General features: G+C 49.3%; 52 protein-coding genes and 1 tRNA gene. 35 read left to right on the top strand and 18 right to left on the bottom strand.

The annotated features are described in order from the left end of the window. Nucleotides 1-86: 86 nt before the first annotated feature. Nucleotides 87-1,238, top strand: coding sequence for an HNH endonuclease signature motif containing protein (locus NXS99_RS01250; protein WP_259286852.1), 1,152 nt, complete (start codon nucleotides 87-89; stop codon nucleotides 1,236-1,238). A 45-nt stretch (nucleotides 1,239-1,283) separates the two neighbouring features. On the opposite strand, the gene NXS99_RS01245 is transcribed toward NXS99_RS01250, so the two are convergent. After that, complete coding sequence (locus tag NXS99_RS01245) at nucleotides 1,284-2,264, bottom strand: ribose-phosphate diphosphokinase (protein WP_259286851.1); 981 nt, start codon at nucleotides 2,262-2,264, stop codon at nucleotides 1,284-1,286. Nucleotides 2,265-2,388: 124 nt separating this feature from the next. Next, the gene (glmU, locus tag NXS99_RS01240) at nucleotides 2,389-3,822 is read right to left on the bottom strand and encodes a bifunctional UDP-N-acetylglucosamine diphosphorylase/glucosamine-1-phosphate N-acetyltransferase GlmU (RefSeq protein ID WP_259286850.1); all 1,434 of its coding nucleotides are present in this window, start codon (nucleotides 3,820-3,822) and stop codon (nucleotides 2,389-2,391) included. 120 nt (nucleotides 3,823-3,942) lie between these two features. Here glmU and NXS99_RS01235 point away from each other — a divergent pair, with 120 nt between their 5' ends. The 3 genes from NXS99_RS01235 to mfd all read left to right on the top strand — a co-directional run bounded on the left by NXS99_RS01235 (nucleotide 3,943) and on the right by mfd (nucleotide 9,977). Next, the gene (locus tag NXS99_RS01235; RefSeq protein ID WP_259286849.1) at nucleotides 3,943-5,445 is read left to right on the top strand and encodes a multicopper oxidase family protein; all 1,503 of its coding nucleotides are present in this window, start codon (nucleotides 3,943-3,945) and stop codon (nucleotides 5,443-5,445) included. A 195-nt stretch (nucleotides 5,446-5,640) separates the two neighbouring features. After that, nucleotides 5,641-6,285 (top strand): TetR/AcrR family transcriptional regulator, encoded by a 645-nt coding sequence (locus NXS99_RS01230; protein ID WP_259286848.1) that lies wholly within the window; start codon nucleotides 5,641-5,643, stop codon nucleotides 6,283-6,285. Beyond that, nucleotides 6,285-9,977: a transcription-repair coupling factor gene (mfd, locus tag NXS99_RS01225; protein ID WP_259286883.1), complete on the top strand. Its 3,693-nt coding sequence runs from the start codon at nucleotides 6,285-6,287 to the stop codon at nucleotides 9,975-9,977. Before NXS99_RS01230 ends, mfd begins: the two co-directional genes overlap by 1 nt. A 59-nt stretch (nucleotides 9,978-10,036) precedes the next feature. On the opposite strand, the gene NXS99_RS01220 is transcribed toward mfd, so the two are convergent. Continuing rightward, on the bottom strand, nucleotides 10,037-11,524 hold the full coding sequence (locus NXS99_RS01220; RefSeq protein WP_396124787.1) for an amino acid permease: 1,488 nt from the start codon (nucleotides 11,522-11,524) through the stop codon (nucleotides 10,037-10,039). A 348-nt stretch (nucleotides 11,525-11,872) separates the two neighbouring features. Between NXS99_RS01220 and NXS99_RS01215 the strand changes: the two genes are divergently transcribed. From NXS99_RS01215 to NXS99_RS01145, 15 genes are all read left to right on the top strand, one after another. Continuing rightward, complete coding sequence (locus NXS99_RS01215; RefSeq protein WP_259286847.1) at nucleotides 11,873-15,283, top strand: pyruvate carboxylase; 3,411 nt, start codon at nucleotides 11,873-11,875, stop codon at nucleotides 15,281-15,283. Between the two features lie 137 nt (nucleotides 15,284-15,420). Then, nucleotides 15,421-15,858, top strand: a complete 438-nt coding sequence (locus NXS99_RS01210; protein ID WP_259286846.1) for a YbjN domain-containing protein — start codon at nucleotides 15,421-15,423, stop codon at nucleotides 15,856-15,858. Nucleotides 15,859-15,860: 2 nt separating this feature from the next. Further along, nucleotides 15,861-16,301 (top strand): YbjN domain-containing protein, encoded by a 441-nt coding sequence (locus NXS99_RS01205; protein ID WP_259286845.1) that lies wholly within the window; start codon nucleotides 15,861-15,863, stop codon nucleotides 16,299-16,301. A 28-nt stretch (nucleotides 16,302-16,329) separates the two neighbouring features. Next, a complete protein-coding gene (locus tag NXS99_RS01200; RefSeq protein WP_259286844.1) occupies nucleotides 16,330-16,767 on the top strand; it encodes a YbjN domain-containing protein in 438 nt (145 codons plus the stop codon). A gap of 5 nt (nucleotides 16,768-16,772) precedes the next feature. Next, complete coding sequence (locus NXS99_RS01195; RefSeq protein WP_259286843.1) at nucleotides 16,773-17,195, top strand: YbjN domain-containing protein; 423 nt, start codon at nucleotides 16,773-16,775, stop codon at nucleotides 17,193-17,195. 130 nt (nucleotides 17,196-17,325) lie between these two features. Next, on the top strand, nucleotides 17,326-17,940 hold the full coding sequence (locus NXS99_RS01190; protein WP_259286842.1) for a MazG nucleotide pyrophosphohydrolase domain-containing protein: 615 nt from the start codon (nucleotides 17,326-17,328) through the stop codon (nucleotides 17,938-17,940). Nucleotides 17,941-17,987: 47 nt separating this feature from the next. Continuing rightward, nucleotides 17,988-18,782 carry a lytic transglycosylase domain-containing protein gene (locus tag NXS99_RS01185; protein ID WP_259286841.1) on the top strand — a complete coding sequence of 265 codons (795 nt, stop codon included), beginning with the start codon at nucleotides 17,988-17,990 and terminating at the stop codon, nucleotides 18,780-18,782. 289 nt (nucleotides 18,783-19,071) lie between these two features. After that, nucleotides 19,072-20,349 carry a phosphopyruvate hydratase gene (gene eno / locus NXS99_RS01180; protein ID WP_259286840.1) on the top strand — a complete coding sequence of 426 codons (1,278 nt, stop codon included), beginning with the start codon at nucleotides 19,072-19,074 and terminating at the stop codon, nucleotides 20,347-20,349. Between the two features lie 149 nt (nucleotides 20,350-20,498). Next, nucleotides 20,499-21,005 carry a septum formation initiator family protein gene (locus tag NXS99_RS01175; protein WP_259286839.1) on the top strand — a complete coding sequence of 169 codons (507 nt, stop codon included), beginning with the start codon at nucleotides 20,499-20,501 and terminating at the stop codon, nucleotides 21,003-21,005. Between the two features lie 43 nt (nucleotides 21,006-21,048). Then, nucleotides 21,049-21,621 (top strand): DUF501 domain-containing protein, encoded by a 573-nt coding sequence (locus NXS99_RS01170; protein ID WP_259286838.1) that lies wholly within the window; start codon nucleotides 21,049-21,051, stop codon nucleotides 21,619-21,621. Nucleotides 21,622-21,658: 37 nt separating this feature from the next. Then, nucleotides 21,659-22,612 (top strand): Ppx/GppA phosphatase family protein, encoded by a 954-nt coding sequence (locus tag NXS99_RS01165; protein WP_259286837.1) that lies wholly within the window; start codon nucleotides 21,659-21,661, stop codon nucleotides 22,610-22,612. Between the two features lie 57 nt (nucleotides 22,613-22,669). Further along, a tRNA-Leu gene (locus NXS99_RS01160) sits at nucleotides 22,670-22,746 on the top strand. 328 nt (nucleotides 22,747-23,074) lie between these two features. Then, nucleotides 23,075-23,254, top strand: a complete 180-nt coding sequence (locus tag NXS99_RS01155) for a hypothetical protein (protein ID WP_259286836.1) — start codon at nucleotides 23,075-23,077, stop codon at nucleotides 23,252-23,254. 78 nt (nucleotides 23,255-23,332) lie between these two features. Further along, a complete protein-coding gene (locus NXS99_RS01150; protein WP_259286835.1) occupies nucleotides 23,333-24,337 on the top strand; it encodes an AraC family transcriptional regulator in 1,005 nt (334 codons plus the stop codon). Nucleotides 24,338-24,538: 201 nt separating this feature from the next. Then, nucleotides 24,539-25,345: a Bax inhibitor-1/YccA family protein gene (locus NXS99_RS01145; RefSeq protein ID WP_259286834.1), complete on the top strand. Its 807-nt coding sequence runs from the start codon at nucleotides 24,539-24,541 to the stop codon at nucleotides 25,343-25,345. A gap of 91 nt (nucleotides 25,346-25,436) precedes the next feature. On the opposite strand, the gene NXS99_RS01140 is transcribed toward NXS99_RS01145, so the two are convergent. The 3 genes from NXS99_RS01140 to NXS99_RS01130 all read right to left on the bottom strand — a co-directional run bounded on the left by NXS99_RS01140 (nucleotide 25,437) and on the right by NXS99_RS01130 (nucleotide 26,992). Continuing rightward, the gene (locus tag NXS99_RS01140; RefSeq protein WP_259286833.1) at nucleotides 25,437-25,919 is read right to left on the bottom strand and encodes a hypothetical protein; all 483 of its coding nucleotides are present in this window, start codon (nucleotides 25,917-25,919) and stop codon (nucleotides 25,437-25,439) included. Nucleotides 25,920-25,928: 9 nt separating this feature from the next. After that, nucleotides 25,929-26,450, bottom strand: a complete 522-nt coding sequence (gene greA, locus NXS99_RS01135; protein WP_259286832.1) for a transcription elongation factor GreA — start codon at nucleotides 26,448-26,450, stop codon at nucleotides 25,929-25,931. A gap of 122 nt (nucleotides 26,451-26,572) precedes the next feature. Next, nucleotides 26,573-26,992: a DUF4307 domain-containing protein gene (locus NXS99_RS01130; protein WP_259286831.1), complete on the bottom strand. Its 420-nt coding sequence runs from the start codon at nucleotides 26,990-26,992 to the stop codon at nucleotides 26,573-26,575. A gap of 194 nt (nucleotides 26,993-27,186) precedes the next feature. On the opposite strand from NXS99_RS01130, the gene mca reads away from it, so the two are divergent. Genes mca through NXS99_RS01110 form a run of 4 tightly spaced genes read left to right on the top strand, consistent with a single transcriptional unit; the run spans nucleotide 27,187 to nucleotide 29,671 of the window. Next, nucleotides 27,187-28,041, top strand: a complete 855-nt coding sequence (gene mca / locus NXS99_RS01125) for a mycothiol conjugate amidase Mca (protein ID WP_259286830.1) — start codon at nucleotides 27,187-27,189, stop codon at nucleotides 28,039-28,041. A 59-nt stretch (nucleotides 28,042-28,100) separates the two neighbouring features. Then, a complete protein-coding gene (locus tag NXS99_RS01120) occupies nucleotides 28,101-28,376 on the top strand; it encodes a hypothetical protein (protein WP_259286829.1) in 276 nt (91 codons plus the stop codon). 7 nt (nucleotides 28,377-28,383) lie between these two features. Beyond that, nucleotides 28,384-29,157, top strand: coding sequence for an isoprenyl transferase (locus NXS99_RS01115; protein WP_259286828.1), 774 nt, complete (start codon nucleotides 28,384-28,386; stop codon nucleotides 29,155-29,157). Nucleotides 29,158-29,167: 10 nt separating this feature from the next. Further along, entirely contained in the window at nucleotides 29,168-29,671 is a 504-nt protein-coding gene (locus tag NXS99_RS01110) for a flavodoxin domain-containing protein (RefSeq protein WP_259286827.1), read from the top strand. Here the strand turns inward: NXS99_RS01110 and coaA are convergent. Continuing rightward, nucleotides 29,668-30,594: a type I pantothenate kinase gene (gene coaA / locus NXS99_RS01105; protein ID WP_259286826.1), complete on the bottom strand. Its 927-nt coding sequence runs from the start codon at nucleotides 30,592-30,594 to the stop codon at nucleotides 29,668-29,670. The genes NXS99_RS01110 and coaA overlap by 4 nt on opposite strands. A gap of 202 nt (nucleotides 30,595-30,796) precedes the next feature. Here coaA and glyA point away from each other — a divergent pair, with 202 nt between their 5' ends. From glyA to NXS99_RS01090, 3 genes are all read left to right on the top strand, one after another. Beyond that, the gene (glyA, locus tag NXS99_RS01100; protein ID WP_259286825.1) at nucleotides 30,797-32,080 is read left to right on the top strand and encodes a serine hydroxymethyltransferase; all 1,284 of its coding nucleotides are present in this window, start codon (nucleotides 30,797-30,799) and stop codon (nucleotides 32,078-32,080) included. A gap of 170 nt (nucleotides 32,081-32,250) precedes the next feature. Beyond that, nucleotides 32,251-34,191: an aminodeoxychorismate synthase component I gene (pabB, locus tag NXS99_RS01095; RefSeq protein WP_259286824.1), complete on the top strand. Its 1,941-nt coding sequence runs from the start codon at nucleotides 32,251-32,253 to the stop codon at nucleotides 34,189-34,191. Beyond that, entirely contained in the window at nucleotides 34,191-34,859 is a 669-nt protein-coding gene (locus NXS99_RS01090) for an aminotransferase class IV (RefSeq protein ID WP_259286823.1), read from the top strand. The genes pabB and NXS99_RS01090 overlap by 1 nt, the downstream gene beginning before the upstream one ends. 40 nt (nucleotides 34,860-34,899) lie before the next feature. Here the strand turns inward: NXS99_RS01090 and NXS99_RS01085 are convergent, their stop codons facing one another. Beyond that, nucleotides 34,900-35,244, bottom strand: a complete 345-nt coding sequence (locus NXS99_RS01085) for a DUF5997 family protein (protein ID WP_259286881.1) — start codon at nucleotides 35,242-35,244, stop codon at nucleotides 34,900-34,902. A gap of 62 nt (nucleotides 35,245-35,306) precedes the next feature. Here NXS99_RS01085 and NXS99_RS01080 point away from each other — a divergent pair, with 62 nt between their 5' ends. Then, nucleotides 35,307-35,987 carry a LysR substrate-binding domain-containing protein gene (locus NXS99_RS01080; RefSeq protein ID WP_259286822.1) on the top strand — a complete coding sequence of 227 codons (681 nt, stop codon included), beginning with the start codon at nucleotides 35,307-35,309 and terminating at the stop codon, nucleotides 35,985-35,987. Here the strand turns inward: NXS99_RS01080 and NXS99_RS01075 are convergent. Further along, entirely contained in the window at nucleotides 35,984-37,525 is a 1,542-nt protein-coding gene (locus NXS99_RS01075) for an MDR family MFS transporter (RefSeq protein ID WP_259286821.1), read from the bottom strand. The two genes, NXS99_RS01080 and NXS99_RS01075, sit on opposite strands and share 4 nt — an antisense overlap. A 4-nt stretch (nucleotides 37,526-37,529) precedes the next feature. Continuing rightward, on the bottom strand, nucleotides 37,530-38,177 hold the full coding sequence (locus NXS99_RS01070; RefSeq protein ID WP_259286820.1) for a TetR/AcrR family transcriptional regulator: 648 nt from the start codon (nucleotides 38,175-38,177) through the stop codon (nucleotides 37,530-37,532). A gap of 104 nt (nucleotides 38,178-38,281) precedes the next feature. Between NXS99_RS01070 and NXS99_RS01065 the strand changes: the two genes are divergently transcribed. Next, nucleotides 38,282-38,962, top strand: coding sequence for a GntR family transcriptional regulator (locus NXS99_RS01065; RefSeq protein WP_259286819.1), 681 nt, complete (start codon nucleotides 38,282-38,284; stop codon nucleotides 38,960-38,962). Between the two features lie 58 nt (nucleotides 38,963-39,020). On the opposite strand, the gene NXS99_RS01060 is transcribed toward NXS99_RS01065, so the two are convergent. Continuing rightward, nucleotides 39,021-40,415, bottom strand: coding sequence for a class II fumarate hydratase (locus NXS99_RS01060; RefSeq protein WP_259286818.1), 1,395 nt, complete (start codon nucleotides 40,413-40,415; stop codon nucleotides 39,021-39,023). A gap of 297 nt (nucleotides 40,416-40,712) precedes the next feature. Then, nucleotides 40,713-41,729 carry a class II fructose-bisphosphatase gene (gene glpX / locus NXS99_RS01055; RefSeq protein ID WP_259286817.1) on the bottom strand — a complete coding sequence of 339 codons (1,017 nt, stop codon included), beginning with the start codon at nucleotides 41,727-41,729 and terminating at the stop codon, nucleotides 40,713-40,715. Nucleotides 41,730-41,938: 209 nt separating this feature from the next. Between glpX and NXS99_RS01050 the strand changes: the two genes are divergently transcribed. After that, complete coding sequence (locus NXS99_RS01050) at nucleotides 41,939-42,511, top strand: DUF4245 domain-containing protein (RefSeq protein ID WP_259286816.1); 573 nt, start codon at nucleotides 41,939-41,941, stop codon at nucleotides 42,509-42,511. 40 nt (nucleotides 42,512-42,551) lie between these two features. Here NXS99_RS01050 and NXS99_RS01045 read toward each other — a convergent pair whose 3' ends face one another. Both NXS99_RS01045 and xseA read right to left on the bottom strand, forming a co-directional pair. Continuing rightward, nucleotides 42,552-42,797, bottom strand: a complete 246-nt coding sequence (locus NXS99_RS01045) for an exodeoxyribonuclease VII small subunit (RefSeq protein ID WP_259286815.1) — start codon at nucleotides 42,795-42,797, stop codon at nucleotides 42,552-42,554. A 30-nt stretch (nucleotides 42,798-42,827) separates the two neighbouring features. Further along, entirely contained in the window at nucleotides 42,828-44,051 is a 1,224-nt protein-coding gene (xseA, locus tag NXS99_RS01040; protein ID WP_259286814.1) for an exodeoxyribonuclease VII large subunit, read from the bottom strand. Nucleotides 44,052-44,090: 39 nt separating this feature from the next. On the opposite strand from xseA, the gene NXS99_RS01035 reads away from it, so the two are divergent. Then, nucleotides 44,091-45,044, top strand: coding sequence for a 4-hydroxy-3-methylbut-2-enyl diphosphate reductase (locus NXS99_RS01035; protein WP_259286813.1), 954 nt, complete (start codon nucleotides 44,091-44,093; stop codon nucleotides 45,042-45,044). Between the two features lie 57 nt (nucleotides 45,045-45,101). Here NXS99_RS01035 and NXS99_RS01030 read toward each other — a convergent pair whose 3' ends face one another. The 4 genes from NXS99_RS01030 to NXS99_RS01015 form a co-directional block, all read right to left on the bottom strand. After that, nucleotides 45,102-45,908, bottom strand: coding sequence for a DUF6542 domain-containing protein (locus tag NXS99_RS01030; protein ID WP_259286812.1), 807 nt, complete (start codon nucleotides 45,906-45,908; stop codon nucleotides 45,102-45,104). Nucleotides 45,909-45,922: 14 nt separating this feature from the next. Then, nucleotides 45,923-47,278 carry an AI-2E family transporter gene (locus tag NXS99_RS01025; RefSeq protein WP_259286811.1) on the bottom strand — a complete coding sequence of 452 codons (1,356 nt, stop codon included), beginning with the start codon at nucleotides 47,276-47,278 and terminating at the stop codon, nucleotides 45,923-45,925. A 75-nt stretch (nucleotides 47,279-47,353) separates the two neighbouring features. Next, nucleotides 47,354-47,521 carry a methionine/alanine import NSS transporter subunit MetS gene (gene metS / locus NXS99_RS01020; protein ID WP_259286810.1) on the bottom strand — a complete coding sequence of 56 codons (168 nt, stop codon included), beginning with the start codon at nucleotides 47,519-47,521 and terminating at the stop codon, nucleotides 47,354-47,356. Nucleotides 47,522-47,524: 3 nt separating this feature from the next. Continuing rightward, nucleotides 47,525-49,195 (bottom strand): sodium-dependent transporter, encoded by a 1,671-nt coding sequence (locus tag NXS99_RS01015; protein WP_259286809.1) that lies wholly within the window; start codon nucleotides 49,193-49,195, stop codon nucleotides 47,525-47,527. 261 nt (nucleotides 49,196-49,456) lie between these two features. Between NXS99_RS01015 and ychF the strand changes: the two genes are divergently transcribed. The 5 genes from ychF (at nucleotide 49,457) to NXS99_RS00990 (ending at nucleotide 57,302) form a co-directional block, all read left to right on the top strand. Further along, nucleotides 49,457-50,542, top strand: coding sequence for a redox-regulated ATPase YchF (gene ychF, locus NXS99_RS01010; protein ID WP_259286808.1), 1,086 nt, complete (start codon nucleotides 49,457-49,459; stop codon nucleotides 50,540-50,542). A gap of 618 nt (nucleotides 50,543-51,160) precedes the next feature. After that, nucleotides 51,161-51,421 (top strand): hypothetical protein, encoded by a 261-nt coding sequence (locus NXS99_RS01005; RefSeq protein WP_259286807.1) that lies wholly within the window; start codon nucleotides 51,161-51,163, stop codon nucleotides 51,419-51,421. 42 nt (nucleotides 51,422-51,463) lie between these two features. Next, nucleotides 51,464-51,724 (top strand): hypothetical protein, encoded by a 261-nt coding sequence (locus NXS99_RS01000; protein WP_259286806.1) that lies wholly within the window; start codon nucleotides 51,464-51,466, stop codon nucleotides 51,722-51,724. A 1,109-nt stretch (nucleotides 51,725-52,833) separates the two neighbouring features. Then, on the top strand, nucleotides 52,834-56,541 hold the full coding sequence (locus NXS99_RS00995) for an FtsK/SpoIIIE domain-containing protein (protein WP_259286805.1): 3,708 nt from the start codon (nucleotides 52,834-52,836) through the stop codon (nucleotides 56,539-56,541). Beyond that, entirely contained in the window at nucleotides 56,541-57,302 is a 762-nt protein-coding gene (locus NXS99_RS00990; RefSeq protein ID WP_259286804.1) for a hypothetical protein, read from the top strand. The genes NXS99_RS00995 and NXS99_RS00990 overlap by 1 nt, the downstream gene beginning before the upstream one ends. Nucleotides 57,303-57,671 lie beyond the last annotated feature (369 nt).

Below are 57,671 nucleotides of genomic sequence, written 5' to 3'. Positions count from 1 at the left end.
AGCAAATTCTAGCAGCCGAGCAGGGCGAAGTAAAATCTTTTCTAGTTTCCCTCGACTAACTATTGTGTTTTGTTTATCCTAACGCCATGACTGTTTGGGACAACGCACAGACCTGGCTCGATGGCCAGCATGGCGCGCTGCAAGTTTTGCGACTCATTCGCACACACCACCTGACTGTCACAGACATCGAATCTCAGGCGATGGTATCGCGCAAGCATGCAAAAACCATGATCAATCTTGCCGCTCAATTTACCACCGCATTGCTCAGTTACGCCATTGAACTGCGACTTACACTCGACCAGGTTGATACCGTCAATAAAGCAGTCAATTGCGTGCTTGACCCTGGCGTCGATAAGCAAGCTTTACGACGCGAGTTTTTGTCTCTCGCACCAAAAATCATACCCGATGAACTGCGCAAACTCCTGGCAAAACGGGTTGCTGCGTTAAACGAAGGCAGTGGAAAAATCCCACCTAAGCGGCGGTTCAATCTTGCGGAATCGCCTGACTATTATGGCCGCTGTTTCTTTACTGGGTGGTTGCCTGCTGCAGAGGCTGCTGAAATTCGTACGTTGTTGCATCACGATGCACAAGGTCTCATGCGTGCGAATGTCACCTTGAAATATCATGATGCCATCGGACAGGCATTCGTGCGCCGCATGCGGCATAATGCTGCGGATACGCCGCAATTAGCACCGACCTTTTTATGGGCGTTACAAAAAACGGATAAATATCTGAAGGATGGCACAGTTCGGACGTTGTCGGGGGCAACGTATTCATTAGCTGAGCTTTTGAACCAGGCGTTGGCCGATTATGGGTACGTTATTGCGTGGGGTATTGACGATCAAGGCAACAGAATCCCTGTCCAAGGATTTCATCTTGCGCGTCAACAGACTGACCAACGTAATTTCAGCCCGTGGCAAAAGTTCATGTCAGCGGTTGAAAATTTGACCTGTGTACATCCAGACTGCCAACGCACTGCAATTACTTGCCAGGGACATCATGTGGTGGCCTGGAAACACGGTGGGAAAACTGCTCAATCGAATTGTGCGCCGCTGTGTGGTCCGCATAATGCTGCTAATAATGATGATCCCAATTCTTTAACCTACCGGGGCCGGATTGAAAGGGATCCAACTACAGGGTACTTTGGGCTGCGCAAAACCCGAGAAGGACCGATCTGCGTGGATGTTGATCCAAAATCTGGCGCAGCATGGTCTCGATACATTCAAGAGCACGCATAAAAAGTACCTCTCTGAAAAATCAGAGAGGTACTCAGGCTGCCTGTTTTAAGCTTGGCCTTCAAAAAGATCTGTCACAGAACCATTTTCGAAAATCTCGTGAATGGTCTTTGCCAGCAGTGGAGCCATAGACAGCACCGTGAGATTGTCCCAGCCTTCTGTGGACTGTGGCAAGGTGTCGGTAGTGATGACTTCCTTTGCGCCGCAAGCGTTCAAACGCTCGCGAGCTGGGCCAGAGAAGACACCGTGGGTGCAGGCAATGATCACATCAGTTGCGCCTGCATCACGAAGCACACCAACAGCGCCCGCGATTGTTCCACCGGTGTCGATCATGTCGTCGAGAAGCACTGCGGTTTTACCTTCAACATCGCCCACGACGCGATTTGCTACAACCTCATTAGCAACATCAACAGAGCGAGTCTTATGCACGAATGCAAGTGGGGCGCCGCCGAGAGTATTTGCCCACTTTTCTGCCACTTTTACGCGGCCTGCATCAGGGGAGACTACGACAATATTGTCCAAGGAATAGTGTTTTTGGATATAGTCAGTCAAAATTGGCATTGCGTGCATGTGATCAACTGGGCCATCGAAGAAGCCTTGAATCTGATCAGTGTGGAGGTCCACGGAAACGATGCGGTCTGCACCTGCAGCTTTGAGGAGATCTGCAACCAAACGAGCGGAAATTGGCTCACGGCCGCGGTGCTTCTTATCCTGACGCGCGTAAGGATAGAACGGCAAAATAGCGGTAATGCGTTTTGCAGATCCACGCTTAAGAGCATCGATCATGATGAGTTGTTCCATGAGCCATTTGTTCAAAGGCTGCACGTGTGATTGGATCACAAACGCGTCGGAACCGCGAACAGACTCTTCGAAACGCACGAAAATTTCACCATTAGCGAAATCACGGGCGGTCATAGGGGTTAATTCAATACCGAGCTCTTGGGCAACAGCCTCGCCTAATTCGGTATGTGCACGACCCGAAAAAAGCATTAAATTCTTTTTTGGCTGGCTCCACATGGTAGCGGTCATCGCAGGAAAAACCTTCCTTAAGGTGGGTAGAGGTTTATAGGAAAGTAGATATACGGCCTTTTAACAAAAGCCGCACACTGCCTCTTCTAACAGTACTTGTTTTCTCCTATCTATGCGAGAAACTCTAAGAATCAATTGCCCGTTGAGCAGCTTCCGCAGCCGGAGTGCCAGGACGTTTCGCAATGACCCACCCTTCAATGTTGCGCTGCTTACCACCGGAAATGACCAGGGATCCTGGGGGAACATCCTCACGGATGACTGTGCCAGCGCCCGAATACACACCATCGCCAACTGTGACAGGTGCAATAAACATTGTGTCTGACCCTGTCCGACAATAAGAACCAATGGTGGTGTGATGCTTATTCACCCCGTCGTAGTTCACGAACACACTCGACGCGCCGATATTTGATTCTTCACCAACGGTGGCATCGCCAATATACGTCAGATGCGGCACTTTCGATCCCTTGCCAATTGTGGCGTTCTTGGCTTCCACGAATCCACCAAGTTTGCCCTTTTCACCAAGGTGCGTACCAGGACGGATGTACGTGTACGGGCCGACCGTGGCTTGTGGGCCAATAAACGAATCGAAACCGTGCGTGCGAATGACCGAGGCGCCTTCTGCCACGGTCATGTTGGTCAATGTGGTGTCAGGACCGATTGTGCAGTTATCGGCAATCGTGGTGGTGCCAAGCAGCTGCGTGCCGGGATGGATCGTGACATCTTGTCCCACGGTGACGTCAACATCAATCCATGTACTTGCTGGATCAATCACAGTCGCCCCGTCGCGCATGATGGCTTCGACGATGCGTCGGTTGAGCTCCTGTCCCGCGTGCGCGAGTTGGACGCGGTCGTTGACACCTGCAAGTTCGCGAGGATCTTCTGCGTGGTGTGCTCGGACAGGATGGCCATTGTTTCGGGCGATGGAGAGCACATCAGTGAGATAGAGTTCGCCTTGCGCGTTGTTGGTTGTCAGTTGTCCGAGCGCGTTGCGGAGAATGTTGGCGTCAAAGGCGAACACACCGCTGTTTACTTCTTTGATGCGCAAGGTTTCCGCGTCACCGTCTTTTTGCTCCACAATAGCTATGACTTCGCCTTCGCTATTGCGTTTAATTCGACCATATCCAGTTGGGTCTGCCACCGTCATGGTAAGCACAGTGACCGCTGTTGGCACTTGAGTGTGCGTGTCGACGAGGGCCTGTAACGTTTCTGGCCGCAAAAGTGGAACGTCGCCGTTGGTAACAACGATGGTGCCGTTGAATTCCCCGAGGGCATCGATGGCACATTGCACGGCATGCCCGGTGCCTTTTTGCTCTTCTTGGATAGCTGTGAGCACTGGGACAGAGAGGTCTTTGGCAACCGCTTCAATCGCTGGTTGTACTTGATCTCTCCTGTGCCCGATAACCGCAACAATCTTTGCTGGCTGGATACCTGCAGCTGCGTGGAGGGAGTGGGACAGGAGGCTGCGTCCACCGATTGTGTGCAGAGTTTTCTGCAAGTTTGATTTCATCCGTGTCCCGGCGCCTGCTGCTAGTACGACAACTGCGGTATTTGCGCTCACAGTGTTTCTCCTTGTGTGCATTATTTGGTCTTGATTCTTTTTACCTTAGACGTATAGCAGTAGCTTTGTGGGATTTGTATGCTGGCTAGTGTCATACTTTTTATAGATTGTAGGAATACCATGATTCGTCGTCGTACGTTTTTAGCTGGTTTGTCTCTTGGGTGTGCAAGTTTGATGGCCGGTTGTGCCACCAAAACAACGCATGTGGGTGCTTTGAGACAGGAGGAGTTGAGACCGCTGCCAATCCCTCCACTTGCCGATTCTTCTCTGGTACAGGGGAGGCGAGTGTTCCCACTCCACATCCAACGCGGCACCTTCGAAATCCTCCCCGGCAAGCACACCCCGACGTGGGGTTTCAACGGCCCGTTTCTTGGCCCAACGGTGCGCATTTCGCGCGGTGAGAAGGTTGATTTGGCGGTGTCGAATGACACTGACGAAGATACCGCGGTGCATTTCCATGGCATGTTGTTGCCTGCGGATATGGATGGCGGCCCGCATTCGGCGATTGCCGCGGGCGAGTCGTGGACCAGTTCGTTTACGGTGGAGCAGCCGGCTGCGACGCTGTGGTATCACCCGCATGCGCATGGCAAGACGGGCCTGCAGGCGTATCGCGGCATGGCCGGCATGATCATTGTGGACGATGAGATCTCTGCTGCGCTGGAGTTGCCGAATACCTATGGCGTCGACGACATCCCGCTGGTTCTCATGGACGCCAATTTCCATGAAGATGGTTCGTTCGACGAGACCCTCGACCCCGTTCTTGGCTTGCAGGGCAAAGTAATTTTGGTCAATGGCATTTCCGGCGCCAAATTCGACGCCACCACCAATCGAGTGCGTTTCCGCATCTTAAACGGCTCCAATATGCGCTTTCACAATATAGCGCTTGACGACGATCGTGAGTTCGCCATTATCGCTACCGATTCTGGTTTTTTGGCTAAGCCACGCATGGTCCGCAACGCCCAACTAGGCCCTGGCGGGCGCGTCGAGATTGTGGTTGATCTCAAACCTGGCGAAACGATTGCCCTGATGTCCAAGGGGTTTGCCGATAATTTAGGTGTGCCAGAGGCGACGAACGCTCCAGATTTCAAATTGCAGGAGCAAAACCAGTTGCTTGCGATTCACGCCCCGGGACAGGGAGTGGAATTGCCAGCACTGCCAACAATCCTCGACGATTCTGCCGACGCTCCTTTGGAGCTAGAAGGCGCGATTCAGCGTAGCTTCGAGCTGGACACATTCTCGATCAACGGTCAGCAGATGGATATGAACCGAGTGGATTTCTTAATCGACCACTCGCTACCTGAGGTGTGGACCGTGACAAATGGCAATTCGGATTGGATCCATAATTTCCATATTCACAATTCCAGTTTCCAGGTGTTAGAAGTCTCTGGGACAGGGGTGGAGTTCGATGTCTTCGGTTGGAAAGACACCGTCACTGTGCCACCTGGCGCCACGGTGAAGCTGGCGGTGTTATTTGGCCAGTATCGTAATAATCACTATCCATATATGTATCACTGCCATATGCTGTATCACGAAGATTCGGGCATGATGGGCCAGTTTATGATGGTCAATAAAGGCGAGATTGCCCAGTTAGATACGGCTTTTACGCGCCATCATCATCATTAGTTTGTGTCTGTGACCTACAGATTGTATACTGTCATAGTTCACAACTTCAGTTGTAAACGTTTCCCTGTGGTGTAATCGGCAACACTACGGTTTTTGGTACCGTCATTCTAGGTTCGAGTCCTGGCAGGGAAGCATTGTAAACCGCTACGTCTATCATGGATGTAGCGGTTTTTTGTTGCGAGGAGACAGGTTGCGATGGTTCGACAGCGTATGACAGGTAAGCAGCGACGCGAGCAGTTGATTCGAGTTGGTCGCCAAGCCTTCGCTGAGTTGGGCTTTGAGGGAGCCAGCGTCGAGGAAATCGCCGCACGCGCTGGAGTGTCGAAACCGGTGGTGTATGAGCATTTTGGCGGGAAAGAAGGCTTATACGCTGTGGTGATTGACCGCGAGATGGTCTACTTGGAACAGATTGTGCGTGAGTCATTACAAGCTGGGCGCTCGCGGATGCGAATTGAGCAAGCGGTGATGGCCTTATTAACCTATGTTGAGCAAGAGACTGACGGTTTCCAGATTTTGGTGCGTGATGTGTTGCCACAAAGCGACCGTTCGTATTCAACATTGCTTAATGATGCTGTGGGACAGGTGTCGCATATTCTGGCACAGGCCTTTGATCGTTCGGGATTACGCTCTGAAACTGCAGTATTATATGCCCAGGCGCTCGTGGGCATGGTGAGCATGACTGCCCAGTGGTGGTTAGATAGTCGCATTGCAACAAAAGAGGAAGTTGCAGCACATATCGTGAATTTGTGTTGGAATGGCTTAGCTGGCATGGAGCGCGATCCACAGTTGAGCACAGATGGCACACAACCGGTGCGGTTAGGGATACGAGGCGAACAGTGATTCTTTCTGGTGTATTAAAAGTTGCTGCTACTGATCCGAAGCTCAAGGGTCTGGTCACTCATATTGGTGATCCGCAGTTGCACATCACAGGTATCGATCAGGTGCGCCCCTGGATGATTGGCACCCTGGCGCAGCACGTGCCGGTGTTGGTGGTGGTGGCATCGACTCATGAGGCGGAAGACCTCACGGCGGAGTTGCGCGCAATGCTGGGACAGAAGGTGGGGTTTTTCCCGGCTTGGGAAACCTTGCCCCATGAGCGCTTAAGTCCAGCGGCTGACGTCGTCGGCAAGCGTGCGCAGGTGTTGCATCATCGCGATGACTACAAGGTGATTGTGACAACGGCCCGTGGCTTGGCGCAGCCGATTTTGCAGGCGGAGCATCAGTGGCAGCCGTTGACCATTGCGTTGGAAGCGGAATACGATATTGCGGCGCTGACACAGCAGTTGGTCCATTTTGCGTATCGCCCTGTCGATTTGGTGGCCAAGCAGGGTGAATTTGCGGTGCGCGGCGGCATTATCGACATTTTCCCAACCACAGCCGATCATCCGGTGCGCGTGGAGTTTTGGGGCGATGAGGTTTCCGACCTGCGTGGTTTCTCGGTGGCCGACCAGCGCGCATTCCAAGACGCGTCCCTGGGACAGGTGGAGATTTTCCCAGCCCGCGAGCTGCTTATCGACGCCACCGTGGCCGCCAAAGCTGCCGCTCTTGCGACGTCGCATCAAGGCAACGCCGCGTTACAAGAAGTGTTGGTGAAGGTTTCGGAATCAATCTATGTCGATGGCATGGAAGCCCTGATCCCGGTTTTAACAGACGCCGATCTTGTGGCATTACCACAGCTCCTCACGCCAACAACCCATGTTGTGGTGGTGGCACCGGAGCGCATTAAGCGTCGCATTAGTGATTTGCAGGCAACCGATGCGGAGTTCTTAGCCGCAGGTTGGGAAGCTGCTGCGATGGGAGCAGATGCGCCGTTGGTGGTGGAGTCTTCTTCGTATCGCAGTTACGCTTCATTGGAGCGTTGCGGATTGCCGTGGTGGACCTTTTCCCCACCTGGGATGGGCATTGCAGAGACAGAAGAATTGCCGTTGGATTTTGCCTCTGGTCCTGTCCCACGCGGCGATTTGGCAAAAATTGAAGAAATGATGAGCTTGCTGCTGGCACACACCATCGCTGGTGGCCGTGCAGCATTTATCGCCCCAGCTAAAGGCGCGATTCAGCGCATGGTTAAGCGTTTTGCGGAAAAAGGCATCAAAACGAAAGTGGCGACGCCTTCATGGGAGCCAACTCCTGGCGAAGTCACGTTGTATGAGGCTTTTTCGCATGCTGGTTTGGTGTTCCCGAAGGTGCGCAAGCACCGCGATGCCGATGCGTTGCCACTGGTTGTGATCACGGAAACCGATTTAACCGGCAATCGTGTTGGCGATATTGCAGGCACAAAGCGTCGTCCAGCAAAAAAGCGGCATCGGGTGGATCCGTTGGCGCTGCAGGCCGGCGATTTCGTGGTGCATGAAACCCACGGTATCGGCCGATTCGTGGGCATGACTGAGCGCGAGATCGTCAGTGGTGATGATGTGTCGCGCCGGGAATATATTGTGCTGGAATATGCTTCCAGCAAGCGTGGGCAGCCGGCTGACCAGCTGTATGTGCCAATGGATTCGCTGGATTTGTTGTCGAAATATGTGGGCGGCGAAAAGCCAACCTTGTCCAAAATGGGCGGTTCGGATTGGAAAAACACCAAGAAGAAGGCTCGTGCCGCGGTGCGCGAAATCGCAGGCGAGCTGGTTGAACTATACGCCAAACGACAATCGGCCCCGGGCCATGCCTTTGCCCCAGATACGCCGTGGCAGCGCGAGATGGAGGACAATTTCCGCTACGTGGAAACTGAGGACCAAATGCTTGCCATCGAGGCTGTCAAGCAGGACATGGAAGCTCCTGTCCCAATGGACCGCGTGGTGGTTGGCGATGTTGGCTATGGCAAAACTGAGGTTGCCGTCCGCGCAGCATTTAAAGCCGTCCAAGATGGCAAGCAGGTCGCAGTGCTCGTGCCAACAACGCTGCTTGCCGATCAGCACCGCGTCACCTTCGAAGAACGCATGGCAGGTTTCCCTGTCACTATCCGCGGGTTATCGCGCTTTAGCTCCACAATGGATGCGAAAGAAACGCTCCGCGGGCTTGCCGACGGTTCGGTGGATATCGTGATTGGTACCCACCGCCTGCTGCAAACCGGCGTGGCATGGAAGAACCTTGGCTTGGTCATCGTTGATGAGGAACAACGATTCGGCGTGGAACACAAAGAGCATATTAAGGCTATGCGCACCCACGTGGACGTGTTGACAATGTCGGCAACCCCAATTCCGCGCACCTTGGAAATGTCGATGGCTGGCATTCGAGAAATGTCCACCATTTTGACCCCACCACAGGATCGTCACCCAATTTTGACCTATGTCGGTGAGCAAGAAGATAAACAAATTGCTGCAGCTATTCGCCGCGAATTGCTTCGCGACGGTCAAGTCTTCTTCGTGCACAATAAAGTTGCCGATATCGAGAAAAAGGCTAGTGATCTTCGCGAGCTGGTACCAGAAGCCCGCATTGTGGTGGCACATGGTCAAATGTCTGAGGAACTGCTGGAAAAAACCGTTCAAGGTTTCTGGGACAGGGAGTTTGATGTGTTGGTGTGTACCACCATTGTCGAAACTGGCCTAGATATTGCCAATGCGAATACCTTGATCGTGGAAAATGCACACCATATGGGCTTATCGCAGTTGCACCAGCTACGCGGTAGAGTGGGGCGTTCACGCGAGCGTGGCTATGCCTATTTCTTGTATCCAAGGGGTGCAATCTTATCTGAGAACTCCTATGATCGCTTGGCAACGATCGCCCAGAATAATGATCTGGGTGCAGGTATGGCCGTGGCGATGAAAGATCTCGAGATGCGTGGTGCCGGCAATATTTTAGGTGCTGAGCAATCTGGACATATCGCTGGTGTTGGTTTTGATTTGTATGTGCGCTTAGTAGGCGAGGCAGTGGAAGCCTATCGCGCACTTGCCGATGGTAAAGCCTTGGATGCAACTGATACGGCTCCGAAGGAAATTCGGATTGATTTGCCAGTCGATGCGCATATCCCAGAGCACTATATTCATGCCGAGCGGCTGCGCCTGGAAATCTATCGCAAACTTGCCACGAGTAAGACAGAGCATGATCTGCAATTGGCTGTTGAGGAAATGCAAGACCGCTTTGGCCCATTGCCGGTCGAGGTGGAGCGGTTGCTGGCAGTTGCTCGGTTGCGTCAATTGGCACGCCAGGCACGCATGAGTGATATTTCCGTCCAAGGGACGCGGGTGAAGTTCCATCCGGTGGAATTGCCGGATTCGAAACAAGTGCGGTTAAAGCGTTTCTATCCAGGTTCGACGGTACGTGCTGCTGCCCAAGCAGTGCAGGTTCCGATGCCGAAACAGGGCGCGAAGGTCACTGATGCAACATTGCGAGATGTTGATCTGGTGCAATGGGTGGCTGATTTTATTGCAACCATGTGGGATCTCGGCCAAGTGGATGTGCGAACAGGCAAGCAGCAAGCCGCACAGGTTGTTTCTGTCCCAGAAACCGTGACGCCGGCGTCGGCACCAGCACGTACCAGGCGGCGCCGGGCTGATATGGATGACGATGAGCGTCGGAAGCGTTATCGTTTGCGCTAACAGGAGAGAGCAAAAATGCCCTATGGAAAATAATATCCATAGGGCATTTTTTCAAGGCCTTAGAGCGAGAGTGCTCCGGTGCTGAGTCCGTAGACCGCAGCGATGGAGGACAGTGCAATTAACACAACCACGATAATTTCGAAGGTGTTAAAGACTTGTTCTTTTCGATACAACCTGGTCCACACATATGGGATTAATCCTGGAATCACCGCGAGGGCACCGAATAAGATATACACCGGATCGGCTGCGTAAATCAGCCACATCGAGTACACAAAGGCAATAGATGCAATAGCCAAGTGCTTGCGATTTTCCTTCGGTTCGATGACAGGACCGGAATCGTCGAATTTTTCGCCGGCATGTGGATGAGTAATACCACTGCCACGAGTGGCAAGCAGAATGAGATAGAACGCAGAGAACATATATGGCAACAGATACAACACAGTTGCCAGCTGCACCATAGACACGTAGGTGGTTTCGTTGAGGTAGAACACCACGACGCAAACTTGGATGATAATGGTGGAAATCAGTTGGGCTAACCATGGTGCACCTGCGCTGGTGACTTCACCGATTTTCTTTGGCAAAAGACCATCAGAAGCCATCAGTGCAATTGGTTCAGCACAAAGCATCTGCCACGACACATACGCGCCGAGCACCGATAAACACAGACCAATAGAAATCAGTGCGCCACCCCACGGGCCTACAACGGCTTCGAGCACACTTGCCATGGAGTTATCTGGCAAGGCGGCAAGTTCTGCTTGGGACAGCACACCATAGGAAAGCGTTGCCACGGTGACAAGTAAGACTAAGACCGTCGTAAAGCCAATGACAGTAGCGCGACCAACATCGCGACGAGTTTCGGCTTGTTTGGAATATACGGAAGCACCTTCAACGCCGATAAAAACCCAAACAGTAAACAGCATAATGCCTTGGACCTGCTCGAAGACGGTTGCGCCGGAGGAATGACCCCAGAAGTTAAAGGTGAAGGTATCCCAGCTAAAGCCTAAGAAGGCCACTAATACAATGAAGGCGAAAATTGGCACGAGTTTCGCAATGGTGGTGACTGCATTCATGACTTTTGCTTGTTCAATGCCTTTTGCCAAAACTGCGAAGATCACCCAGGTCAGAATGGATACCGCAATTGCTTGGGTGAGTGGGTGCTCGGTGCCAAGAAATGGGATGTAGTGGCCAAGGGTAGAGAATAATAAGGTGGCGTAGCCGACTTGGGCAATGACTGATCCTAACCAGTAGCCCCAGCCAGAGGTAAAGCCAATATAATCGCCAAGTCCTGCGCGAACATATGAATACACGCCAGAGTCGAGGTGTGGTTTTCGATGTGCCAAAATATGGAACACAAATGCGACAGAGAGCATGCCGACGCCGGCGATAATCCAGCCGAGCAACATTGCGCCGGGTCCGGCAACGGAGGCAATATTTTGTGGCAGGGCAAAAATACCGGATCCAATGGTGGAACCAATAATGATGCCAACGAGCGTCCACACGCGAACGGTGTGGGTATTTTTTGTTGGTTGGGTATCAGTCAATTTCACCACGATAAGCCTAGTATATGAATCCGGCGATGTCTAAATAATATTGATACATGACATAAATTTCCGCCACGACCTGTGGGTGGTTTGGATTTTATATGGGATTTTGTGCCAATTTTAAAAACTTGAGCATTAATAAAATTACTTTTCTTGAAGGTTATGTTGCGCTTAAGGGGTAACTGATGGGTGTGATATTTATCGGTGATACATGTTAAAAATGTGCGGTACATTACAAAAATCTGAAAAAAAATTTCAAAAAGGCTAGATTTTTGTATGTTACATAGGTTACATTTGACCAACGTAAAGGTGATTAGCATCACTGCTAGTGTGTGATTCAAAGGTGAACCTATATTGAATACTCAAAATGTACTGTCAGTAGCATCATTTGAAAAAGTTCTTGTCGCCAATCGTGGTGAAATTGCAGTGCGCGCCTTTCGTGCCGCCTATGAGATCGGGGCAAGCACGGTCGCGGTGTATCCGAAAGAAGATCGCCATTCTTTCCACCGGTCAATGGCACAAGAAGCCTATCGGATTGGGATGGAAGGTTCTCCAGTCAAGGCCTATCTCGATATTGACGAAATTATTCGAGTTGCCAAACTCGCCCAAGCAGATGCCGTATATCCTGGCTATGGATTCTTATCGGAAAATGCCCAATTAGCTCGCGAATGTGCAGAACATGGCATTACCTTTATTGGGCCAAGCCCGGCAGTCCTGGAATTAACTGGCGATAAAGCCGCAGCAGTTGCCGCCGCACGTCGCGCGGGCTTGCCGACACTCGAGGAATCTTCACCGACTGCCGATCTTGATACCTTGATCACCCAAGCCGAACATCAGCAGTATCCATTATTCGTCAAAGCAGTTGCAGGCGGTGGTGGCCGTGGTATGCGCTTTGTCGCAACCGCTGCCGAATTGCCAAACCTTGCGGCCGAAGCCTCGCGGGAGGCACTTTCTGCCTTTGGCGATGCTCGTGTTTATCTTGAACGAGCAGTTACCGAACCCCAACATATCGAAGTGCAAATTTTGGCCGATGCCACTGGCGAAGTCATTCACCTGTTTGAACGTGACTGCTCCTTGCAGCGTCGTCATCAAAAAGTGGTGGAAATTGCTCCGGCTCAGCATCTCGACCCGACCTTGCGAGAGCAAATCTGTGCCGATGCCGTGAAATTTTGTCGTTCCATTGGATATGTTGGTGCAGGTACCGTTGAATTTTTAGTTGATGCCGCAGGTAATTATGTTTTCATCGAGATGAACCCGCGCATCCAAGTAGAACATACTGTGACTGAAGAGGTCACCGGTGTTGATCTGGTGAAAGCCCAAATGCAAATTGCAGCTGGGGCAACCTTGGCAGAACTTGGGCTGCTGCAAGAAACCATCACCACCGTAGGCGCTGCATTACAATGCCGCATTACCACGGAGGATCCTGCTAATGGATTCCGCCCTGATATCGGCATTGTTACCGCATATCGCAGTCCAGGCGGTGCGGGTGTGCGTTTAGATGGAGCTGCACAGCTTGGCGGTGAAATTACTGCCCACTTTGATTCGATGCTGGTAAAAATGACCTGTCGCGGTGCCGATTTTAGCCAAGCTGTCACTCGTGCACAGCGCGCGTTGAATGAATTTCATGTCGCTGGTGTGGCAACCAATATTGGATTCTTGCGCGCATTACTTCGCGAGCCAGATTTCACCAATCAGCGAGTGGCCACCTCTTTTATCAATGATCACCCATGGCTCTTATCGGCACCTCCTGCCGACGATGAAGCAGGTCGCATCCTAGAATACCTAGCCGATGTCACCGTGAATCGTCCGCATGGCAACGCTCCATGCGTGACAGATCCTGCCACAAAACTACCCGCCCTTGGCCAGGTGCGCCCAGGTTCCAGAGACCGCTTGCTGAAATTAGGACCAGCCGAATTTGCCCGTCACTTACGCGAACAATCCGCCCTGGCTGTCACCGACACAACATTTCGCGATGCACATCAATCCTTGCTCGCCACCCGTGTGCGCTCTACAGCGCTTGTCGACGCCGCCCGGCATATTGCGCATCTGACTCCCGAATTACTTTCGGTGGAAGCCTGGGGTGGTGCCACCTATGATGTGGCCTTGCGCTTTTTGCACGAAGATCCGTGGGAACGTCTTGCACAACTGCGAGAAGCCCTGCCGAATGTCAATATTCAGATGCTGTTACGCGGTCGCAATGCGGTGGGGTATACGCCATATCCGAATGCAGTATCACGTGCATTTGTCACCGAAGCTGCGAAAAGCGGCATTGATATTTTCCGTATTTTCGATGCACTCAATGATGTTTCACAAATGCGACCTGCCATTGATGCTGTATTAGAAACCTCTACCACCGTGGCAGAAGTCGCGATGGCCTATTCTGGAGACCTGTCGAATCCAGCAGAGCGCCTCTACACGCTTGATTATTATCTGAAATTGGCAGAAGAAATCGTTGCAGCCGGTGCTCATATTTTAGCTATTAAGGATATGGCCGGATTATTGCGTCCTGCAGCAGCCACGAAGTTGGTAACTGCATTACGCAAAGAATTTGATTTACCAGTGCATGTGCACACCCACGATACTGCTGGTGGCCAATTAGCAACCTATATTGCCAGTGCCTATGCTGGTGCCGATGCTGTAGATGGTGCAGCTGCACCATTATCAGGAACTACTTCTCAGCCATCGTTATCGGCAATCGTGGCAGCATTTGCCCATACCTCGCGCGATACCGGCCTTGATTTAGCCGCAGTATGTGAGATGGAACCATATTGGGAAGCCGTGCGTGAAATGTATGCTCCATTTGAATCTGGTACTCCGGGGCCAACCGGTAGGGTCTATCACCACGAAATTCCAGGTGGACAACTTTCGAATTTACGGGCACAAGCAAAAGCATTGGGCTTAGCTGATCGTTTCGAGCTGATTGAAGATAATTATGCTGCTGTCAACGATATGCTCGGGAGACCAACAAAAGTGACACCTTCGTCAAAGGTTGTCGGTGATTTGGCACTGTATTTGGTAGGCGCTGGGGTGAGTGCAGAAGCATTTGTGCAGAATCCGCAAAAATACGATATTCCAGATTCAGTCATTGCCTTCTTGAATGGAGAATTAGGCACCCCACCAGGTGGTTGGCCTGAGCCATTGCGCAGTAAAGCCTTAGAAGGTCGAGCTGCACCGCGGAGCGTTGCCACCGTTGCGAATGAAGATTTGGAAGCATTGGCAAGCAATGATCAGCGCACTCGTCAAGCAGTGCTCAATCGCTTGATGTTCCCACAACCTACCGTGGAATTTATCGAACATCGTCGACGTTTTGGCGATACCTCTGTCTTGACCGATCGTGAATTTTTCTATGGTTTGGTAGAAGGCCAAGAAACGCATATTGATTTAGGTAATTCCAAGCATATGTTGGTGCGCTTGGATGCCATTTCTGAACCTGATGCCAAGGGTATTCGCACGGTGATTTTAAATGTCAACGGCCAGATTCGCCCGATGCATATTCGTGATCGCAAGGTGGAATCGGTGGTTGCGACTGTAGAAAAAGCCGATCCAACAAACCATGGCCACGTGGCTGCTCCATTTGCCGGCGTTGTGACTCCAATCGTTGCCGTTGGTGAAGAAGTTGCAGAGAATCAACCAGTTGCCATTATTGAAGCCATGAAGATGGAAGCGACCATTACCGCACCACAAGCAGGTGTAGTCAAGCGGGTAGTCCTGACTCAACCAACAAAAGTGGAAGGCGGGGACTTATTACTGGTTATCGCTGAATAATACACCAGTCAAGGCGTGTCGCTAGGAGATATTTCTTGTAGCGACATTGCGCCTTTCGCACCCTTAGAAGTCTGGGAACTGCTAAGCTGAAGGGTGAATTATTATCAACATATTTTGAGAGGGTGCACCTTTTCCAGATGGCACTTCCAGTAGTAGACATGGAGCGTATTCGCGAATCCATTACCAAAGCAGGGCTCAGTTATATCGATCACGAGTCGGGCTTGGTACTTGTGAAATTTATCAACGGCATTTTCGTTTTTGAGATCATCGACGATGTTCAGGTCTTAAAAGTTTTCGGTTGGTGGTTCGGCCAAACCCAAGATGACGATTTGCAACCAAAGCTGCAAGAATTCGCTGAACAGCGCAATCGCATCACCTATTTGCCACGTCTGATTGTTGATCAAGATGAGGGCTTCTGGCGGTTGTATTTTGCATTCGCAACTCCAATTGCTGCAGGTCTGACTGATGAACAACTTGCTGATTTCCTAGAGGCGGTGTTTAGCACCGGCACAATGGCGTTGAATGAAGCAGAACAACGATTCCCAGAACTCGTCACGTGGGAACAGGAAGCATAAACATGTCTGATACTTTAAGCCCAGTTACCCCAGAACGTATTGTCAAGATCTTTTCCGAACGCGGCATCGAGCTGGAATGGAACGAAGATACTCGCGACGCATTCATTGTGCTCAATGGATATTACGCTCGCTTCGCGCTGCCAAATGAGGTATTTTTCCTCATGACCTTCGCGTATCCAAATATCCCAGCAGGTCTCGATGAAACCCAGGAATTCACCGACTTTTTGCGATTCCGTAACGCTAACGGCACCTTTGGTACCGTCTATCGTCAACAAACTGATGAAGGCGTTGATCTTGTCTCTGACCAAGTGTTCCTAATCAAGCACGGTTTGACTGACGATCAGCTTTCAGCGGTATTTGCTGGTGGTTTGTCGGCAAGCATTGAGCATATGGATGCATTCTGCGAAAAGTTTGAATTGCAGCCACCTGTTCCAACCCAATAATTTGGGATCGCTGGACAAGGAGTACGCAATGTCGTTACCTGAGGTCACGCTCGATCGTATTCGGACGTATTTTGATTCAGTTGGCCTGTTGCATTTTAATCATGAAACAGGTTTCCCCGTTGTTGGATTTGAAAACAGTACGTTTGTGTCGAGCCTAAACCCAAATGTGCGAGGGTTGAATTGCTATGGCTGGTGGCTGGGAACTACTCAAGATCCAGCAGTGATTACCACCTTAGAAGAACTAGTTATCAACCATAACTCGACTCGTCCGCTGCCAAAAGCATTCATCATGCAAGAAAACGGCGAGACACGAGTATATGTCGAGTACATCATGCCATATATGGCAGGCATGACCGATGAGCAATTAGATGCTTTTTATCAGGCAATGTTCACCACAAGTTTTGAATTTTTCGCAGAACTTGAGCAAGCATGTCCAGATCTTGTGACATGGGAGACGGAGGCGTAACCAACATGTCTACAGCAGTTCTTCCAGTTACTCCTGAACGTATTCAAGATGATTTCAACAAGCGGGGTTTTTATTTCCGCTTTAATCAGCACAAGATTGCCACCTTGCGCATGGATGAATATCCAGTCACCTTGGATCTGAGCAATCCATTGATACTCGTGGTTTCACGCGCGTTATATGAGTTGCCACTGCGAGGTCGACAAAGTGCAAAATTGGATCGTGTCATTGGCGAAATTAATCAAAAAAGTTCGTTCAGCACGCTGTTTCGCGTAAAAGCGGAGAAAGGTGCCACGATTGTCGCTCAGCATAGTTTCATTATTCGTGACGGATTAAGTGACGAACAGCTCGACGAAGTATTGTCTGCTGGATTGCATGCAACCTTGCAGCATTTGAAGCACTTGCGAGAAGAATTTCCAACTTCCGACTAGACACAAATAGCCTTGCATCCACACCGCATCACACTGAACATGATGCGGTGTGTTTTGGTTTCTGCCCACCAACTGCTGAAACAAACAGAGAAGATCGAGGAAACTACCACGATGGTTTATCATGGCTAGTATGTCGCATTCGGTAGAAACAGTTGTGTTACTTGATCCTCGCTGGCCATTGATGATGCCGCTGGAGTGGCACGGCAAGCTTTGCGGCACACTTGATTTTACTGAGGAAGTTTCCATCGCCACTCGCTGGCAACTCTTAGACGTCATCGCTCCAAGTGATGCCACAATCCTGATTTCGACAGTCCCACAGGCGCCTCAAGTTCGCCAAGCGCTTGCTGCTGGTGCAAAACTGTATCAAGTTCCTTCGCTCGAAGATCCCGCAGTTCAAGCGCAGTGGGCAATGGCTCAAGCAGTCACGCGCGGTGAATGGGAGCGCAAGCAAACCCATGAGAGCCTATTACCGTATCTCGAAGGCGAAGTAGCAGAGTTTATTGCTGCAGTTCGCGAAGGCCAAGATTCCACGCAGCTGTGCGCAGAATTGGGTGATATTTTGCTCAATGTGATTTTCCATGCAGAGATCGCCAGCCGCGAAGGCAATTTTCTTATGGCGGATGTGTACCGAAGCCTCGTCGCAAAGCTGCAGCGACGTGCGCCATTTTTATTTGATGGCTCCTCTGGAATCGTCCCAGAAGATGAACAAATCCGCCTGTGGGAGCTCGGGAAAAGCGCGGAGTAATCGCTTGCTCCAGCACGCATGACACTTGTTCGCTACAATGGCTCCTCATGGGTACTGCTTTACGACGATTACTAGGATGGGCACTTGTAGTGGTGCTCAGTTTCGCGTTGATCGTCGTCGGTGTCGGATGGGCGCTTTCGCGCTTAGAGCCTCTTGTGCCTCTGGAGCCGTTGAAACCGGTCCCAACCGTTATTCCACCTGCAACCGGTGAGCCAATTCCAGCAATTGATATCAACGCCTCGGGGCGTACATCGAAACAATTACGTGCCTGGGCTGAGCCAGTTGCCGAAGACACCAATATTTCTGTTCAAGCATTAGCCGCCTATGCCAATGCCAGTGCCATTGCGGCGCAAGCTTGGCCAGAATGTCATTTACACTGGAATACCCTCGCTGGTATCGGCTTTATCGAAACTCGACACGGCACATATTCGGGGAACTTTTTCCACTCGCAAGAACTCAACGAACAAGGTATGGCACTACCGCCGATTATTGGAGTGCCACTGGATGGTTCGCCAGGGTTTGCTGAAATTCGTGATACCGATCAAGGCCGTCTTGATGGCGATACGGTGTATGATCGCGCCGTTGGTCCAATGCAATTTATCCCCACAACCTGGGAGCAATTCGGTCGAGACGCAGATGGTGACGGCGTTGCCAATCCGAACAGCATTGATGACGCAGCTTTGGCGGCCGCGAATTTATTATGTAGCCAAGGCGATTTAGCCACAGAAACGGGCTGGAACACAGCAATTCGGGCATATAACAACTCTCAGGAATACGTCAATAATGTGAGAAATGCTGCAGCGTCCTATGCTTTACGCCAGCCGGCATTTCGATTGGACTAGCTCCTTGATGCCTCTGACCACCACAAATAATGAAAATGTGCAATATTTCACAGTGGAGTGTGTAAATACTCACGTTGGCTGAAAGTGGGGATTTTTTTGATTTGTTGGCATAATTGAAAGTAACTCGTGACAATGATTATTGTCTGCTGCTGGTATTGTGCAACATCACAATGGAGCTGCTGCGGTAACTGTTTGCACGAACCTTCTGAATAAGAAACTTTCATTCCTTCATTGTGGCAATTGCTGCTGCAGGAAGGACACCCCACCTAAACCACATAGGAGTTTTACAGTGGCTGACATCATGCACGTATTTGCACGCGAAATTATGGATTCTCGCGGTAACCCAACCGTTGAAGCAGGAGTTATCTTGGACGACGGCTCTCAAGGCGTTGCGGGCGTTCCTTCCGGTGCATCCACCGGTGTTCATGAGGCACATGAGCTTCGCGATGGCGGTGATCGCTACCTCGGCAAGGGTGTTCTCAAAGCAGTAGAAAATGTCAACGAGAAGATTGCTGACGCTATTGCAGGTTTCGAAGCAGACGATCAGCGTCTGATCGACCAGACCATGATTGCACTCGACGGCACCCCAAATAAGTCCAACCTCGGCGCTAACGCTATCTTGGGTGTTTCCATGGCTGTTGCACACGCTGCTGCTGATACCGCAGCGCTGCCACTGTACCGCTATATCGGTGGCCCAAATGCTCACCTGCTCCCAGTTCCAATGATGAACATCGTCAACGGTGGTGCACACGCTGACTCCGGTGTTGACGTTCAGGAATTCATGATTGCTCCAATTGGTGCAGAGACCTTCGCTGAGGCTCTTCGCATGGGTGCAGAGGTGTACCACTCCTTGAAGTCCGTCATTAAGAGCAAGGGTCTGTCGACCGGTCTTGGCGATGAGGGCGGCTTCGCTCCATCCGTTGAGTCCACCCGTGCAGCTCTTGACCTCATTGTTGAGGCAATCAAGAAGGCTGGCCTCGAGCCAGGCAAGGACGTAGCGTTGGCACTTGACGTTGCTTCTTCCGAGTTCTACAAGGACGGCAAGTATCACTTCGAAGGTGGCGAGCACACCGCAGAGGAAATGGCAGCTGTTTATGAAGAGCTGATCGATGCTTACCCAATTGTTTCCATCGAGGATCCTTTGCAGGAAGATGACTGGGCAGGTTACACCGCTTTGACTGCAAAGATCGGCGATAAGGTGCAGCTCGTTGGCGACGACTTCTTCGTGACCAACCCTGCACGTTTGAAGGAAGGCATTGAGAAGAAGGCTGCAAATGCTTTGCTGGTAAAGGTGAACCAGATCGGTACCTTGACCGAGACCTTCGATGCAGTTGAGTTGGCACACCGTGCTGGCTACCGCACCATGATGTCCCACCGTTCCGGTGAGACCGAGGACACCACCATTGCACACTTGGCTGTTGCATTGAACTGTGGCCAGATCAAGACCGGTGCTCCTGCTCGTTCCGAGCGCGTTGCAAAGTACAACGAATTGCTGCGTATCGAGCAAGAACTCGGCGAAGCTGCAGTCTATGCAGGTCGTTCCGCTTTCCCACGTTTCAAGGGCTAAAGCATACGAAGTTTAAGTAAAAAACTATCACCATGTGACCAACTCGCATGGTGATAGTTTTTTCTTGCCCTGAAATGGGGTAGTTGTGGCCGATGGTGCTTGTGTGGCATCTTCGATTGTGCGCAAACACTGCTAAAATCAAAATTCCTATGGTGAAAATGCAACGTGAAGTGCCCATTGCTGGGCGCAAGGAACGCCGCACCAAGGTAGAAGTCAAACTACCTCGCGTGCGGATGTCAGCGATTTCACTGTTAGTGACCGTGGCAGTGTTTGGAGCCGTAATTTTCATGGTCAGTTTTCCATTACGTAATTACATGGAACAACGCGCAGAAATTGTGCGACTGACCCAATCACTGCAACAACTCGAAGTTGAAAAAGCACAAATCCAACAACGACTCGAAGATTATCAATCAGAGGCGTATATCAAAGAGCAAGCCCGCATTCGGCTTGGGGTAACTGAACCTGGCGAAATCGCGTTTCGGATTCTGGATCCAGATGTAGAAAATCGCCGCCAGACCGATAATACCGATGTACATGCACAGCAGATCGGCGCATGGTACGAAACCTTGTGGGATTCAGTTGCCACACCGCCTGAAATTGAACAACCGATGCCACCTGCTGATCAACATCTGCCGCTTGCACCGGTAGAAAACTAAACAGGTTCGCTTGGAAGCGACGTGGTGGGTTAAAATTCCTGTCATGAGTGTAGATCAAGCAGACCTTGCAGCCATTGCCGCCCAACTCGGCCGCCAACCACGTGGCGTCGTGGAAGTTTCCTATCGCAGCCCAGACGGACAACCAGGCGTTGTCATGACATCGCCACGATTAGAAGACGGCACTCCATTTCCAACGCTGTATTATCTCACTGATCCACGCCTGACTGCTGAAGCATCACGACTTGAAGTTGCCCAAGTGATGAAATGGATGACCAATCGCTTGACGCAAGATGCAGAGCTGGCACAAGATTATCGAGCTGCACATGAATATTTTTTGGCAAAGCGCAATGCCTTAGAAGATCTCGGTACTGATTTTTCGGGCGGCGGCATGCCAGATCGCGTGAAATGCCTGCATGTATTAATCGCCTATGCACTTGCCGAAGGCCCAGATCATTTTCGCTTGGGTACCGAAGCTGTAGCACTTGCAGCAGAACATGCCGGCCTGCGCGGAACTGCTATTCCAGAATCATGGCCAACCTGTGCTGAACTGGGCATTGATCTGGCACAATTTGATTTCAGTCGAGCCGAAGCGCCATCGAACGCTGCTCGCTCATAATCATCGCCTGTGCCATTGCGTGGAAAAGGAACACAGAATGAGCCGATATGCTGCTATTGATTGCGGTACGAACTCTTTGCGCTTGTTGATCGTAGAAGTCATCGATGGTCGATTACATGAGCTTGAGCGACGTATGGAAGTGGTTCGATTAGGACAATCCGTCGACGCCACTGGAATGTTTGACCCAGCGGCGCTACAACGTTGCCAGCAAGTCTTGCGAAACTATGTTGATCGCATGCATGAATTGGACGTTCGCCGTGTTCGCATGGTGGCAACTTCTGCAACCCGCGATGCTGCCAATCGAGATGAATTCTTTCAACTCACCGCAGATCTGCTTGGTGAAATCGAAGCTGGTGTCCAAGCAGAGGTGATTTCTGGAGAAGAAGAAGCACAATTATCCTTTCTTGGCGCTTCATTAGATCTGCCTGATACCACCGATGAGGTGTGCGTGATTGATCTCGGTGGTGGATCCACGGAGTTTATCGTCGGCAAGCGCAGTGGTGAGATTGCTGGGGCATATTCCACACAAATGGGCTGTGTGCGTGTAACAGAACGATTCTTACAGCATGATCCACCGTTACCTGCAGAAATTTCAGCAGTGCAGCATTACGTTGCTCAACAAATCGAGCTTGCACAGCAGCATGTTCCACTATGTGCTGCTCGTACTGTTGTGGGATGTGCCGGTACGTTTACTACCTTTGCCGCCCTGGCGTTGCAATTGGCTGAATATGATCCAACCGAAATTCATAATGCGCGCATTTCTGTGGCACAGCTACGGGAACTTGCCCTGGCGCAAATTCGTTTGACTGAAGCACAACGCGGCGCACAGCCAGTGATGCATCCCGGACGTGCGGATGTTTTTGCAGGTGGAGCATTGGTGGTCTTAGGAATTTTAGATGCTCTGGAACAATGCGGTCCGCTTGAATCGATTGTTATTTCGGAAAAAGATATTCTAGATGGCATTATTGCGTGTTTGATTGCCGATAAATAGTAACTGACCTGCATGGTTTCGTGAAACAGGGAGTATCTACTACAATAATGTGACGTTGCCCCCATAGCCCAATCGGCAGAGGCAATCGACTTAAAATCGATTCAGTCTGGGTTCGAGTCCCAGTGGGGGCACCACTTTATGTGGTTGTTCAATAATAGGTGGGTTGAGTAGCTCCCCACAGTTTCAAAGAAGATCAAGTGATTGCCAAAATGTGCATGCTTTTGAGTATGCACACTGCTCGAATTGCTTGAAGTCCCAGAAATTCCTTTTGTTTCCCATTCCTGTCAACATGCCGGTTCATCACTGCGATGCCTGCGTGAAATAGTGCAAAACAAGCATGGCTTGCCAGAAAGAACAGATTCACAGCTTTCTGCCAGAGAAGATACAAATAATTTCCAGTAACAGTTTCTACTCTTAGTTTTATTGTTGTGAGAAGTATTCAAACCTTTGCTAGGAGCACACATGACTACCACTGTTACAAAAACTGATCTTTATAACACTCGCGATCTCAATAGCAGCGATGTGTATTATTTTCTCGAGCATGATCCATATGATCAACGTCTAAGTTATTATGTGCGCGAACATCAGCCGATTCCACGAAGTTTGAGCTACCAAAGTACGCAGCATAGGCAATCGGCCTAAGGGAAGTGCCACTGTTGGTGCGTACTTGAACATATTTTTGCAATATTAATGTTGCGTAAATTGTCAATATAAGGTGAAATGGAAGTTGTGTATATCGATACGACTTCCAAACTGCTCTGGTGCTGGAGCGGACATGCAATTGTCAACGCTGCTGATCGCGTACTTGCGGTGAAAGCCGGCGATCTCATTATTGCTCCACGTGGTGCGTTAATTACAAAATCTGCCGAAGCTCATTTGCTGGAATTCGAATATGCTGAGTTTGCATGCTCTGGACCAACCCGTGCAATCCAGCTCGGCTCAGATTGGCAATGGCGTATGATCGCGGAATATTCTCGCTGTCAATTAGGGCAACTACAGCCAACTGCTGAAATTGCATCACTTGTGGAAGTCTCTCAATTCTGTGAACCACCAGTGCCAACTGGTCAGGCTGCGAGCGCGGTTGCAGCACGTTTGCAACTTAATCCTGCTGATCCCACAGAATTGATCGAATATGCAGCCCAGTACCACGTCAGTTCGCGCACTTTGCAACGACAATTCTTACAATCAACGGGCTTGCCATTTTCAGAATGGCGCGCCGCAACTCGTGTGGCAGCCGCCGTACGTTTGCTGGCACAGGGACATACAAGTGCTCAAGCTGCAAAAAATGTTGGATTTGGTGCAACAAGCAGTCTCATTCGTGCATTTAAACGCCATACTGGCACCACACCAGGGGCGTTTATGAAAGGAAGCACCAGCGGAAAAGTCGAAATTGCGCCAATGACAATCTTTGCTCGCGCCGAACAAGACCTCATGTTATGGGTGGCAACAGGTACTGCAACGGTGACTACAACTGGCTATTGCCGGTTTATGGGACAAGGCGAAATTGTCACCATTTTAGCTGGCACCAATACTCGTTTAGACGTCTCGGCTGGTTCCGTCGCACTGCCAGTACCACTGGATTTCGATGGCGATGATCCTGCCGCACTCCACAATGCACTGCAATGCAACGATTTGCGCGTGTGTGGTGACGTTGCCGAAGCCGAGCGTCGCACACTTGTGCCAGCGTTATCACTCGAAGCAGAGAGCTTGTCGACGCTAGTCTGATTCCTCGCGTTGCTTGTACACCAGCGAATCTCTATGCACATACGCCCACACTGCTTGTGTAGTGAAAACAGTTCGGCGGGAACTAAAATTACAAGTGGACCGTTGAACAAGTATGAACATAGAATGTTGTCTGAAACGTCTTTGTACACAAGGACCTCAACAGACAGCATCGTCCCAGATGAAAGGATCGTGACGTCACTGATGCGTAGTAGCAACCCAGTACTGAATTCCCTAGCAGGCTCACAACAACAGCCTCAGTATTATGGCGAATATGGCGCACAAGTCAACACCAATCTTTATCACGCACCAATTCAAACCGAACGACCAATGACCGTTGACGATGTCGTCACCAAAACCGGTCTCACACTTGGTGTGATTATTGCCTTCGCATTGGTGACCTTTGCAGTTTCCTTAGTATCCTTGCCGCTGGCACTTGGGTTAACCATGATTGGCATGATCGGTGGATTTGTCACCGTTTTGATTGCAACTTTCGGTAAGAAATACAATTCTGCTCCAGTGACCTTAGCCTATGCGGCATTTGAAGGCCTGTTCGTTGGTGGTTTTTCTTTGCTTGTATCTGGCTTTAGCCAAGGGTCTGGTAATGCCGGTTCCCTGATTGGTCAAGCGATTTTGGGCACCTTGGGTGTATTCGTCGGCATGCTCTATGCCTACAAGTCTGGCGCAGTCAAGGTTACCCCACGGTTTACCAAGATGCTGACTGGTGCAATTGTTGGCGTCGCAATTTTGGCACTAGGTAACTTCATCTTCGCCATGTTTGGATTCGGCAACGCGTTGCGCGATGGCGGTGTCGTAGCGATCGGATTCTCGTTGGTTTGCATTGGTCTGGCAGCAATGAGCTTCCTGCAAGACTTTGACGTTGCTGAAAAGCTTATCCGTCAAGGCGCACCAGCAAAGAACGCTTGGGGTGTGGCATTAGGCTTGGCAGTGACCGTCGTATGGCTCTACACCGAGATCCTGCGCCTGTTGAGCTACTTTAACCGCAGCTAATACACTTTGCTAGAATCCGAAAGCGGTGTGGAACCAAGATGAGGTTCCACACCGCTTTCGTCGTTGGCCACCGTGCAACCGGCAGTCACAGTTACATTTGATAGTTCAATACAGGGGTGTCATTGATATACCCATGGGTGAAAATCCAACCTTGCGGCGTTTGCAGAGGAGTATCAAAGACAACCGTCACTGGTGTATCGTCAAGCAAACCGGTTGCCTGGGCTTGCTGATGATCCCATTGCTCCCAGGTAAGCATCGTGATCATCGCAGCATCATTGCAGCGCAGTTGCAATTGAGTTGGTTTCACAACAGCAGGGCCGATGCAATCAATAATGCCAGGCTCTCGTGATGTCGGTGGGGTAGCAGTCGCAGCTCGCGTGCGTAACGCCTGTAACCCAGATGCTGGTGCGGTTGTTGCTGCTGGTTTCAAGGCAGCTGGTAACGCGGTTGCTGAGAGCGCAGTTTGCTGCTTGACTGATGAATCAACTTCTAATGCTGGACTGCAACCGCTCAGGCATAGGAAAACGACTGCACAGCCGACAAAAGTGTGCAGTCGTTGCAAAGAGTTCGTCACGCGTATCGTTTAGCTTTGACGCAGGGTAGCGGCCTTAGTGGAGTCATAAGGCTCAGCAGAGACTAAAGTTACCTTGATAACGTTGCCATTTGGTGCGGTGTATTCGCGAGTTTCGCCTTCTTGCGCACCCAAAATAGCAGCACCAAGTGGAGACTGCTCAGAATATGTTTCCAGATCCTTATTATCAGAAGCTGCTGCACGAGTACCGATCAAGAAGGTCTCTTTATCGGACTTGTCATCGTTGTAATACACGTGCACAACCGAGCCAACATAAGCCACACCTTCAACAATGCCTGCACGCTCGGTGGTGGAGTTCGCCAAGATCTCAGAGATTTGCTTAATACGCGCTTCTTCTTGATCCTGCATTTCACGAGCAGCATCGTAACCAGCGTTTTCTTTCAGGTCGCCTTCTTCGCGACGCTCGTTAATTTCAGCGGCAACCACTGGGCGGTGAGCAATCAGCGCATTGAGCTCTTCTTCAAGCTTTGCTTTGGTTTCAGGAGTGATATATTGCTTGGTGTTTTCTGACATGACGTGATGACCCTTTTGATATGATCGGTAAGCGAATTTTTGAGGCCCCAACAGATGGGGCCTACAAGAAAATACTGTTCGGAATTCTACCACACTACACTACAGGTGGAGAACCACAGGAATTATTTGGTGGAAAGATAAAACGGAATCTTTTCGCTACAACCGTAGGCTTTACCAGAAACTGCTTCACTACGCGTTGGTACGATAATTTCCCAACGAGCAACGCTATCGCCACCAGCTGGAACATACACCTCACGGCGTCCCACCTCAGCCATGGAATAATTCAATGCTGTGACAATGCAATACGAAGGAACAGAAGTGTCCTTGCGGGAAATATCAGCGATGATCTTAATAGATGAATCATCGATCATTTCTGCTGAAGCAAACGAAATATTGACTGGCTGTTGATCAGTCGTGCGCAAAAACTTTGCGAATGCCACTACAAATGCTAGCACCAACACTAGGACAAAAATGGCAGCGATCTTGCCGCTCACCTGAGATTGTGGTGCAGTAGTCCCTGAATAGCGAGTACGGGTAGCCAACGAACGACACTCCTTGATGCGGAATTGAACACAATCAGTGCTAGAGATACGTCAGCACAATCGTGATGTATTACTCGCTATCCTAGTCGCGATTGGGGAAGACATGAAACCTTGGCTATTGTTGGAACCATCATTTGGTAGGCTTGGCTCCTACCCATACCTCTATTCACAGACCAAGGACGGTGAGAACACCAATGCGCATTCTTGCAATCCACGCTCATCCTGATGATGAGTCCAGCAAAGGCGCTGCAACAATGGCCCGCTATGTTGCAGAAGGCCATCGCGTCCTGGTGGTGACCTGTACTGGTGGCGAACGCGGCGATGTGCTCAATCCTGCCTGTGATACCCCGTATGTGCGTGAGAATATTGCGGCTGTTCGAAAAGAAGAAATGGCACAGGCTGCTGCTGAATTAGGTATTGAGCATATGTGGCTTGGCTATGTTGATTCTGGCTTACCAGAAGGTGATCCGCGCCCACCATTGCCACAAGGCTGCTTTGCGTTGGCGGATACCGATGAAGTGGTGCGCAAAATCGTTGCTATTATGCGAGATTTTCAGCCAGAAGTTATCATTACGTACGACGAAAATGGTGGTTACCCACATCCTGACCATCTCAAAGTCCATGAAGTGTCTATGGCTGCGTGGGAAGTAGCAGGTGATCCTGCCTATCATCCTGAATTGGGTACTGCCTTTGAACCAAAGAAGCTGTATTATACGCACGGATTTATTCGCAAGCGCATGGAAATTTTCCATAATGTCGCTCTAGCTGCAGGTGAGCCAAGCCCATACACGGAATTATTGCAACGCTGGGGTGATGATCGCGCCGATATTATGCAACGTGTCACTACTCAAGTCGATGCTCATGAATACTTCGAGCATCGCGATCGCGCCTTACGCGCCCATGCAACGCAAATTGATCCATCTGGTTTCTTCGTCGCAACGCCAGTTGCTGTGCAACAACAATATTGGCCGACCGAAGAATTTGAACTGGCGTGTAGTCGCGTGACAACCCAGTTGCCAGAATGTGATCTTTTTGCTGGTTTATCGTAGTGAAATCCAGATATACTAGAGTGCTACAGAGTGACATATATGTGTGAAAGAAGACGTTCGTGGATATAGCAACAGTCGTGATCCTTGCACAGCAAGGGGCTGGACCAGTTGGCAGTGAGTTTGGTAAAGCTTCGCCGATTGGCTGGTTGGTGTTGGTGGCATTATTAGTCGCCGTATTATTTATCGGTTGGGCATTTCATCGCCGCTACTCACGGTTGAATCGCCGCAGGTTATTTGCCGAAGCGCATGGGATTGATGTTTTTGACGAACAAGCCGTGGATGCGGCAATGGCAAAAGCTGGAGTCTTAGACCAGCGGAAGAAGCATTGGTTCTAATTCTCACATGAAATTTTCTTTACCAGAACTGCTCTACCCAGCATATGAGCGGCGACTCATGCGAGAAATTGCTGGGATGAAACAGCCAAGTCACGTTGCGATCATGTGCGATGGCAATCGACGCTGGGCTCGTGAAGCTGGTTTTATTGATGTCAGTCATGGGCACCGCGTGGGTGCGCATAAGATTGGCGAAATGGTCTCATGGTGCAAAGACACCGATGTTGAATTAGTGACCATTTATTTGCTTTCGACGGAAAACCTGCGTCGTGAAGCAGAGGAATTACAGTTGTTGCTGGACATCATTGGGGATGTCGTCGATGAGCTCTCCGCGCCAGCGCGGGATTGCCGAGTGCGGTTAGTCGGCCATCTTAATTTGTTGCCGGAACATATTTCTACGCGTCTACAAACTGCAGCAGCGACAACGGAACATAATACCGGCATTACCGTTAATGTGGCAGTTGGGTATGGGGGCAGGCAAGAAATTGTTGATGCAGTTCAAGAGCTCATCCAGTCGGAAGTAGACAAAGGAACCCCTGCGGCTGAGATTGCACAGGCGATTACTGCAGATTCTATTTCTTCGCATTTGTACACCTCTGGCCAACCTGATCCGGATTTGGTGATTCGTACCTCCGGTGAACAGCGACTTTCTGGATTTATGCTCTGGCAGGCAGCATATTCTGAGATTTGGTTTACCGAAACATATTGGCCTGCTTTTCGACGTCTCGACTTCTTGCGTGCACTGCGTGATTATTCGAAACGTTCACGGCGTTTTGGAAAGTAAGAGTATTTGCATGCATACCGCGTATATCCTGTATGAATCAGCGTATGGATCTTCTCAAACCTATGCTGAAGCATTAGCTGCCAGAGTCGGAGGTATTGCGCAAAGTTTTGCAGATCCTTTGCCAGATGACGGCACACCAGTGGTGGTAATAAGCTATATTCATGGCCCGTTCGTGCCAGCAGTGAATTGGTATCATGAACACAAACACACGTTTACTCAGCCAAGAAATATTGCCCTGGCAATTGTGGGCATGACTCCCTTACGAACTGCGCGAGATCAAGATATCATTGGGAAAAGCGTGGATGTTGCACATTTTTATTTGCCAGGGGCATTGCAGTATTCGAAATTGCGCACCAAGCATAAAGCTGTGCTGACCTCTCTTGTCGCAGCCTTGAAAGTCAAGCCACGGCGCAATATTGCGGAAGAAAATATTGTGCGCGGCTATGGGCAAGATATTGACGATGTTGATTTTTCAGAATTAGAGCCTATTATCGCCTGGGTTGAACAGCATTAAATCTTGCGCATGCGGACTCGTTGCACACTGTGATCGCTGCCTTTTGATAATACAAGAGAGGCACGAATCCGGGTTGGCAAGATATTTTCCACTAAGTTTGGCAGGTTAATTGTTTGCCAAATTGCTCGCGCTTCGGCAATAGCTTTAGCGTCGGAAAGCTGTGCGAAATGCGAAAAATGTGCTCCCGGCGCGCGAAACGCGGTGGAACGTAGTTCCAAGAAACGCTCAATATACCAGCGCTCAATATCTTCAGTTTTCGCATCTACATACACCGAGAAGTCAAACAGATCGCTAATGGCTAAGCTTGGGCCAGGTTGGAGTACGTTAAGGCCTTCCACGATCAAAATATCGGGGTGATCAACGGTTAAAAATTCCCCTGGTACGCGGTCATAGAGAGTATGAGAGTAAACCGGTGCTTGGACCTGCGATTTCCCTGATTTAACATCGGTAACAAAACGCAATAAGGCGCGCTGGTCATAGCTTTCGGGATATCCTTTGCGCTGCATCATATCGCGGCTTCGCAGCACATCTGCTGGATATAAAAATCCATCAGTGGTAACAAGATCAACATGCGGATGCGATGGCCAACGTTGTAATAATACTTGCAGCAACCTGGCAGTTGTTGACTTTCCGACGGCCACTGATCCTGCAATGCCAATAATAAATGGCACATGGTGTCCAGATTCACCTAAAAAGGTTTCAGTGACGGTGGACAATTCTTGTCGCGCTAAAACTTGTAAATGAATCAGGCGTGAAAGCGGCAGATATACTTCTGCGACCTCGGTTAAGTCAATATTTTCTCCAATACCGCGCAGTGCTTCTAATTCTGATTCGGTGAGCACTTGCGGAAATGATTCGCGCAGGTCCCGCCATGTGTTGCGGTCGAAGTCCAAATAAGGACTGGTGTCATGAAGGCGGGACATGTGTTCTATTGTTGCAATGGAGGACTACTTGGGGCAAATAATGTGGCCAAAAGCCCCCTGTTGTGCAATCGCGTTCGCTATCGTGTAACTGGAAGTCTATTATTTCCTACATGGTAGGTTATGCTCTAAGCAAGAAATCCTGCTGTCGGCATATCTGTGCCAACATGAACTCCATAATGATGAAAGGTGTAAGTGTCTTTCTATGACGAATGACATCCGTTACCAGTCACTCGACGAACTTGATCCAGAAGTTGCTGGGGCTATTCATGGTGAGCTTGCTCGCCAGCGTCACACCCTGGAAATGATTGCTTCAGAAAACTTTGTGCCACGTGCAGTTTTGCAGGCACAAGGTTCTGTGTTTACGAATAAGTATGCTGAAGGTTATCCTGGCCGCCGTTATTATGGTGGTTGCGAGCATGCTGATGTTGTTGAAGACCTTGCACGTGACCGCGCGAAAGCACTCTTTGGTGCAGAATTTGCCAATGTTCAGCCACATGCTGGTGCACAAGCAAATGCTGCTGTGTTAATGGCATTGGCAAACCCGGGGGATAAGATCATGGGCCTTTCGTTGGCGCATGGTGGACACCTGACTCACGGTATGCACCTGAACTTCTCTGGCAAGCTCTATGAAGTAGCAGCGTATCAGGTTGAAGCTGATACCTTCCGTATTGATATGGATAAACTGCGTGAGCAAGCGCTTGCTGAGCGTCCACAGGTGTTGATTGCTGGTTGGTCGGCATATCCACGCCATTTGGACTTTGCTGCATTCCGTTCGATTGCAGACGAAGTTGGCGCAAAGTTGTGGGTTGATATGGCACACTTCGCTGGTCTGGTTGCAGCTGGTTTGCATCCAAATCCAGTGCCGTTTGCTGATGTTGTCTCCACCACGGTGCATAAGACCTTAGGCGGTCCACGTTCCGGCATGATTCTGGCTAAGGAAGAATATGGCAAGAAGCTGAATTCTGCTGTGTTCCCTGGTCAGCAAGGTGGCCCACTGGTACACGCAGTTGCTGCGAAGGCCGTTGCCATGAAGATTGCTGGTACTCCAGAGTTCAAGGAACGCCAGGAGCGTACCTTAGAGGGTGCAAAGATTATTGCTGAGCGTTTGATGGCTGCGGATTGCAAGGCCGCAGGCGTGGATGTCTTAACTGGTGGCACCGATGTCCACTTGGTCTTAGTTGATCTGCGCAACTCGGCCCTGGATGGTCAGCAGGCAGAAGATTTGCTGCATGAAGTTGGTATCACTGTTAACCGTAACTCGGTTCCATTTGACCCTCGTCCACCAATGGTCACTTCTGGTCTGCGCATTGGTACCCCAGCATTGGCGACGCGCGGTTTTGACGCTGCTGGCTTTAGCGCCGTGGCAGATATTATTGCCGAAGCATTAACTGGTGCAACGCCAACGCAGGAACTGAATGATCGTGTTCGCGCCCTTGCTGAACAGTATCCACTGTATGACGGTCTAGAAGAATGGAAGATGCTCTAATTTTCTTATTCTGAATCTGACGCGGGTAGCTGATAGCGATATCAACTGCCCGCGTTTATTCATTGAGGCTGGGGGAGGAGCGAACATATTGATACTCGTGCTGGCTACCGCTCACCACCACCGCCGCATAAGTGTTGCAGTTTCCCTATCATTACTCTAGGTTTCATAGTGTGAACGTCCTCATTATCGACCATCGTGATTCTTTTACGTTTAATATTGCCGCCTATGTTGAGGATGTCACTGGTGTGCGCCCAACGGTTCGTGACTACACCGAGGAGTTTTCTCCAAGTTATTTGGCGACATTCGATGCCATTATCCTTTCACCAGGTCCCGGTCGGGTAGACAACCCAGCTGATATCGGCAGTAGCTTAAACATTCTCCAAACCTGCGAAATCCCAATGCTTGGCATCTGCTTGGGACATCAAGCATTAGCCTATGCCCACGGCGGTGGTACCGCACTTGCCCCTGAACCAGTCCATGGTCAACTTTCTGAGATTACCCATGATGGCACTGGACTATTTGCCGATCTTCCTTCACCACTGTCGGTGGTTCGCTACCATTCCTTAATAGCGGATCCAATCCCACCGCAGCTTATGGTGACCGCCCGTACGGCCGATGGCATTCCAATGGCCTTGGCACATCGCGATCGACCACAATGGGGCGTGCAGTTTCATCCCGAATCTATCGGGGGATTTGATGGCCGCACCTTAATCCGAAACTTTTTAACCCTCGCCGCTCATAGTGGGCAACGGTACGTCGTCGAAACGCTTGAAATCGACCACGAAGTAGCACTTGAAAATCATCTGGAAGCTGCCTCATTTTTCTTAGATTCCAGCGATCGTAGCCATAGTGATGGTGCATGTTCCTATCTCGGCTTTGGCGAGGGGCCTTTGGCAACGGTGATTACCGGTGAGCATCTGGATGTGCTTGAGCATTTGCACCTGCCGGTGGACACATCAGCGGTTGCACACACCGGCTTAGATTTTACCCTCGGCTGGGTTGGATATATCAGCTATGAATTAAAAGCCGATGTGGGCGGTAGTGATCGGCACCAAAGCCGCGAACCTCGCGTATATTTCCAACTTGCCGATCGTATGGTGGCTGTGAATCATCGCACGCAACGCAGTTATATTCTGGTGGCCTGGGATCGCACGCGCCCTGAAACTCGCACAGAACAATTGCAGTGGGCAACACAGCTCCGCAGTTGTCTTCTTCATGCTTCCACACAGGTACCAGCACCTGTCTCTGCTCCACAACCTGCGATTGAAGTGTCCAATCTGCGGGCACAGCACACCAAGGCTGAATATCTCGCTGCAATTGCGCGCTGCCAGGACGCCATTGTGGCAGGTGAAAGCTATGAGATTTGTTTGACCACGCAACTGATGGCCACCGCTGAAACTTTTGATCCAGTGGCTGCCTATCAGCGTCTGCGCGAGCATAGTCCCGCTCCATTTGGTGCCTTGCTGCGTTGTGGGGAAACGGTGGTGATGTCGAGCTCGCCAGAACGGTTCTTGCGGGTCACGGCTCAAGGCGTGCTCGAATCACGCCCTATTAAGGGAACCCGGGCTCGCGCGAAGGATCCAGTGCGTGATGCACAGTTACGGGAAGATCTTGCGACGAATACCAAAGATCGTGCCGAAAATCTCATGATCGTTGACCTGGTACGCAACGATCTCACTCGCGTTGCAGCACCACACAGCGTTGCGGTGGAACGTTTCTGCCAGGTCGAAACCTTCGCGACCGTGCATCAACTGGTCAGTACCATCACCGCAACATTGGCACCAGAAGCCACGCTTGTCGACGTCATCCGCGCAACCTTCCCTGGTGGGTCAATGACAGGGGCTCCGAAAATTCGCACAATGGAGCTTATCGACGACTTGGAAGGCGCAGCTCGTGGCATCTATTCTGGCGCACTGGGCTATATTGGCTTCGATGGGGCAATGGATCTCTCAATGGTGATTCGTACCCTTGTGTGCCAGGGCAATGAGATTCGCTACGGGGTTGGTGGTGCCATTTTGGCTGTGAGCGATCCCGAAACTGAATATCGCGAAATTATGACTAAAGCTGCACCATTTTTGCATCTGATCGGCCAAGAATTCCCTGAGCAGTAATGCGTACCATTATCGATTCCTTTGCGCTGCGCAATGGCAGTATTCGTGGCCTTGAGCTGCATCTAGCACGCTTTCGCGGCACAATCGCGCGCATCGGTGGCAATGTGCCAACGGTAGCTGACCTGATGGAACCTCTGCCGGCAACTGGCATGTGGTTTCCCCAATGGAGCTATGACATTGCCACTGCAACAACCTCAGTCCAGTTGCGCGAACTACCGCCACCGCGTCTGACCACCGCATTATGGCAAATGGCACAGCCAGATCAACGCCAACGGCCAGAATACAAAGGTTGGGATCTTCACTACCAACGCCAACAAGTCGCCCAGGCGCATGCGCATGGCTGCGATGATCTTGTGTTGTGTACTGCGCAAGGGACGGTGATCGAAGCAGGATTTGGTGCACTCGTGTGGTATCGCGATGGTCGCTGGCAGATCAGTGCCCATCCGCATTTACCTTCGATTACGGTTGCCCTGACAGCTGAAGTCTGTGGAGCACTTGAACCAGCCGTATGTTCTATTCAAGACCTTCGCACTATTCCCGTGGCCTACGGGAATGCTCGTCTTGGCTGGACACCAGTGACACGTATTGGAGCATACGAACTTCCAGCCCATACCCAGTGGCAAGAACTCCAACACGCATACGAATCAATTACTGCCACGCAGATATAAAAACGCCTGCATCCAATCTTTAGATGCAGGCGGGGAGTGGTTAGGCTTTGTCGGTAGGTTCTTGGAGGGCTTCTGCGCGACTTTCTGCCAAAGCAGTACGTGCGGCACGCAACCAATCCGGTTGATCAGCTAACAGCGCTTTGATCTCTGCAGTGGTCAGTGGCTTATCCATATCATTGCGCTTTAATGCGGCAATGGTAATGCCAAGTTTTTGAGCCACGACTGGACGTGGATGTGGTCCTTCGCGTCGCAAATCTTGCAACCAGGTTGGTGGTTCGGTTTGGAGCGCGACAAATTCGTCATGGGTCAAAGCGTTCGCTTGGAACTCCTCTGGCGTTGCTGGCAAATAGATGCCAAGCTTCTTTGCGGCGGTCTGGGGCTTCATTGCCGTGCCCGACGGCTGACGTACAGATTCTTCATTCACATCTCTAAGGGTAGCATTAAGCTATGGTATCTCTAAGCTTTGTGACAGGAACCGAACCCGACAAGTGGTTACGCCGCTTCCAACAGCACACCACCCATGGCAGTTTGGCCACCGTTTCTGATGATGATGCCTTTGGTATTTTGCTGGCAGGCAAGGTTGATATGGCCTTAACGCGTATCCCTGATGCGCGCATTGATGAACGCTTCCACGTCGTCAAGCTTTACGACGAGCAGTCCGGTGTTGCCCTGCCAAAAGACCACACCTTAACCTTATTAGATCACCTTGCTGCGGCTGACTTGCAAGATGAGATCATTCATTATCAGCTACCTGCCTCAGGGCACGTTGATATAGGAGCAATTCGACAATATTTGCAAGTTGTGGCTGCCAATGTGGGTGTGGTGGTAGCGCCGCGACCACTGTTAAAAGCACTCAGTGGCAAAATGATTGAGCATCGTGAATATCGCGGCGATCAGCCAATCACCAGCATTGCGCTGGTGTGGCTAAAAGAACATGATAGCGATGCCATTCAAGATTTTGTTGGCATTGCTAAAGGTCGCAGGCCTAATTCTTCGCGCCAAGCCCAGCCGAAACGTACCGCTGCCCAGAAAGCGCAGGAGAAGAAACAGCGTCGACAAGCAGTTGTGCGGAAGATAAACAAACCGCGCGCACAGCAACGGTCGAAGCGGGCGCGCGGGAAACGTTAAGCGGTTTCGCGGAGCTGTTCTTCGGTGATGAATGACAGCATGATTGCTGCTAAGACGCTTAATGGGGCGAGCATGAAAAATACTGGGCTTAAGGCGTGGTGGTAGCTCAGCGCAATGGCGTCTTGGACGACTGGTGGCAACGTTGCAACGATGGCGGGGGTTAAACCATTGCCTTGTGCAAGCTGGGCGCTTAATGCCGGATCTCCGACTTGGCTTAAGGCCTCAGGCAGGCGAGCGACGAGTTGGTCGTGTAAGTGCGTTAAAAAGATACTTCCAACCACTGCTGAGCCAACAGTGCCGGCAACTTGGCGGAAGAAATTATTTGTGCCAGTGGCGGTGCCTACGAGATGCAACGGGAATGCATTTTGCACAATTAAGATTAAAATTTGCATGCTTAAGCCGAGACCAAAGCCGAATAATGCCAAGACTGCACCGACTGTTATCAGTGATGCTTGCGGCGATAACACACCTAAACACAGCAATGCGAGCGCAATGATCACCTGCCCGATAATGGGGTAGATCTTGTAGCGACCAAAACGCGACACAATATTTCCGATTCCCATAGAGGTCACCACCATGCCTGCCATGAGCGGAATCATCATATACCCAGCATGAGAAGCCGGTAAGCTATGCACCATTTGGATATAGGTTGGCATATACGCCAAGGTGCCGAACATTAAAATACCAACCGCAACACCTGCTAAAGTGGCCAAGGTGAAATTACGAGAGCGGAATAATTGCAGCGGGATCAGTGGATCGCGAACCTTCTGCTCGACAATGACTAAGCAGATGGTGGCAACCACAGCCAGCAATGCCAAGGTGAGAATCACAGAATCGGTCCAGGCATAATCGCGACCACCCCAGGTTGCCAATAACACAATGGCAGTTGTGGCAGTTGCCATACAAGCGGTACCTGCAAAATCAAGAGTAAAATGAGGCGGTTTCGATTCGAGCTTCATATAGCGCAGCGTGACAAAAATTGTGATCAATCCAAGTGGAAGATTCAGCCACATGCCCCAACGCCACCCAATATGATCAGTAATCCAGCCACCAAGAATTGGGCCAAGCACTGATGCAACGCCAAAGGCGGCACCCATGATGCCCATATATTTCCCACGCTCGCGCACCGTGGTGACTTCGGCGGTAATTGCTTGAGACAGAATCATCATTGCGCCACCCGCAATGCCTTGTAAGGCACGACCAGTAATCAACATGGTCATTCCAGTTGCCATTGCACCAAGTGTCGAACCGAACAAAAATAAGATATTTGCGCCAATAAATAATGGTTTTCGATTGACTAAATCGCCAATTTTGCCAAAAATTGGCAGGGCAATGGTCTGCCCGAGCAAAAAGCCTGAGATGACCCACGTCATTTGGCTAATCCCACCGAATTCACCAACGATGGTTGGCAGTGAGGTGGTAAAAATCATTTGCCCTAATGAGCCGATAAAACTTGCCAGCATTAATGCTGCAATGACTGGCTTGATCGACGCTGATGGAGTGGAGTGAAAAGCAGGAGAAATGTGGGAATTAGACATAAATTTATTGTGTACTTAAGTGTAAGAGGGATAATGCGTCAAAACAGCAGTCTCGTAAATCTTGGGTACAGGTTGGTTCGACCCAAGCATAGTAGCCTAAACGAATTGCAGAGGTTGCAGCTAGACTGAGCGCCCGTGCTTGCTCTGAAATCGGTGTATGCGGGTGCAGTTGGGCTGTGGGGTGCTGCGTTAAATACGCAGTGAGCAGTTCAGCAAGCTGAGATTGGAAGGTTGCGTAATTGGAATAAACTTCCAAGCCGAGAAGTTTATTGTCGCGGATAATTTGCTTGCGACGTTGCACAAGTAAGGCAATCTCACTTGGTTCAAAGATGCTTTGATCAGTGGTAAGAACATGATCCAAAATGAACGTGATGATGGCTTTCGGTAAATTGCGATGAGATGTTTCGACAAAGGTATTGAGTGCAGTTTCGTCAGGCATGGCAAGTGGGCTGCCAAGGACTGCAGTTTCTTTAGAATCAAAATAATTAAAGAACGTACGTTTGGAAATCGAGACATGACGACAAATATCGTCGATTCGCACCTGGCTAAACCCTTGTGCAGCGACTAATTGAGTGGCAGTGAGCTCAATAGCGGCATGTGTTTTGCGTCGTTTTTGCTCACGCAGGTTATACTTGGGTGTCGATGAAGCCATGATAGCTACCCTACACGAGAAAAGTTTACCGAGTAAAAAAATTTTTGGTAGGCTGGCATGAAGGAATGGCAATTAGCCTTGAACGTTAGAGCGGAAGCAAGTATATGCCTCGTATTAAAATCGCTGGAATTACCACTCCACACGCGCTCTACCAGCATATTTCCCGCGCGATTCTCGATGGTGAGTTCCAACCCAATGAGCGTCTGTTGGAAATCGCGATGACTGAAAAATACGGTGTTTCGCGTAATACGCTGCGCGAAGCCTTCCAAGTGCTGATTCAAGATGGTTTATTGATTCATTATCCGCACCGCGGAGTATTCGTACGGGCGTTTACTGTCGCCGATTTGGAAGATCTTTATTTAATGCGCCGGTTGGCAGAGACTTCCTGTATGCGTGAGATTTTCCGCAGTCCAAGTGCAAGTGAATGTTGCTTGGCGACGATGCGTATAGCCTGCCAACAAGCAGAAACCGCGATGGCTGTTCATGATTGGAAATTTGCATCAGTTGCAAATACCAATTTCCATATGGCGATATTTACGAGTTTGCAAAGTGAGCGTCTTGAACGTATCGGACATATTGTGTTGGCTCAGGCGCGATTGGTGTTTATGACTTCGGGCCAAGACGAATCAGATTTGCGTCCGTATATTGAGAAAAATTACTACATTCTGAAGTTATTAGAAGCTGGCAATATTGATGCCGCGATCGTTGAGCTGGAAATGCTTATTGATCGTTCGTGTCGCACAATGACACAGCTCCTTGAGGATCAAGCCGCAACATCCTCCTAACCGGAGACAACAAAAAACGCCGCTGGTGACACGAACGTCATCAGCGGCGTTTGGATGATTAGTCGCGATCAGTATTTGCCATTGCAAGAACGTCGAGACGCTTGTCGAGTTCTTCCTCGGTCAAGGTTTCACCATCAACGAAGCCCAAGTCAATGACGGTTTGACGGATGGTCTTGCCTTCCTTGAGAGCGGTCTTGGCAACTTTCGCTGCGTTCTCGTAGCCAATTGCGGAGTTCAATGGAGTCACAATCGAAGGAGACGACTCTGCCAAGGTACGCATACGCTCGACATTTGGCTCAATGCCATCAACGAGCTTGGTTGCGAACTGACGTGCAGTATTTGCCAACAGGCGAGCAGATTCGAGAACGTTGCGTGCCATAACTGGGATGAACACGTTGAGTTCGAAGTGACCTTGAGAGCCTGCGAATGCCACAGCTGCATCGTTACCGATAACTTGAGCTGCCACCTGGGTTGCCGTCTCGCAGAGCACTGGGTTGACCTTGCCTGGCATGATGGAAGAACCTGGCTGCAGATCTGGCAAGTGAATTTCGCCCAAGCCGGTCAGTGGGCCAGAGCCCATCCAACGAATGTCATTGGCGATCTTGTTCAATGACACTGCAACCGAGCGCATTGCGCCGGAGAATTCAACCAGGCCGTCGCGGTTTGCTTGTGCTTCGAAGTGGTTGACACATTCTTTCAATTCAGCAACGCCTGTGAGATTAACCAGCTCAGCGGTGACTTTAGCACCGAAATCAGCTGGAGTATTCAAACCGGTACCAACAGCGGTACCGCCAATTGGGAGTTCGCCTAAGCGTGGGAGAGTAGCTTCGATACGTTCGATGCCAGCTTCAATCTGACGAGCGTAGCCTGCGAATTCCTGGCCCAATGTCACTGGCACAGCGTCCATCAAGTGGGTGCGACCAGACTTGACTACATGCTTCCATTCTTCAGCCTTCTTTGCCAAAGATGCGTGCAGTACCTTCAATCCTGGAATCAGGTCGGTGACAGCGGCTTCAGTGGCTGCAACATGGGTTGCAGTAGGGAAGGTGTCATTGGAGGACTGGCCCATATTAACGTGGTCATTAGGGTGAACCTCAACGCCGTTTGCCTTTGCGATAGATGCAATAACTTCGTTGGTGTTCATATTCGAAGAGGTGCCGGAACCAGTCTGGAACACATCGATTGGGAATTCAGCATCGTGCTTACCTGCAGCGATTTCCTTTGCAGCGGCGATGATGGCATCTGCTTGCGCAGTGTCCAAAAGGCCACGATCTTTATTCACCTGTGCACAAGCTGCCTTGAGCAGACCCATTGCACGAATCTGGGTTGCTTCCAAGCCGCGGCCGGAGATTGGGAAGTTCTCAACAGCGCGCTGGGTCTGTGCTCGCCACAAAGCGTTCACAGGGACCTTTACTTCGCCCATGGTGTCATGTTCAATGCGGTATTCAGTCATAAAGGTATCCAATCGTGGTGTATTGCTCGCAAAGACGCACGCTGATGCAAACGTTCTTAGCGGCAATAGTGAAACTAGGGTAGATGAAGATCGCTTCGTGCTCGCCAGTTCCATCGCAATAGATCGGAGTGCACGGCAGATCTTGCTTCTTCAAGTATGTACCACAATTGCCCAAAAGTGTGGCAATGTGGCACACAAAACTGTTGCAGTGGGATGAATCACCCCTAAACGGCCTTTCCCACTTGCCTGGTCCTGTTTTCTGGGTAGTACACAGGCAAAGTGGTAACCGCGGCTCTCTTAGAGTGATCCATCCTTTGGCAGATAATCAACCACTGAGTAGGACTGCAGTTTTGCTAGCTTGTGTACCGATTCAATAAAGCGAACCGTGCCAGACTTTGATCGCATGACCAGCGAACGCGTCGTCGCACCATTCTTCCGATACGAAACACCACGCAACATATCGCCATTGGTGACACCGGTTGCGACAAAATAACAGTTATCGGAAGACACTAAATCGTTGGTGGTTAACACCCGGGATAGATCATGGCCTGCAGCGCGCGCTTTTTCAGCTTCTTGCTCATCTTTTGGCGCCAACATGCCCTGGATTTCGCCATCCATGCACTTCATTGCACAGGCGGTAATAATGCCTTCTGGAGTGCCACCGATGCCCATCATAATGTCAATTGCATTAGAATCTTTTGCTGCTGCAACCGCACCTGCCACATCGCCGTCACGAATGAGACGAACCTTGGCACCTGCATCGCGAATATCACGAATGAGGCTTTCATGACGAGGTCGATCCAATACCACAACGGTGACATCGGATGGTGAAATACCTTTCGCCTTGGCTACTGCTCGAATATTGTGTTCAACTGGGGCAGTAATATCGATCACGCCGACTGCCTCTGGCCCAACAGCGATCTTTTTCATATAAAACACTGCAGACGGATCAAACATGCTGCCGCGCTCTGCTGCTGCAAGTACGGAAATTGCATTTGGTCGTCCCTCTGCCATCAAGGTGGTGCCATCGATTGGGTCCACTGCAATATCAACCTCAGCGCCTTCGCCAGTTCCAACATGTTCGCCATTGAACAGCATTGGTGCTTCGTCTTTTTCGCCTTCGCCAATAACAACCACACCATTCATATGCACTGAGTTAATCAGTTTACGCATAGCATCAACGGCTGCACCATCGCCTTCATTCTTCTTGCCACGGCCTACCCAGCGACCTGATGCTAATGCGGCGGCTTCAGTGACGCGAACGAGTTCAAGGGCGAGGTTACGGTCTGGAGTTCCCGAATGTTGATCGGACATGAAAAGCTTGAGCCTCCTTGGGTATTGGCTGAAAGATTGTTCGAAAGGGTAAAACTCGAACTATGTTGCACTCTGATTGTGACACTTTAAGCCAATAAATGGCAGCCTTATTGCCCCCATAATGGGGAAACAGTGATCAAAATTGCAAAAAATACCGAAGGTGAGCTGTTTGGTTTGTGTGAAAAAGAAATCATGCAATACTGGTTGCTATGGCAGAAGAAAAACCAAGGATCTTTCAATCAGGACGCGATATTACTTATTCATTGGTCGCGATCGTGATTGTGATGGCACTTTCGGTGGGCTTTACTGGCATGTGTACATTCGGCAAGGACACGGCTGAATTTGCAGAAGTTCATAAAGTTGATGCCGCAACTTTCTTCAGTCTTGAAGCACGAGCCATGCCTTTTCCGGTGCGTTTACCGGCAGCCCCTGCCGAATGGATCACCAATTCCGCTCGTCGTGGTGCAGTAGGCGGTCAACCGGCGCCGGTAGTTGGCTGGGTGATTGCTAAAACTGGGTATATCCAAATGACGCAAACTGCAGTACCACTAGAAACTGTGATTGACAGTTATGATGATGAATTGCGAGAACATACTCGTACGTATCAAATTGAAGGCCATGACGTGCAGGTCTTTACCTCAGACGAGCGCGGTGTCCGCGATGTGCGTGTGATTGACCTTGGCGATGCCCGAGTGTTATTTGAAGGTGCAGCAACCGATGCAGAGTTCGACGATATTATCGCTCGAACTCTGCATACCGACCCAATCTCAGTGACGTCTTAAAATACTGCAGCGACGTCACTGTATACGGGCCTTATGTACATTAACGTTCGTGTTGTTCCAAGGCTTGGGTAATACGTTGTTGAATACCTTGTAATTGTGTTTCACAGTAGGCGGCCAGTGCTTGGCCACGCTCCCAAAACTTTAATGATTCATCTAAACTCATCTGACCGCGCTCTAAATGTGTGATGATTTCGACTAATTCATCACGAGCTTGTTCATAGCTTAAAGACTCCACTGGATCAAAGTTGAGATTATTTGTCCCGCGTCCAATAACCATATCGTTCATATCTGTGCTCCTTGAAGGTGAAATCTAATATTAACTTGATTGGGTACTCATCGAAACTGCGGTCACTGAACCGCCAGCGACGCGAATGCGTAATTGACTACCCGGTGGTGCCTGCTCGACATCCATGACCACTTCTGGTTCACTGCCGTCACGTGGAATAACCTGCATGACAGCATACCCACGTGCCAGAGTAGCCGCTGGCCCCAGGGCTGCAACTTGCTGGCGTAGCGCAGTGATTTTGGTGTGTTGCGTGGTGATGAGAAGTTCGAGACTGCGTCGTAAAGCAGTGCGATGGCGGTCAAGTTCCTCAGCGTAGCGTTCTACTTGTAACAAGGGGTTGGCAAGCGCTGGGCGTTGCTTGGCGTTGCGCAATCCCTGTTGTTCGCGCTGCACCCATCCTTGCAAGGCCTGAGCGCCGCGATGACGGAGCTCAGCTAAGAGGCGTTTTTCGGCAAGCACGTCAGGAACCACCATTTTCGCCGCATCTGTTGGAGTTGCTGCTCGCAGATCGGCAGTATTATCTAAAATTGGGTTATCCGGTTCATGTCCGATCGCAGATACCACTGGGGTATGTGCTGCGAAAACGGCGCGTTGTAAGCTTTCTTCGGAAAATGGCAGGAGATCTTCGACTGAGCCGCCGCCGCGCGCAATAATAATGACATCCACGTTTGGATCGGCATCTAAGATTTCGAGCGCGCGAATAATTTCCGGAACCGCGCGTGGACCTTGAACAGCAGTGTTTTCCACGCGGAATTGCACTTCTGGCCAGCGACGTTGTGCAACAGAAAGCACGTCTCGCTCCGCGGCGGAACCACGGCCAGTAATCAACCCAATTGTGCGCGGCAAAAATGGCAGTGGGCGCTTGTGCTTTGGATCAAAAAGACCTTCAGTTTGCAGTTGCATCCGCAGTTTGGCAATGCGCTCTAATAACGCACCTAAACCAACGTGTTGAATCTCTGTGACTGCAAGCGAAAAGCTGCCGCGACCTTCATAAAATGATGGTTTACCTAAGACTACCACCCGTGCACCAGCTTCTAGCCCTTTGGCTAAAGCAGAGGAGCAGGTCACAGAAAGACTGTTTTCTTCGGCCACGTCGCGCAACGTAATGTAGGCCAGTTGCCAATTGGGTTTAGTCTGGACTTGAGCGACTTGTCCTTCAACCCAAATATTGCCAAGTCGATCGATCCAACCCTTGACTTGTTTATTGAACTCGCGGACAGGAAAAGCTGTCTCTGGGGTGTTTTTAGCTGCCACAGTGGGGGAAGTTCTCCTTTTGGTTTAGACTTAGTCGCTATGAGCTCACACAAGAAAGTATTACTTGCCGCACCTCGAGGATACTGCGCTGGCGTCGATCGCGCAGTCGAAACTGTCGAACGTGCCTTAGAGAAGTACGGAACTCCAGTGTATGTGCGCAAGGAGATCGTGCACAACCGGTATGTAGTGGATACCCTCGCAGAACGCGGTGCGATTTTTGTTGATGAAACATTTGAGGTCCCAGCAGGCTCTCATCTTGTGTTTTCGGCTCATGGAGTCAGCCCAGCTGTGCATGCAGAAGCCGAGAAACTCTCATTAAAAACGCTTGATGCTAGTTGTCCGTTGGTTACCAAGGTGCATAATGAGGTTAAACGCTTTGCCCGTGATGGCTACCATATTTTATTTATCGGGCATCAGGGGCACGAAGAAGTTGAAGGTACCACCGGTGAAGCCCCAGAAGTCACGCATTTAGTGGATGGCGTTGCAGGTGTTGATGCGCTGCCTGAGTTTTTGGCTGATGAAGACAAACTTATGTGGTTGTCACAAACTACGCTGTCGGTTGATGAGACGATGGAAATCGTCACGCTCTTGCATCAGAAATATCCGCAATTGCAGGATCCACCAAGTGATGATATCTGCTATGCGACGCAGAATCGCCAAGTTGCGGTGAAAAAAATTAGCGAGGCGGCTGATCTTGTCATTGTGGTGGGATCTCAGAACTCTTCCAATTCCAAGCGGTTGGTAGAAGTTGCCTTGCAATCTGGCGCAAAGGCTTCATACCTGGTTGATTATGCTCATCAAATTGATCCTGCCTGGTTTGAAGGGGTGACAACCATTGGGGTGTCCTCTGGAGCATCGGTGCCAGAAATCTTAGTCACTGGGGTATTGGAGCTGTTAGCACAGCATGGCTTTGATGAGGTTGAGGAAGTTCGCACTGCTGCTGAAAAGATTACCTTCGCATTGCCGCGTGATTTACGACCACCACGAGCCTAGTACGAGTGCTATACCACCGTGGCCACTGCCTTGTTCTTGAAGGGCAGTGGCCACGGTTTATTCATCATAAAGGTCTTTATTGAGATCGACTGAGCGGCCAAAGAATCTCTTTGGTCTGAAATTTGGTGGTTCAGTTGCAATCGGTGATGAATCGTCAGCAGGTGGCTGTGGCGCTTGCTGCTGGTTGCGGGTGCGCATAGGTTTTGGAGCAAAGGTGTGCGCTTGACGCTGATCCAGCGGAGTTTGGGTCACTGGTGTGCGTCGTGAAGCATGTGTCGGAGCTTGTGTGCGCTTGAGCAATTCTTCTACGGTGACAGTTTGTCCTTCGCGAGGCATACGACGATGAATCCGTGCGCGTGCCTGTGCAGACTGTGCATTTGTGCGTTTATTGGATTCAGATTCTTGCTGTCGAAGCTGAGCTTGTTTGACGGTAACCGTGCGCACATAGCGCTTTAACAGTACATACCGAATCGCCGCGATCGCGGCAGCTACGAGCGAAATCACCAGCATAACTGGAAAGAACTGGAACAGTGGATACAGCATCGTAATTTTTTCTGTGGCACTGAAATCCCAATTCTGGTGGCTCGACGAGCGGACGACCGTTAAAACACCGGCAGACACGAGCGCAATAGCGCATACAAACGGGATGCTGCCGACCACTAAAAATAGTGCGCGTGGTGCGGTGAGAACGGCAACGAAGATGATCGTAAGAATTAAGACTAAGAAAAACGAGAATGTGACGGCAGCGCTGAGAAACACTGGTAGCATGCTGCAACAGACGCCGATCGCAAGGATCGCAAAAGACACCCATGCTGGAAAACCAAAAAATGGGGGAGTTGATTGAGATACCGATGCTTTAGTCACAAAACTTAATTCTACTAGTGTTTAGTTTTCTTAAACACTTTCGCCACTGTTTTTGGCGCAACATTAATGATATCCAGTAGCGCGTGTTTATCTTCTCCGCTCATAGATAGTTGTGCCTGAGCGCGGCGATCCTCAAGGAGTTTTTTGCCCATCGCCTCACCCCATTGGCCAGTTAAGGATCCGGCAGCAGTTGCAAACTCAATATCAGCGGCGGTTTTCTCGCCCGAGCGTAGGGCAATCATATCGTGGATATAGCGCAGCAACACTGCGATCATGGCGGCTGTAGGTACGGCCAAAAAAGCTCCAATGATGCCGAATAATGATCCGCCAATGGTGATGGAGATTAACACAATGACAGGATGCAGGTTCATGGCACGAGAGTGCAGCAGTGGAGAAAGAATATTGCCTTCGATTTGTTGGACTAATAACACCAAGATCAAGGTGGCGATTGCTTTGGTCACGCCAAGAGAAACCAGTGCGATCATGACTGATAACGTACCTGCGACAAACGCACCGACAATTGGGATAAATCCTGCAATAAAGGTTAAGACTGCCAGTGCAAACGCCATTGGAACACCGAGAATAATTAAACCAATGCCGATAAACACTGCGTCGGCAAGCGACACTATTGCTTGGGCCCGAATATAGCCAGATAAGGTGCGCCATGCACGGGTTAATAATTCAGTTAAATGCCAACCTGCGCGCTTACCGACGACACCACGGAGCCACGGCAAGAAATTGTCACCATCTTTGAGGAAGAAGAAGGTTAATACTGCGACGATACCGCCAGTGACTACGACAGATGTAGCTACGCCAAGACCGGTGAAAATCTCACTGGCAATGGCACCACCTTGTTGTTGAATCCATTGAGCAGCTGCATTCACACGATCGGCCAGTTGTTCGGAGTCGAGATTAAAAGGTGGGCCTTGGAGCCAGAGCTGAAGGCGCTGAACTGCTTCAATGGCTTGGTAATACAAGGTTTGGGATTGCCCTGCGATATTTGGCGTAATCACCCAGAGGACGAATCCCATAGAACCTAAAGCGCCAAGAACTGCGGCGAAGGAGGCAAGTCCTTTTGGAAATCCAATTCGGCGCATAGCTGCAACTGGCGGCCAGAGAACGGTGCAAATTATCAATGCAAAGGCGACTGGTAAGATACCACGCCAGACTTGGCTTAAGACGTACCAGCCCATAAAAGCTGCCGCTGCTATCAGGAGCAGTCTCAAACTCCAAGATGCGAGCGCGCGAATGCCATCAGCGATGATTTCGGCACGATCGATATTTTCGAGATCTTCGACATCTGGTTGGAGTTGCTCGAAGACTTCTGCGGCTTCCTCACTGACTGCGGGAGCGTGGTTATGTTCAGACACTGTTTTATCTTCGCATAAACAATGGGGCAGTGGTAGCTACCACCGCCCCATGTCGCTTAAGACTTCATTGAATACTTAACGAATTTCTTGTGCAATCAAGACTTCGTCAGTTGCAAACGCATGAGTGCCCAACTTACCTGACTCTTCATCAGGGTGACGCTGCAGGTGAATGAGCGTGGCAATAAAGCCGCCCCAGATCACAGAGATGTACAGCACCATCATGGTAATCGCAGTTCCGGTCATGATTTAGCCTCGTGCTTTCTTGGATTCTTGCTTCTTTGCTTGCTTTTCCTTCTTGTACTGCTCGATTGCAAAACCTGCAATGCGATCAGCGTCGGGATCGAACTGGCGTGGTACTTGTGGCACACGAGAGATTTCTGGCTCGATACCGAAGTCGGAGCCTGGAGGGCCATCAATTGGCAAGCCCTTTGGCCAAGCTAGTGAGCTCATGATCAGTGAGACAACCAAGATAGTACCCAAGGTACCCCAACCATAGATTGCAACCTGGCTGGTGGTGTAGCCACCATATGGCTCCTTGATCAGGCTGATCAATTCTTGGAGCAAGAAATAACCCAAAACCAAGGTGGTGATATTCACGATGCAGATACGCCAGATAATGCCAACGCGGAAGGAGGAAACCATGTTCAGGTGGCCAGCAACTTCATCGATACGGCGCAGAATCCAGTCGAAGACGAAGATAATGATCAGTGCGATTGCCACAATACCGACGTTGTTGGTGAACTTGTCCATAATATCCAAGTTGACCAGGCCAGCAGTGGTGGAGAACAAGGTCAAGGAGAGGATCGCCATGAGGGCACCGGTAGTCAGGGAAGTCGCCTTACGAGACCAGTTGGTCTTGTCTTTCACAGCTGAGACCACTACTTCGAACAAGGAGAACAAGGAGGTAAAACCTGCAACAGTCAAGCTACCGAAGAACAGTACGCCGAACAGTGCACCCAATGGCATTTCGTTAATAATGGTTGGGAAGGCGATAAAGGCCAAGCCGATGCCGCCAGAAGCAGCTTCTTCAACGCCGACACCTTGCTGCAAAGCCATGAAGCCTAATGCTGCGAATACGCCGATACCTGCCAACACTTCAAAGGAAGAGTTTGCAAACGCGGTTACCAAACCAGTGCCAGTTAAGTTGGTACGTGGCTTTAAGTATGACGAGTAGGTCATCATAATGCCGAAGGATACCGACAAGGAGAAGAAGATCTGGCCATAGGCTGCCACCCACACGGTTGGGTTCGACAGGACATCCCATTTTGGCGTGAAGAAGGTGTTCAGACCGTCGACAGCACCTGGCAAGAACAATGCACGTACTACAACGATTACGAACAAGACAGTCAGCAGCGGCATGAAAATTTTCGAGATGCGGCCAATGCCGGAATCAACACCCATTGCCAATACGATGATTGCGCCAACCCACACGACTGCGAGTGCAACAAAGATTTCACCAACGAAGTCTAAGGAGAAGGTTTGACTTGCATCCATCTGCAGGAAGTCTTGGAAGAAGTAGGTGTTTGGGTCGTCACCCCAGACCTGGTTCACGGATTTGACCGTATACAGGCCAGCCCATGCAATAATCGCTGCATAGTAAATGGTAATGAAGAAACAGATGCCTACCTGGATCCAGCCAATTGGTTCTGCCCAGCTCTTAATGCGACGGAAAATGAGTGGGTCGGAGCCGCGATAGCGGTGACCCAATGCGTAGTCGAAGAATAGCAGTGGGATACCTGCTGTGATCAGCGCGATCAGATATGGAACCAAGAAGGCGCCGCCACCATTTTCAAAGGCGGTATAAGGGAAACGCCAAATATTACCTAGGCCGACAGCTGAACCGATCGCTGCCAAAATGAAGACCCAACGCGAAGAAAATGTTTCTCTGCGTTGGCTAGGATCTACCGCTTGTGCCATGACAAGAATGCCTTTCGTATAGAGTACTTGTGGTACCTGCCTGAAAAGAAAATGCAGGTACAAAGTTGAAAGCTTCTGTATGAACGTATGGTGGCGTATGTGGTGCAATCAACAAGATGCAGTGGTGAAGACTTTATGGGTGGAAGCCTGTCTCAGAAGCATCGTTGTTGAGTATCTTACTGCGTTGTTCGTAAAATGGGAAATTATTTCCCACTATTTGAGAATCATTGTTTGTTGCTGAAGATGATAGTATGAAATATCGTGACCTTAACTCTTGGAATTGTCGGATTGCCCAATGTAGGCAAGTCCACCTTATTTAATGCATTAACTCGAAACGACGTACTCGCCGCGAACTACCCATTCGCCACCATTGAACCGAATGTTGGCTTAGTGGAGCTTCCCGACGCCCGTCTGAACCGCCTGGCTGAAATCTTCGGTTCAGAGCGCATCTTGCCTGCTACCGTCTCCTTTGTGGACATCGCAGGTATTGTCAAAGGCGCTTCGGAAGGTGAAGGCATGGGTAATGCCTTCTTGGCGAACATCCGCGAAGCTGATGCGATCTGTCAGGTCGTACGCGCCTTTGCCGATGAAAATGTTATTCACGTCGACGGCAAAGTCGATCCGCAGACTGATATTCAGGTGATTAACACTGAATTGATCCTCGCGGACCTGCAAACCATTGAAAAGGCTTTGCCGCGATTGGAAAAAGAGGCCAAAAAGAATAAAGACCTCGCCGCCAACGTCGCCGCCGTGAAACAAGCTCAAGCGATCCTTGAGGATGACCGCACCTTATTCTCTGCGGCCAAGCTGGGGGAGATCTCGCTTGCAGAACTCCGCGACCTGCACCTGATGACCGCCAAGCCATTCCTTTACGTCTTTAACTCTGATGAAGAAGTGCTGCTTGACGACGCACGGAAGCAAACTCTCCGAGAATTGGTTGCTCCAGCGGACTGCGTATTCCTCGATGCGAAAACCGAAACGGAATTGCTCGAGCTTGATGAAGACGAAGCACTCGAGTTGCTTGAGTCCGTCGGTCAAACCGAGCCTGGCCTGCACTCACTGGCTCGCGCTGGTTTTGCTACCCTTGGTCTGCAAACCTATCTGACTGCAGGGCCAAAGGAGTCTCGCGCTTGGACTATTCATCAGGGCGATACGGCTCCAAAAGCAGCAGGTGTGATTCACACTGACTTTGAACGAGGCTTTATTAAAGCAGAAGTTGTCTCTTTTGCCGATCTCGATGCGGCAGGTTCCATGGCTGAAGCAAAAGCCAAGGGCAAAGTGCGCATGGAAGGCAAGGAATACGTCATGGTTGATGGTGACGTAGTGGAATTCAAGTTCAACGTGTAATTAGAAAAACATGCTAGTTCCATATGTTCCGACATCTGCAGATGAAGCGGCCGAAAGGGATTTATACTGTGTCAATTCTGAATCTGTGATGGATGTGAATTGAGCGACTGGTGTATAAAAAAGAGTTATTCGGGCATAATGCTCTGAATAACTCTTTTTTAATTTTTAACCTCTTTATAACGTAAGTTTTAATAATTAGTGCGATTCAATTGATAGTTTATGCAGATAGCTAAAGAAGCTTATTGGCTCTATTAGCAACAATCTTTGATATTGCTTGCGGAACATTGGCAAGCGTGCTTTTCTCGGCGACTGTCCCACTGCCGATGATGCTCCCTATAAGCTGCTTTCGTTGTTGTGTTGATAGCTGCTATGTCTGGATTAATGATCTCGCTCATAAATATGTCATGCGATGCTAGTGCATTGGCTTTGCCTAATGCAGCTTGGATTTATACCTGGAAGCGTTGGTTATTTGAATAGTTCCGTAAGTTGATAAAAACCTCTAAGCTGCGTGCATTATAAGTAATGTGAAGTCGTGATAATTCTTGCAATAGGTGATATATTCAGAGAAGTATTGTCCGTACGTGCAACATAATTACGTTTCGTGTAAAGGAGAAGCTCGTGAATAGTGTAGAGCAAATTCAAAATGAATTGCAGAGGATTATCTATCAAGCGAATGGTTACATTAATGATCTTAATAGGTTTAATCACTCAAATGAATCAATGATTCGATCAGTTATTACTACACTCCGTGGCACGAATGTTGGAGTTGACCGCCAAGTTGCGCAAACGTTGGAAGATGTGAGTAATGAAATTTTCAATTCAATCCGAGCGCTGGATGATACAATCACACGCGCGCAAATGTATATAGCAAGCATATAACCCTAGTTTGTAATTCTTTTATATCGATTGAAAGGAATACGCATGAGCGTTCGGCAAACACAAAAAGCACTTCGTAGAATCCAAGAAAGATTTAACGAGCTTCGGAATAAGCTTGCAGATGAAGTGGTGGAATTCGAAACTACGCGCAATCGTACTAATGATGTTTTGGTGGGAACCGTTGTGAGCGCACTCACGGACATGGATGAGACTTTAAAAAAATCAATAATGGCTTTGGAAAATGCGCAGGACGCACTTAAGAAAGCTGACAGTGCGATTGACAACTACTTATCGACTACCCTGTAGCGAGAAAATAGGCATTCGAGAATTGTTGTATTGGTATCAGTGGCGGCTGCTTTAGCTGTCGTCACTAGGTATCGTGTAAAAACTAGAAAGTTGCGTTTTCAGGGAAGATTCCATTGCTGTCTAACTCCCAGATGATTTACTTTTGGAGTAATCTGCGACTTTTGAACATGACGGTAGCTTTGCTTTTCGACGAGTTGAAGTTGAAAAGCGATCTGAATGACAGAAATATTTGCATTGGCTCTTTGTGTTTCTCGTAGCTCTTTTGCTATGGGTATGGGGTGAATCGAGATTGTGATTGACCCCTCTTAGATGACAACACAGGAGTGTGTAAATACATCAGCACTGGGAGTGACAACCATGTGCTTTCTATTTTTTGTGTGGACACAGGCTCCAGTGAGCTTTTCGAGCTGTGTTTTGGTAATCTGCGATTTCTAAGGTTAGTCATAGAAGTGATCAATGACGTATATTTGACGAACTAAAGTAATTGAACAAAAACCTTTTAGTATCGTATTTTTTGAAAACGCATACAAAAGCTGATGATCACAAAGCTATTCTTCGCCTTGAACCATGATCGGTATTGAAACATGGTGTGAGTGACAAATTCTACGCAAGAGTTACGACGAAATCGGAATAGTTGAGGTTCTGTGAACACTCGATGCAGGCAAAGCCCATAGTATGTCGAGGCTTGAAAGTAAGAAAGACGAATTATGCAATGAATAGTTGCAAACTTACTTTTCAGGGGCATGATTTTGCTGTAAATATACTTTTCATGAATGTTGATCGAGTGTATTATTTCTATAAAAACTGAGGATAAAGGCTCGTAAATCTGAGCTCATTCTTCGTAATTAACGATAGGTAGCTTAATGTCTGAACCGAAATGTAACCAATGCGGTGGGGTAACAATATTTGAGAATCTGTGCCTCGAATGTGGCGCTATTGTGAATGTGCAGAATCATGCAGTGACTGATTCGGTGCTCAATGAAAGCAACCGCGTGAAAGGTGAAACTCTCAAACCTGGAAGAAAACAGAGATTTGAATCAAATCGGTTGCATAAACGGTCAAGGACAGTTTCAACAAAGCTGCCTCAACCTCCTAGCACAATTCAATCAATGTCAACAAAGGATCAGATTAAGTTCAATCGCGAACTTGCAGCTGCTTTAGATCAAATTATCCGAGAGCGTACGGAAATTCTTGAAGCTGATTTAGGCGAGCTTCATGCTGATATAGAGGTTGCTAGACGAATCGAATTAAATCAACTGCATTTGACAATTAACCAGATTCAAGAGCAATCGCAGGTACATTGTGCTGATGCGGATGAGGCTCTCAGTAAAGCTGTGAAGGATTTGCAACAACAGCTTCAAGCGCTGAAAACTAAAGCGAGTACTCAAGTTAAACGATTGTTTTCAGATTTACATGACACAGCCAGAGAGTTTGAGAAAAATACTGCGGTTACCAATTTTCAAATGCTGGATACCGCAGAGGCATTTAGTGAATGTTTGCCAACAACTACTGTACGTAAGTTGATTGAAGTTGGAGAAATTCGGCCAGTTGGCCCAGAAGTGCTTGATTGCGAGCTACCTCCGGTAATGGCACGGCTTCCGCTTATTGACTCTGGTCACATTATCATTGAGGCAGCTCAAACTGATCCTGCACTTAAGACGCTATTACAGAATCTAGTTTCTCAGGTATACACAGCTGTACCAGCAGGCCAAGTAATTGTTACAGTATTTAATCCACGAAGTAACAAAATTCTTGCGAACTTTATGCCAACAGGTGCCTCCGATGCAGGTCTGTTCAAAACCATCCAACCCATCCAAAGAGCCTTCGAGCAAGCACTTGAAGAGCACCTTGATTTTATTGGCAATACCCAAGCCTCGATAGGTAGCCATGGAACGATGGGGGATTTGATTCAAGAAACAGGACAGCATGAATACCCTTATCGTGTTTTAGTTATTTTAGACGCTCCTTCAGACTGGTCTCAGAAGTCAGTGGCGATTTTAGATAAGTTGATGCATGCTGGGGCTGCGGCTGGTCTATCCGTCATCATGCACCGCGATCCGAACGTTCCGATTCCAGATCGGGTAGATGTGGAATCGGTATACAAATACGCATCTGTAATTTCTCTTGAAAACGATCAGGCAACCATACAAATAGCTGGTCTGAAAGATAAACCAGCTATCCCGGTGAAACTAAGCCCAGCTCATTTAGATATTGAGTATACGAACCTCTTAAAAGTTGTGGTTAAGGCTGCTCAAACAGGCTCACTCCCGAATATTCCGTTGCGTGAACTTATTTCCATGGAACAGCGTAAATCTGACTATGGTTTGGCGATTACTATGGGACGCAAGGGTACGCAGCAGACAGAATTCGTGCTGGGTGATACCAACGCGAACATCCAGAATTTGCTCATCGGTGGTCGCGCTGGTTCTGGTAAAACCAATTTGTTAAAAGTCATTATTTACTCCATGGCAACTCGCTATCGTCGAGATGAACTCGAACTATTCTTGCTTGACTTTAAAGAAGGCGGCGATTTCATACCGTTTGCAGGTGAAAATGGGGTTCCGCCACTTCCGAATGCCAAAGTTGTGACAAGAAATTGTGATGCAGCTTTTGGTATGGCTACATTGCGACATTTCAAACAAGAAATGGAAAGAAGAGCGAGCCTTACCAGCGATAATGGCGTGGCAAATATCTGGAATTTACGCGAGAAAACAGGGATTGTGATGCCTCGCTGGGTTCTCATTATCGACGAATTCCAAGGGCTTTTTAATAAGGTAACCTCTCAAGAGGCTACGAGTTTGCTGGAAGATCTTGTACGCAAGGGAAGGTCTTTTGGTTTGCATGTTATGCTCGCGACGCAGACCTTGAGCGGTGTGAGCTTTTATGGCGACAAAGATAAGGCGATTTTTGAGAATATCGCTGGTCGTATTGTGCTTCAGTTAGGCCCAGGAGAATTTTCTAAATTCATGGGAGTAGAGAACGAAGACGGTCATATGCTTCGATATCGCGGCCAAGCAATCTTTAATCCTCAAGCTGGTCTACCAAGTGAAAATCAATTATTTGTCGTTGCTCGGGCAGATGAGGAATATACGAATCAGTTGCAGGGACAGCTTTATCAGGAAGCAGAAATTGCAGGTGATCTGCCTCCTCGTCCTCTAGTGTATCGGGGTGATGCAGTTGTGACGGCTAGGCAGCTGCTCGAGAGAGCATCGCGACCAGAAGAATATGAGGGTACTTTACCGCTATGGGTGGGTCAAGAAACGACGATTGAATTTAACGTGGCGAAGGCAGTATTTTCTCCTATACCTGGTTCTCATGTTCTCCTGTTGGGTGGAGATGAAAAGTCAATGCCACGAGCGATTGCAACATTGCAAGCTGCAGTTTTAAGTGCGGTTGCTGCGGCTTCCGATCCTAGCATCCGCGTTATATGTTTTGACGGGTTGATTCCGCATTTCCGCGCAACAGCATCAATGGAACGGTGGTTTGAGACTCTCAAGAACCTCGGTGCAAATGTTGAGGTTTATGGACCTGATTGTGTGGAAGAATGCGTCAAAGAGATTGTATTGTCGAATAATAATCGAGATCGCGTAATTGTTGCGTTACTCGGAGCTGAAAACTCCGATTTTAAATCTGTGGCAGAAAGCGCTGGATGGAACGATTTTATTCGCGTGCTCCCACGTCGAAATGTCAATGTAATTGGGCATTGGACTGATCTACGCGATGTACCAGGAGATCAGTTCAGTGTAACAAAGGACTACAAGACCATGCTGTTCTTCGGTAAGAATGGTCAGCTTGTGAGAGACACTACAAAAACAGCCGACAATATACCTGCGATGCATCACAGCCGCACGCTCATTTATTCGGCTACGAATTCGCAAGATGGTCTGCGTACGGTGATGTCGATTGAAACACTTTCAGACGGCGATTTCCAGGAATTTGAAAGAGTGGCTAGATTTCCAGCTGGAAAAATAATAGACATTGCTCAGTACTATGATGCACTGTCCACTGTGTCTAGTGCAGCAACTGCTGTTGAAGATATCTTCGGCAACGAAAGAAAGTTGATTCATAACGATCAAACTGTAGCCATCGTCGGGCGCAGTAATAACGGTATAGAACAATTATTGTTTGATGATCAGAATGGAATTTCGAATCTCATAATTACTGGTGAATTATGTTCTGGTTATACACGTATCGCGAAAATTATATTTGCATCCATTGCAAACAGTAATGCCACCGAAACGGTTCAGCTAGATTTTATTGAACGTAGAGATTCAGAATCTGATTTTGCTGAATATATAGATGATCAGAAACTGCCTCATAGTCAGATTGCGACTGGTGTCGAAAATGAGACAGATTTTTATCAATTGCTTGAACAAATTCGAGATGAGATCAATCAGCGTATTTACAAAAAATCGGCAGCATCATCTAACGACGATACTGGTAGCGCTAAGCGTAGGCGTATTATCTTCATCCATGATATCGGAGATTTTTGCACAGACAACGTTAAACAAATTCTGAAGTTTATATCCACCACAGGGCCACAACATGGTGTACACCTGGTGATGGTTGCGGAATTTGAGCAACATATCATTGATATGTTCTTAGAATGGAACCCCAACGCAGCACAACTGCTAACGCGCATGGATTCTGAACATTCTTGGAAGTTACTAGGTAGCTATGTCGCTAACAAACTTGAGAGCAACAAGACATGTTTATTGCGTAGAGGTAATAGTGTTGTACCGATTGCAATTTTGTCAGAAAGTGAAATTGGAGATAAAAATCTCCGTAACATGCTTGAGTCGAGGTTGGGTAAATAATGACTAATGTGCAGCATTTTTATGCATTATTCTATGAACTTGAAAATTTACCTCAAGCAACGAGTAAAAAATGTGAAGAGCTTGAACATCGTATAGTTGACCAGAGGGATCAAACTGGTAAGGCGAAACAGCGAATCTTAGAAAAAGCAGACGCCGAAAAGCAAACCATGGTTGATGCCTATGAGTCACGTTTCCGCGCGATTTATCAGCAGCAGCAGGCTCTGGAAAACTCAGCAGGCGTATACGGTGCAGTTCGGAAAAACAAAATGGCGCCTTCCGGTAAGCCATTAAGTTTTGTGCCTGCTCAGCAGACACTAAAAGCACTCAAGAAAGAGCATGCAGATCGGAAAAACCTTGATTTAGAGTTACGCAATCTGCAGAAAAAGTTTGCAGCAGAAAAGCTTCATGAGGAGCAAAAGACAGCTGACTTAATTACTGCTATGGCTGTGGTATTTTCGATCGTAATCGCCATAGTGCCATATTCTCCATTACCGGATATTTTCTCTCATTTTATACCGTTTTTCGGGGAACTTTGGGCTGGACTATTGATACGTGTCAATATCTTTTTTGCGTTGTTATCACCTCTGGGTGTGGCGGCAATTATCTGTTTCCTGCCGCACGGGTTTATGCGTAGACGTTGGGATATGAAGCATGGCGCTAATGCCAAAAGACCAATTGGCAACAGTGTTATGTGGTATTTCCTGATAGCATTTGGGTATTTTGTATTTATAATAACCATCATGGCAAATCTAGAGCATTAGCAGTAACGATGGACCATTGCAGATTCTGGAGATGTTTATTATATAATTTCTGGATTTAAGCAGGGATTTGAATATTTTTTGAGGTGATATTGATAATATCCAAAAGGAATTGTGTAATATTCTCTGTTCTTTAACAATGATCTTGAGATCCACCATTTGTTGAGTAATCTTCGTTCGGCATTTCAAGTTTGCAATACTGCATGGAGGTACTGTCAGGTGAGAGCTAGGTGCTGATGCATCTGTCGCAAGAGCAACAACGCACTCAATGTTGGTGACCTGGGGTGAAATGACCAAATTCAGAACGGTATGAACAGTAAACATTTTGAACATTGCGGGCGTGGATCGACGTATTGTTCAACGCTGCTCAAC

The organism is Corynebacterium sp. HS2168-gen11 (assembly GCF_024834075.1).
Lineage (GTDB): Bacteria > Actinomycetota > Actinomycetes > Mycobacteriales > Mycobacteriaceae > Corynebacterium.
This window is presented reverse-complemented; position numbering and strand designations above follow the sequence as displayed.

Bases quoted from the DNA above. Each gene is read 5' to 3' on its own strand.
- metS (WP_259286810.1), bottom strand. From the start codon at position 47,521: ATGACCGGAACTGCGATTACCATGATGGTGCTGTACATCTCTGTGATC.
- NXS99_RS01060 (WP_259286818.1), bottom strand. From the start codon at position 40,415: ATGACTGAATACCGCATTGAACATGACACCATGGGCGAAGTAAAGGTC.
- coaA (WP_259286826.1), bottom strand. From the start codon at position 30,594: ATGTCCCGCCTTCATGACACCAGTCCTTATTTGGACTTCGACCGCAAC.
- NXS99_RS01205 (WP_259286845.1), top strand. From the start codon at position 15,861: ATGTCTGATACTTTAAGCCCAGTTACCCCAGAACGTATTGTCAAGATC.
- glyA (WP_259286825.1), top strand. From the start codon at position 30,797: ATGACGAATGACATCCGTTACCAGTCACTCGACGAACTTGATCCAGAA.
- glpX (WP_259286817.1), bottom strand. From the start codon at position 41,729: ATGTCCGATCAACATTCGGGAACTCCAGACCGTAACCTCGCCCTTGAA.
- NXS99_RS01000 (WP_259286806.1), top strand. From the start codon at position 51,464: ATGAGCGTTCGGCAAACACAAAAAGCACTTCGTAGAATCCAAGAAAGA.
- NXS99_RS01050 (WP_259286816.1), top strand. From the start codon at position 41,939: ATGGCAGAAGAAAAACCAAGGATCTTTCAATCAGGACGCGATATTACT.
- NXS99_RS01235 (WP_259286849.1), top strand. From the start codon at position 3,943: ATGATTCGTCGTCGTACGTTTTTAGCTGGTTTGTCTCTTGGGTGTGCA.
- NXS99_RS01185 (WP_259286841.1), top strand. From the start codon at position 17,988: ATGGGTACTGCTTTACGACGATTACTAGGATGGGCACTTGTAGTGGTG.
- NXS99_RS01035 (WP_259286813.1), top strand. From the start codon at position 44,091: ATGAGCTCACACAAGAAAGTATTACTTGCCGCACCTCGAGGATACTGC.
- NXS99_RS01115 (WP_259286828.1), top strand. From the start codon at position 28,384: ATGAAATTTTCTTTACCAGAACTGCTCTACCCAGCATATGAGCGGCGA.
- NXS99_RS01200 (WP_259286844.1), top strand. From the start codon at position 16,330: ATGTCGTTACCTGAGGTCACGCTCGATCGTATTCGGACGTATTTTGAT.
- NXS99_RS01155 (WP_259286836.1), top strand. From the start codon at position 23,075: ATGACTACCACTGTTACAAAAACTGATCTTTATAACACTCGCGATCTC.
- NXS99_RS01245 (WP_259286851.1), bottom strand. From the start codon at position 2,264: ATGACCGCTACCATGTGGAGCCAGCCAAAAAAGAATTTAATGCTTTTT.
- NXS99_RS01045 (WP_259286815.1), bottom strand. From the start codon at position 42,797: ATGAACGATATGGTTATTGGACGCGGGACAAATAATCTCAACTTTGAT.
- NXS99_RS01170 (WP_259286838.1), top strand. From the start codon at position 21,049: ATGAGTGTAGATCAAGCAGACCTTGCAGCCATTGCCGCCCAACTCGGC.
- NXS99_RS01015 (WP_259286809.1), bottom strand. From the start codon at position 49,195: ATGGCACAAGCGGTAGATCCTAGCCAACGCAGAGAAACATTTTCTTCG.
- NXS99_RS01230 (WP_259286848.1), top strand. From the start codon at position 5,641: ATGGTTCGACAGCGTATGACAGGTAAGCAGCGACGCGAGCAGTTGATT.
- NXS99_RS01090 (WP_259286823.1), top strand. From the start codon at position 34,191: ATGCGTACCATTATCGATTCCTTTGCGCTGCGCAATGGCAGTATTCGT.
- NXS99_RS01150 (WP_259286835.1), top strand. From the start codon at position 23,333: ATGGAAGTTGTGTATATCGATACGACTTCCAAACTGCTCTGGTGCTGG.
- NXS99_RS01250 (WP_259286852.1), top strand. From the start codon at position 87: ATGACTGTTTGGGACAACGCACAGACCTGGCTCGATGGCCAGCATGGC.
- NXS99_RS01175 (WP_259286839.1), top strand. From the start codon at position 20,499: ATGGTGAAAATGCAACGTGAAGTGCCCATTGCTGGGCGCAAGGAACGC.
- NXS99_RS01065 (WP_259286819.1), top strand. From the start codon at position 38,282: ATGCCTCGTATTAAAATCGCTGGAATTACCACTCCACACGCGCTCTAC.
- greA (WP_259286832.1), bottom strand. From the start codon at position 26,450: ATGTCAGAAAACACCAAGCAATATATCACTCCTGAAACCAAAGCAAAG.
- NXS99_RS01075 (WP_259286821.1), bottom strand. From the start codon at position 37,525: ATGTCTAATTCCCACATTTCTCCTGCTTTTCACTCCACTCCATCAGCG.
- NXS99_RS01070 (WP_259286820.1), bottom strand. From the start codon at position 38,177: ATGGCTTCATCGACACCCAAGTATAACCTGCGTGAGCAAAAACGACGC.
- NXS99_RS01080 (WP_259286822.1), top strand. From the start codon at position 35,307: ATGGTATCTCTAAGCTTTGTGACAGGAACCGAACCCGACAAGTGGTTA.
- NXS99_RS01210 (WP_259286846.1), top strand. From the start codon at position 15,421: ATGGCACTTCCAGTAGTAGACATGGAGCGTATTCGCGAATCCATTACC.
- NXS99_RS01085 (WP_259286881.1), bottom strand. From the start codon at position 35,244: ATGAAGCCCCAGACCGCCGCAAAGAAGCTTGGCATCTATTTGCCAGCA.
- NXS99_RS00990 (WP_259286804.1), top strand. From the start codon at position 56,541: ATGACTAATGTGCAGCATTTTTATGCATTATTCTATGAACTTGAAAAT.
- NXS99_RS01110 (WP_259286827.1), top strand. From the start codon at position 29,168: ATGCATACCGCGTATATCCTGTATGAATCAGCGTATGGATCTTCTCAA.
- NXS99_RS01190 (WP_259286842.1), top strand. From the start codon at position 17,326: ATGTCGCATTCGGTAGAAACAGTTGTGTTACTTGATCCTCGCTGGCCA.
- mca (WP_259286830.1), top strand. From the start codon at position 27,187: ATGCGCATTCTTGCAATCCACGCTCATCCTGATGATGAGTCCAGCAAA.
- NXS99_RS01195 (WP_259286843.1), top strand. From the start codon at position 16,773: ATGTCTACAGCAGTTCTTCCAGTTACTCCTGAACGTATTCAAGATGAT.
- NXS99_RS00995 (WP_259286805.1), top strand. From the start codon at position 52,834: ATGTCAACAAAGGATCAGATTAAGTTCAATCGCGAACTTGCAGCTGCT.
- NXS99_RS01165 (WP_259286837.1), top strand. From the start codon at position 21,659: ATGAGCCGATATGCTGCTATTGATTGCGGTACGAACTCTTTGCGCTTG.
- NXS99_RS01145 (WP_259286834.1), top strand. From the start codon at position 24,539: ATGCGTAGTAGCAACCCAGTACTGAATTCCCTAGCAGGCTCACAACAA.